This is a genomic window from Pseudocitrobacter vendiensis (genome assembly GCF_943590815.1).
Lineage (GTDB): Bacteria > Pseudomonadota > Gammaproteobacteria > Enterobacterales > Enterobacteriaceae > Pseudocitrobacter > Pseudocitrobacter vendiensis.
Genome location: NZ_CALSBS010000024.1, coordinates 1 through 54774, shown reverse-complemented (window position 1 = coordinate 54774; position 54774 = coordinate 1). Strand labels below are relative to the sequence as shown.

The window sequence follows — 54774 nt, the reverse complement described above, 5'->3', positions numbered from 1 at the left end:
TAGCCGGTATCTACCGGCGTTCCATTATGCTCGCCAGCGGGCGCTACGCGATGCTCGATGACGGCATGGGGTTCAGCCTTGTGCCGTGGCGGCCGGTAATTGAGCCGCGACTGGGACAACAGCTTGCCGCAAAGGTTATCGGCGGAAGTGCCTCTTGGGAACTTGGACGAAAGCCCAGTATCGGTATCAGTTAGATATCAAGGGAAGCTGAGTACCAGGCGCAGTCTGCTTGGCTGCTGTGATTCTTCTTAGAGATTCAATCAATGCCATAAACTCCTTGGATTGCCTCAGTGCTTCGCCTCCCGCAGTTTGCAGGTCCAAGACATCCGTAGCCTCGATCGTGAAGGCTGTGGGCACGCGCAGCAGCGAATGCCGGATCTTGTCGTCCGGCACGTCGTTCAGACTTACGCTTACTACGTAGATTTCTGCGTCGGCCGCAAAGGGGCTGTCCGCTTGGCCACGGGTGCGGACAATCTCGGAACGCCAGTGTTGCAGGTCGTCGTTAAGCATGGCCAGCGTCACCTGGGTCTCGCGAGCGCCGGCACCGAAGATCAGCGACTCAAGTACTTGCGTCGTGCTGGGAACTCGGTCGCTACTGTCCACTCTCTCGCTCAGTCCTCGTTCGGAGTTCACCGTCACCAACACGAGTCGGCGCAAGCTTCCGGGCTTGACCTCCGAGAAATTGGCGCTCATTGAGCCCGAAGCTACTAGCCGGTCTAGCATCAGACGTACGCCGAGGTTGTCGGAGACACCACCGTCCACGAGGTGGATATAGGGCCGATCGTGCGCATTGAGGTAGCTGTCTATGCCGCTTTGCAGGATGCGTGATCTGTAATTTTGCCCTCTGACAGGCAAAGATCGGAGAGGCGGCGGACAGGTATTGGCGTTGTTTCGCACCGTTACGGGCGACAGCACCAGCGGTACTGCCGACGAGGCCGCCACCGCGAAAGACAGCGGCGTTGCATCGAGGTCGGAACAGATTAGCCGGAATTGCTCGGTGGTGAAATCGAAAGGGGCACCGGTCGTGAGGTCGGTTGCCGTGATCATCAGTTCGGGCGCGCCCGGTCGTCGGCGCACGTCACCAAAGGTGCGGCCTTCAAAAAGTTCGTCCAAGCGTTGAGCCAGGATCTGGCTGCGCCCAAACCAAGGTGAAGTTAGTCTATAAAGACGCTCAGGCCACAGAGCTTCACGTATGAGTCGCCCCTCAAAAGGCACAAGCAGAAAATCCGGCTCGAAACGAGTCAGCGTGGCATCGCCGAAGGCCGCGAAGTGCGCGGCAAGGATGCTGCCCCCCGACACTCCGCTGACCAGGAACACCTGATCCAACAGAGTGGTCTCCTGGCCCTCTAGCGCGAAGCGTGTGGCCTTGAGTTCGCGCAGCACGCCCAGGCCGAAGGCCGCCGCCCGAGCGCCCCCGCCTGACAGTGTCACCGCTACAACCACCGGTTGGTTGACCTCCGACGGCCTGATGCGTTGGTCGTTCTCGGCGAGAGACATTAAGGCGGCGTCGGAAAGTGTCGGGTTGATCCAAGGACGGTAAGTGGAACACCCTGTCAGAACTACCGTTGCCAGCACACCGGCCAAACTCCATCGTGTGAATTTACACACCTCCAGGCGCTTTACCTCTGCAAGCAGCACCACGCAGCGTTTCGAATAGACAAGAACGAGAAACGCCGGCAATTTTGCGACGAAGCAGAGCCACTCCAGAATGCTGCAGACGTTACAAGAACGGCACCCTACGAATCCCCTTGATGAGGCTCCTCGCGATCCGCGCGAAGTTATGGAATAGCAGCTATTCACGAGCCAGCACTTCTCCAAGCGCTATTGATCCGTTCAAGGCAGGTGGTGATTGCAGACTTTGCATGCCCGAGCAGTGTGTAGGAGCCTTTGAAATCCGCGAGAGCGTTGCCGTGCTCGAAGCAGCTAGCAGCAGCCACCCGACGATCTGTTTGTTCATCTACTGCCTCAAACTCCAAACTAGCTCCCCCAGTTGTCACTGGTCCAACAAGCAACGTCGTTAGGGTGTTGACTGCTCTATTGGGCGTCTCAATGGTCGTAATTGCCACACGCACACGTATGCGGCCTGACGATGCGGGAGCTTCGGACTTAGTTTGGAGATGTCGCAGTTCACTGTTGACGTGATCGAGAAGCTCTCGCACTTGCTCAGCTTCAAGCCCACCTATGCGTCCAGTTGCCGTCACTACCTGAGCATCCTCGACTAATATTTCCCGGTAACGACTGGGTTCAAAGCCTGGCGCCTTGAAGAGCAGAACATTTTCGTACTTCGTTTTTCCCAATACATCGTAATCACCAAGAAACCCTGATCGAGTCATTCCGTTTGAAGCACAGCCAGATAAGGTTGCCGTGAGGCCTGCCAGCAGCACAAAATGGATTAATGAAATAGGGCGTTTCATATATATTTTCATTTATCCCATTTTCAGACAGACGATGCCAGCAACAACCAGCGCAATTCCAACCCAACGTATCAAGGAGGCGGTATCGCCGAACACATACACGCCCACGAAAAACGCGCCCAGCGAACCGATGCCGGTCCAGACCGCATAAGCTGTTCCTATGGGGATCTGTTTAAGAGATAACCATAGGAAAAAGCCGCTGGCTGCCATACAGGCAACTGCAATCGCCGGCCCCACGTAGCGCATCGCTGCATTGGCCGCACCCATCTTGAGGCCTAGTGGCCAACCGATTTCGAACAGGCCGGCAATCAGTAGAACCAACCATGGATTCCATGACAACGGGTTCATATATTTCTCCAAATCTATTCAGTGAAAATTGATTATCAAAGCATCAAAGCATCAAAGAATAGGCAGTAGGCGGTCAATTCGCTCTGCTTCTGATTTCTTCTTAAACTCTCTGATGGCGAGAATCTGTCTCCCCGATCTCTCCGGCCACGAGAGAGATCGGGGGAAGCGTGTGGACAGTTACGCTGAGGGATCAGACCGGTTGCACTGGTTGTTGTACCGCCTCGTGACTCCGTTTGCTGCCCGGCCACTTCATTCCGAACAGCACCTCGTAGAGCAACGGAATCAGGCCAAGCGTCACGAGCGTGCCAAGTGCGAGACCACCGATCATGCCGATGGCCATGCCCTTCCACAGCGGCCCCGCAAACAACATCAGGGGCACGAGACCCGCGATACAGGTCACCTTGGTCATCACGATTGGACGCAGCCGCTGCATCGCAGCTCCCACCAGGGCTTCATGTCGGGCGAGACCTTCCGAGAGGCCGTGTTCAATTTGTTCGAGCAGAAGAACGGCGTTGTTGACGATGATTCCGAACAGCGCAAGCACCCCGAATGTCGCCATGAAGCTGAAAGGAGTGCCTGTTGCCTTCAGTGCAATCACGACCCCAATCAACGTGAAGGGAATCGTTGCGAGAATCACGATCAGCTTGCGGAAGGAGTTGAACTGCCAGATGAATAGCAGCAACATCGCCAGAAGAGCGAACGGCATGTAGTGCGTGAGCGATGCATTCGATTCAGCCGATTCCTCAATTTCTCCACCAAGCTCTATGGCATAGCCTGCAGGTAGTTCAATTGCGGCGATCCGAGGTGCGAGGTGATCCACGATCTCTTGCGCGGTGTATGCGGTGTTCTGCCCCTGAACTGTGACTGTACGAATGAGATTGCGGCGCTGGATCACAGACGGCTCGCTAGCGAGCGTGACATCGGCCACTTGCGCCAGGGAAACCGGCTGGCCACCCGACGCTGGATAGATGGTCGTCGAACCAACGTCCGCAGTGCTGCGCCGATCATTGGACGTCCCGCGCATCACGATTGGCACGCTGGTATCGCCATCTCGGATCACAGAGATCGACTGGCCGATGTAGCGGGTGCCAAGCCAGGCAGCTATGTCGTCGGTGGTGACGCCAGCACGTCGCGCACGATCTTGATCGACCCGAACATCGAGACGGCCGACACGGGTATCCCAGTTGTTCTTGATGTTGGCCGTACCTGGCAGCTCCCGTAGCGCGGACTCAATTTTCGCCGCCGCATTCATCAGCACCTCATGATCCGGCCCACTGACCCGGTAGACGGCTGTGCCGGCTTCGGTAGTGCCTAGCGAGAACCGCTGAGGCTCTGCGCGTACATCTCCATGATGCTGCGCGAAGTAAGCCCGAGTTCGGGCAATCACGACGTCAATGTTGGTGCCTGCCTTGACCGTCACGACAAAGTACGCGATGTTCGATGCTGGCAATGGGGGATTGAGCCCAAGGATGAAGCGCGGCCCACCGTCAGCGACGTAGCCAATGTGATCCGTGATTTCGGGGTTGATTTCTTGATCACCGAGCCAGCCGCTCACTTCCTTCACTTTGGCAAGAGTGAGCCGTGAATCCGTTCCAGGGGCGAGCTGCACCGGTATTTGGAATTGAACTCGGTCGGACTTCGGCAAGAAGTCGTATGGCAGTGTCGTGAATCCGTACAGAGCTACGGCCAATGCACCCGTCATCACACCAACGTAGATCGCCTTGTGGTCAAGCACCCACTCAAGCAACTTGCGATAGCCGCGATAGAAGCGTGTGTTGTAGGTTTGCGCGTCATTCGCCGGTTGATGATGCACTTTGGTGAAGTGGTAGCACAGCAGTGGAGTGACGGTCAGACACAACAGCCAAGATCCGAGTAACGTGAGCGCGAGGACAATGACGAGAGAGCGCAGATACTCACTCGTCGCACTCTGGCCGAAGAAGAACGGGGAGAAGGCGATGACGATAACCAATGAGGACGTCAGCAGCGGCAGTGCGAGGGTACGACCCGCTTCGAGACAAGCCTGTTTGCGGTCTTCACCGGCTGCCAAGCGCCGTTCAATGTCTTCGGCAATCACGATGCCGTTGTCTACCAAGAGCCCCAAAGCGATGATGATGGCTGCCATCGAAACACTTTGCAGCTCGATGTTCAGCGCGCGCATCACGATCAGTGCCCCCAGAATGGTAAGCGGCACGATCATCCCGACGATGAATCCTGTGCGCCATCCCAGGAAAAGGACGACGACGCCGAGCACGATGACAATCGTTTCGATCATCACCTGGTTCATCTTGCCCATTTCACGTTTGACGACGTCTGCCTGGAATGTCACATAGGAGAGCTCGAAACCTGCGGGCAGAAGTTTCTCAAGCTCGGCCACACGGGATTTGAGGGCTACGCCGAATTGCTCCACGTTCTGGCCCGAGGTCATGGACACTGCCATCACTACGGCAGGCTGGCCCTTATAGACTGCAGCAGACTCGGGAGGATCTGCAGGTTGTACCTGCACGCGCGCAAGCTCTCCCAGTGAGATTGAAGGAGCAGGCGAAGCACCGCGCGCACCCTGAGCTTGCGCCATCATGATCGGCAACGCGCGCAGCGAAGCGGCGTCGCGAACCTCTCCACTAACAGCCAGCGAAGCGTTGATGCCACCGATGGCGATTTGCCCGCCTGAAAGCACGACGTTTTGTTTAACGAGTTGATCGATCACCCCTTGTGGGGTCAATCCAAGCTGGGCTAGTTTTGGTCGATCAAATTCGAGATAGACGCGCTCTTCCTGCAAGCCGTAGAAGCTGATGCGATCAACGCCGGGAAGCGCGTATAGGCGATCGCGCATCTCTTTCAACGACACACGCATTTCGCCCATGGAGTAGCCCGGCGCGGTCACCGCAATGGAGGCCACGGCAACACGGCCGAAGTCGTCGTTGACAAATGGCCCCAACGTACCCTGTGGAAGCAGAGGCTGAGCATCGGCAACCTTCGCGCGAACGCGCTGCCATATGGGGGCTAGGTCGGTGTACCGCTCCCAGATCGTGACCTGTATGACGGCCCCGCCCGCGCGAACGGTTGTGGTTACACGCTTGACCTCGGCCAGCTCCCGCAAACGCTCCTCGATCGGACGCGCGATCAACTGCTCAACACGTTCGGCTGGCATGCCAGGGTTCAGAACGGCAACAACCGCATCTCGAATCGTGACCGATGGCTCTTCCTGCGAAGGGAAATTGAGAAACGTGGCAATGCCGGCAACAAGAATGATGACCGCGGCAAGGTAGGTGAGTCTGCTGGCGCGCAGCGCCATTTCTGTGATCTTCATAGCGAAGTCTTCCTGTAGCGGGTCAGCGTCCGGCCAATTGGGTCGTGGCCTTGAGTGGGGTGACTTGTTGCTCGTTCGTCAGCCAACTCGCGCCAGCCGCGACTACCATCTCGCCGCGCTTCAGGCCGCCCACAACGCGAACGTTGTCGCCGCCTGGCTCGCTCTGGAATTGCACTTCCCGGCGGTGCACCTTCTTTCCGGTCACGTCATATACAAACACTGCGGCTTGTCCTGCTTTCTCACTGAGCACCAGTGCCGAATAGGGAAGCATCAGACGATCTGGTGAGGCATCCTTCGCTTCCGGTGCCTTCAGCAATACTTGAACGGCAGACCCGGGTCGAAGACTGCGCGCAAGAGTAGCATCTTGAGGAACGAGCACGACAGGTAAAAGTGAGCCATTTTCAGCACGCAAGCCGATGCGTTGTACCGAAGCACGAACGGGACTTGCTGACTCGCTCAGGCGCAGTTCGGCGACCTGCCCAATTTTGATATTTGCCGCCTGGGTCGTCGATGCAGTCGCAAGGACTTCTACGCCGCTGCGTAGTCCATCCACTTGAAGCACCGGCGCTCCGGCTGCAATATCTGTGAACGGCAGAGCGAGTTTCTCCGCGACGACGCCGTCGAATGGCGCATGAATGGCGGCCCCCCTTCGCGCACGCTCGGCAAGGCCGAATGCGGCCTTTGCATTGCGCACCTGGCCTTCAGCTGCAACCAACTGTGCTTTCACACTCTCGAATGCAGCCGGGGAGATTACGTTGCCCTCAAGCAGCCCCCTTTGCTGCGTTGTCTGCACGATTCTGTCTGCCAATGCGGCTTCCGCAGCAGCGAGTGTCGCCCGAGCCTGTTCTAGGCGGAGTTGCTCGGGCTGAACATCCAACTCAGCCAGAAGCTGTCCGCGAGAGAAGCGATCTCCCACGTCCACATGAAGCTTGCTGATACGCCCGCCAGTCTCGAACCCCAAGGTACTCCGCTCACTGGAGCGAGCTAGACCACTCAATTCAATGCGATTGGCCACAGAACCTACATCCCCCACCGTGAGCAGCTTGACCGCTCGCGGTGGATCGGAAGCAGGCTCCTTCTGACTATCACAGCCGGCAAGCGATGCGAGCAGAACAAACGCGAGGCCGACTTTCTGCATTTGCCAGGACTGGGATTTAAAGGGAGTGCAAGACACGGGAAGGCCTTTCATCAGCGTTTATCAATAGGGGTGAGTTCCAGTTCGCCGCGGGCGAGCGCCTGGAGGGTGTGCATGAGTCGAGAAAGGTCTTCGGCAGCAAACGTCGGAAAACCCATCATTTCGGCGAGGAAGACTCCGTCCAAGGCAAATAGAACGATTCCGGCGATATCGGTGCCGCGTGGAGATTTGCTCGCGTTCTCGTACTGCCTGCGGTACCAGCCGCGCACAGGCTCAAGCAGCGTGGGGTCTTCAGCCACGGCCGCCAGCAATGCAGCGCTCATCTTTTGCATCCCGCCGTCAGGCATAGCCGAGACCTGGCTGGATAGCCAAGGGTCTGGATCGCCGACGAATGGCAGCTCTCGCTCTTCCTGCCCGCCATCAAACGCCGAGACCTGGTCATCAATCATCGTGAGGAGCAGATCGCGCTTGGTCTTGAAGTGGTACAGGAACGCACCTTTGCTCATTCCTGCCCGTGCAACGACCGCGTCAAGCGTTAGGTGCCCGGCACCTCCCTCCATGACTACGTCACGCGCAGCTTGAAGGATGCGCTCCCGTGTTTGTTGCGCTTTCTTAGAGATGGAGGGGGCTTCAGCGCCGTTGTCCGCCGAATGCGACTCCTCTGGGCTTGATTTCATACGAGTTGCCATGGTGAAACTCCAAAGATGCTTGATTTTTGAATCGTCTGGACGGTATAGTACACGCCATGAACTATGCCCGTCAAGACGGCCTCCTCAATTCACAACCTAGTGGCTCAACATGTCCGATCCCTACGCCCGCCGCGGCCTTACTGCTGTTGCATTCCTATCGATCACGCTTCTCGCCGCGTGCAGCCACTCGCCTCACAGGGTGGAGACATCACGCGTTGAGGTTCCGGCCAAATTCATGAACGAAGCGGGTCTGGCTGTGCAGCAGGTGCCAGCACAAGCACTCCCGGCCGAGTGGTGGACGGCGTACGGTGATCCGCTGATTGACGCGCTGGTGCGCAACGCGCTGGAGCACAACACCGATCTCGCTATTGCAAGAGCGCGGATTGATGAAGCTGTGGCGATCACCCGACGTACACGCGCTTCAATGTTCCCTAGCTTGGCGCTCACGCCCCAAGCAACGCGCGCGCGACTTTTCTTTGGCACCGACCATCAGCAGCGATGCCAGGCTTCCGCTGTCGGCTTCATGGGAAGTTGATCTAGCGGGCCGCCTCTCGCATGCCGCTGATGGCGCACGGATGGACGCAGTTGCTGTCGAACAGAACTGGTTCGCGACACGTTGGCAGATCGCCTTTGAGACAGTGTCCGCTGCACTGCAGCAGCGGCAGGCGGCAGAGCTGGAAGATCTGGCAAAAGAGCGACTTCAAGTCGCCGAGCGCCTTGAGCGTCTGACAGAGCAGAAGTTCAAGGCAGGTCAAGCTACGGGCTTTGACATTGAACGCACGCGTTCCGAGGTCATCGCCCTCCGGGTGGAGCAAGAGCAGTTGCGACGCGTACGCGGCGAAGCAACGCATGCCTTGGATGTGCTCGTTGGCCGGATTCCGGGGGCGCTTGGCAGCGGTCCTGCGCTTGCCTCTCTCACCATGCCCGATTGGACTCCCAGAAGCGTGCCAGGCGAATTGCTGCAGCAGCGCCCCGACGTCAGAGCCGCGCAGGCGCGTCTTGCAGCGGCGACGGCGCGATGGAACGCAGCAGAAGGCGAGCGGCTCCCCAAACTTGTGCTCGATTTGAGTGGTGGGCGCCAACGCTTCGAGAACAACGGAACACGTGTGGCAGGGAACATTTTCTCTCTGGGCTTGGGTGTGACGCTTCCGATCTTTGACGGTGGAGCAATACAAGCGGGAATCGACGAGGGCTCAGCACGCAGTCGCGGCGCACAGGCTGACCTGGAACGCACGGTTTTGCTTGCGCTTCAGGATGTGGAGAACGCTTATCTGGGCTGGCAGACCCAGCGGACTTCTCTGCAGCATCAGGTCGATGGTCTTGTCGTCGCTGATCGACTCCTTGACCGCAGTCGACGCCTCTTTGAGGCGGGACAGGTGGATGCGACCGTTGTTGCAGAAGCGGAGCGTGGCACCTTGTCCCAGCGAGCGGCTCTGGTCCGTGCTCGCGCCGACGCAGCCGTGCAATGGGGTGTTCTCGCTAAAGCGCTTTCTGGTTCGCCAGAGCATGTGAATCTGCAATCTTCACCCTGAGTCCTTGAGTTGGAAGAACGCAGCATGGCAGCGAGTTTTAAATACTGAATAGATCGACGATTAGTAGGGGACGCATGGAAATTCGACATCTACGTTGTTTTATGGCGCTCGCCGAGGAACTTCACTTCGCTCGCGCCGCTGCGAAACTGCATATTGAGCAGTCCCCACTGTCTCGCACGATCAAAGAACTCGAAGAGGAGTTAGGAGCACAGCTCTTTATTCGGAACACGAGAAGCACGCGTTTGACACGAGCTGGGTTGATGCTCATGGAGCACGCACCTCGGGTGTTCGCATCCTTGCAACAGGCGCGGGACTGCGTGAAGGCAGCAAAAAATGGCTTTCATGGACAACTCCGCGTCGCCTTGTCAGACGGCGCAACACTACTGTGCTTACCAGCCCTATTGGCGTTGTGTCGCGAGGAGGAGCCCGAGGTTGAGATTCGCTTTTTTGAGGTGCCACTATCCCAACAAATCAAAGGATTGCACGACGACCTGTATGACGTCGGCTTTGCACAGTCCGACGACGTAGGTGATGGAATCGTCGCACTTCCCGCGTGGACTGACACGCTTATGGTGGCGCTGCCAGCTCGGCATCCGTTGCTGGCTCTTAAGCGAATTCCATTGGATGAACTGCTGCGCTACCCGCTAGTGCTATCTGATCCTCAAGTGTGCGAGGGCCACGCCAAGCACATTGAGCGAGTACTTAGCCGGGCTGAAATGCAGCCTCTAGTTGCCGAGCGGGTTACCACTTTCGACCTGATGATGGCGTTGGTATCTGCCGGTTTTGCACTCGGACTTACAGGGGCTGCACACATTGCAGCCTCCCGAGAGCCAGGAGTCGTGGCGAGGCCGCTTTCGACACGCGTACCACCTTTGACGACCTATCTACTCAGACTTGAAGGCGATCCGTTTGACGAGCTTGCGCGCTTCATTCAGCGAGTACAGGCCATCGAATTGCCAGAGTTTCTCAGGTCAACAAAAAGCCGAAATCCCGATCTTCCGGAGGAATTGATGCCATGAGACTCGCCATCACGCTCGTCGCTGCAATGCTAGTCGCATGCGGTCAATCTGATAAACCGCACAAAGCCACTAGTGCAGAAAAGAAAACCCCGACAGTAGAAGAGCTGGTGGCAGACCCGGAACAGCTCAAGAAGTTGCGCCAGCAATGCAAGACGGATCGGCCTACTTTGGGCGAACTGCTTTGCAACCGGGTAGCGGAGGCAACACGTAAGCGGTTCTACGGTGACGGAAAAACGCCATACACACCGCCCAAAGAATCCCCCAAATTCTGAAATTCAGCAATTCAGCAATTCAGCAATTCAGCAATTCAGCAATTCAGCAATTCAGCAATTCGCTAGTCTGCCTGAATCTTCTGTTCGGCACGCTGATATTCGCCGGCGCTTACGGAGTCACTCCCTGGCTAGACACAGCGCGAATTCATTCTTTCTTATCGACCTTTCTGCCCCAAACGGTCTTTGACCGGCACTAAGCCAGCACCGATCCTGACGCCTGCGGCACATTTCTAAGCCGCGTTTCCCAAGGGAATCAGCGTAGGAGAGATTGGAGGCGGGGCTATGCAAGGTACGAATGTGCTGTTCGGTCAGATAGCCGTGGTATTCGGCATCGTGATCGCGGGTGTGTGGGGCGCCACACAATGGACGGCAGCAGCCCTTGGCTATCAGGTACGCCTTGGCTCCCCCTGGTTTGATTTCCTCGGCACACCGATCTACCTCCCGTGGAAGCTGTTTGAGTGGTGGTTCTTCTTCGATGCCTACGCGCCACGCGTTTTCGACACGGGCGGTGCCATAGCGGGTGGCAGTGGCTTGCTGGCGGTGGTGGTCGCAGTCTGCATGTCGATCTGGCGCTCTCGTCAATCACGCCTAGTCACGACCTATGGCTCGGCACGCTGGGCAAGTACGGAGGACATTCGCAAAGCCGGCCTTACGCAGCCGATCGGCGTGTTCCTCGGTCAGCACGATGGCAAGTACCTTCGGCATGAAGGCCCGGAACACATCCTCACTTTCGCGCCCACGCGCTCAGGCAAAGGCGTCGGCCTTGTGGTGCCGACGCTGCTTTCTTGGCCTGCATCCGCCGTAGTCCACGACATCAAGGGCGAGAATTGGCAGATCACCGCAGGTTGGCGCTCACGCTACTCACACTGCCTGCTGTTCAATCCGACCGATGCGAAGTCGGCGGCCTACAACCCGCTGCTAGAAGTTCGGCGCGGCGCACATGAAGTGCGTGACGTACAGAACATAGCCGACATTCTGGTCGATCCAGAAGGCGCGCTTGAGAAGCGCAACCATTGGGAGAAGACTTCGCACGCGCTGCTGGTCGGGGCCATCCTGCATGTGCTCTACGCGGGCGAGGACAAGACGCTGCGCGGCGTCGCCAATTTCCTCTCCGATCCGGCCAGCCCCTTCGAGCTGACCTTGCACCGGATGATGACCACACAGCACCTCGTGAACGTGGAAGGTGGTGGCCCGCATCCAGTCGTCGCTTCGGCGGCGCGCGAAGTGCTCAACAAGTCGGACAACGAGCGTTCCGGCGTGTTGAGCACCGCCATGTCGTTCCTGGGCCTCTACCGCGACCCCACGGTGGCCGAAGTCACCTCGCGCTGCGACTGGCGTATCGCCGACCTGATCGCGTCCGAGCATCCGGTGTCGCTTTATCTGGTAGTGCCACCTTCGGATATTTCGCGGACGAAACCGCTCATTCGCCTGATCCTCAACCAGATCGGCCGACGGCTCACCGAATCGCTCGACGGCAGCGACGGCATCGAACGCCGCCACAAGCTGCTGCTGATGCTCGATGAGTTCCCGGCGCTGGGCCGCCTGGACTTCTTCGAGACGGCGCTTGCCTTCATGGCGGGCTACGGAATCCGCAGTTTTCTTATCGCCCAATCGCTCAACCAGATCGACAAAGCCTACGGCCAGAACCATTCGATTCTGGATAACTGCCATGTCCGCGTGACGTTCGCCACCAACGATGAACGCACTGCGAAACGGATCTCCGAAACGCTTGGCACCGCTACCGAACTGCGCGCGCAGCGCAACTATGCCGGGCACAGATTGGCACCGTGGCTGGGGCACCTCATGGTGTCGCGGCAGGAGACGGCCCGCCCGCTACTGACGCCCGGTGAAGTGATGCAGCTTCCGACTGAGGAAGCTGTGGTGATGGTGTCCAGCGTGGCACCGATCAAGGCCAAGAAGCTGCGCTACTACGCCGACGCGAATTTCAAGAACCGCGTTTTACCGCCGCCTGTGCTCGCGGCCGGGCAATACGCGGACGCGCCACCGGCCCGGCCCGACGACTGGAGCGGCCTATCGATCCCAGCCGTGTCAACGGTCCGGGCTGCGGGCCTGTCCGGCGATGGCACAGGCACCGCCGATGACGGCGGCCCACGCCGACAGCCGGAGCTATCCGAAGTCAGCGAATACAGCCCCGAACCGCTGCTCGCCGGCCATGACCTGACTCTGCTCGATGACGACGACGACCTGCCGCTGCCGCTTCCCGGCCAGCTCGACCCGGCCATGCAGCGCACGGCCCGGCTGGCTTCCCTCGACCCCAACGACGGAATCGACTTATGAGCCAATACCGCCTCAATCTGTTCATTCAGCCCGAGCACGCCAAGCGTCTCGAAGAACTGGCCGCCAAGAAAGGCGTGTCCAAGTCGTCCATTGTCGCGGCGGCGCTCGCGTCGTGGCTATCGCCCGATGCTGGCGACCAGCGCGAGGCGGCCATCGCCAAGCGGCTCGATCGCCTGTCGCGGCAGGCCGAGCGCATGGAGCGCGACCAGAACATCCAGATCGAAACACTGGCGCTGTTCATCCGCTACTTCCTGACCGTCAGCACCCCGATTCCCGAAGCCCATCAGGACGCAGCTCGCGCCCAAGGCAAAGCGCGTTTCGAGCAATTCGTGGAGCGGCTCGGCCGCCACCTGCTGCGTGGCCGCAGCCTGGTGCGCGACGTTGTGGAAGAACTGCACCCAGACCCGGCGCGAATGGATGACGCGGAGGCACTGGCTGAAGCGCAGGAGCGTGCCTCATGAGCGCCATTCCGCAAACCCCGCCCGAACTCTCATCCGCCGCAACCTCTCTGGATCGCCGTATCCAGATGCTGCGCACGGCAATGGGGCCAGTCATCGCCGCTGCGCTGGCCGACCCCGACGTGGTGGAAATCATGCTCAACCCCGACCGCACCCTATGGGTGGATCGGTTGTCATCGGGCCGCATGCCGCTGGGCGTGGAGCTGTCCCAAGACGATGGCGAACGCATCATCCGGCTGGTGGCTGCGCACGTCGGCGCAGAGGTGCATCGCGGGCGGCCGCTGCTGACCGCCGAGCTGCCCGAAACCGGCGAGCGGTTCGAGGGCATCTTGCCGCCCGCAGCGCCCGGCCCAGCCTTCGCGCTGCGCAAGCGCGCCGTGAGCATCATCGGGCTGGATCGCTATGTGGCCGACGGCATCTTGACCACAGGCCAGGCCGAGTTCCTGCGCCGCGCCGTGCGTGAGCGCCAGAACATCCTGATCGCCGGGGCGACGAGCAGCGGCAAAACCACACTCGCCAATGCCTTGCTTGCGGAGATCGCCGCCACGGGCGACCGCGTGCTTGTGCTCGAAGACACCATCGAGCTGCAATGCGCAGCCCGCGACCATGTGCCGCTGCGCACCCGCGCTGGCGTCGTGTCTATGACCGAGCTGGTGCGGGCCACGATGCGCCTGCGCCCCGACCGCGTGATCGTCGGCGAGGTACGCGGCGGCGAAGCCCTGGACTTGGTTAAGGTGTGGGGCACCGGCCACCCCGGCGGCATCGCCACCATCCACGCCGGTTCCGCGCTGGGCGCGCTGCTGCGCCTCGAACAGTTGATTCTTGAAGTGGCGGTGAACCCACCGCGTGCGCTGATCGCCGAGGCGGTCAACGTCGTGATCCACATCGCCGGGCGTGGCCGCAAGCGCCGCGTCGAAAGCATCGCCCGTGTCGTCGGTTTCGACGGCACCGGCTATCGCCTGGCGGACGCGCTGGAAACACCGTTTCCCGAGCTGATGCCGGTTCCTCTCGCAGCCGATGCCGCTGCGCCTTCCTCGTCCCTTGACCTACCTGGAGAACTGCCATGACGCAGATGCACGTTCACGCTTTCCGTAATTCCGTAAATCCGGTTTCAACCATCGCACGCCTGCGGCGGCTGGCCGGCCCCGCGCACCACGGCCTGCTGCTGGCCGCAGTCATGCTGATGACGGCGGGCACGGCGAAGGCATCCGGCTCCTCGATGCCGTGGGAAGGCCCGCTGCAATCCATTCTGGAGTCGATTCAGGGGCCGGTGGCACGCATCGTCGCGGTCATCATCATCATCGCCACGGGCCTCGCGCTCGCCTTCGGCGACACGTCGGGCGGCTTTCGCAAGCTGATCCAGATCGTGTTCGGTTTGAGCATCGCGTTCGCCGCGTCCTCGTTCTTCCTGTCGTTCTTCAGCTTCTCCGGCGGGGCTGTCGTATGAGTGGCCCGGATAGCTTCGCGGCCGGCTTCGAGGTGCCGCTACATCGCTCGCTGACCGAGCCGCTCTTGATGGGCGGCGCACCGCGCACGGTGGCGATTGCCAACGGCACGCTAGCCGCTGCCGTCGGGCTGGGCCTGCAACTCTGGATTCCTGGCGTAGTGCTCTGGATCGTCGGTCACTCGCTGGCCGTGTGGGGCGCGAGGGTCGATCCGCAGTTCATGCAGGTCTTCGCCCGGCACATCAAGCACAAGCCGCTGCTGGACGTGTAGGAGACGCCGCCATGCTTAACCTTGCCGAATACCGCCAGCGGCCCGCCTTGCTGGCCGACTGGCTTCCCTGGGCTGGGCTGATCGCGCCGGGCGTGGTGCTGAACAAGGATGGCTCGTTTCAGCGCACGGCGCGCTTTCGCGGGCCTGATCTGGACAGCGCCACGCAGGGCGAATTGATCGCCACGACGGCACGGCTAAACAACGCGTTGCGCCGGCTGGGTTCGGGCTGGGCGCTGTTCGTGGAAGCCGAGCGCCAGTCGGCCGCGGACTATCCGCATTCCGACTTTCCCGAACCGCTGTCCTGGCTGGTGGACGAAGAACGCCGCGCTGCCTTTGAGGAATCGGGGAACCACTACGAAAGCAGCTATCACCTGACGCTAGCCTATCTGCCGCCGGAGGAATCCCGCGCTCGTGCAGCCAAGCTGCTCTACGAGCACGCGCCGGGCGATGGTGTGGACTGGCGCGGTCGGCTTGACGCCTTCCTGGCAGAAACGGATCGGGTTTTCGACCTGCTCGATGGCGTGATGCCAGAAATCGTCTGGTTGGACGATGCCGCGACGCTGACTTATCTTCACGCCACGGTGTCCACGCGGCGCTACCGGCTGGCCGTGCCCGAGGTGCCTTTCCACCTCGACGCACTGCTGGCCGATTCCGCCCTAGTCGGCGGCCTTGCGCCCATGCTGGGTGACCAGCATCTGCGCGTGGTGTCGGTGCGGGGCTTTCCGACCTCGACCTGGCCGGGCCTGCTGGACGACCTCAATCGCCTGGGCTTTGCCTATCGCTGGAGTACCCGGTTTCTCTGCCTCGATAAAGCCGAGGCGGAAAAGGAGCTGGGCCGCCTGCGTCGCCAGTGGTTTGCGAAACGGAAGAATGTCATTGCGCTACTGCGCGAAACCATCTTCCAGCAGGAATCGCCGCTGGTGGACACGGATGCCAGCAACAAGGCGGCCGACGCGGATGCCGCCTTGCAAGAGCTTGGCAGCGATCAAGTCGCCTTCGGCTACCTCACCGCCACGGTGACGGTGTTCGATGACGACCCTGCCGTAGCCGACGAAAAGCTGCGCATGGTGGAACGTGTCATCCAAGGACGTGGCTTCGTCACCATCCCCGAAACCTTAAATGCAGTCGATGCGTGGCTGTCGTCCATACCAGGCAATGCCTATGCCAACGTGCGCCAGCCCATCGTCTCGACGCTGAATCTGGCGCACATGATGCCGGTGTCCGCCGTGTGGGCTGGGCCGGAGAAAAACGCCCATCTCGACGGCCCGCCGCTGATCGTCACGCGCACGGATGGCGCGACGCCGTTCCGGCTGGTGACGCACATCGGCGACGTGGGGCATACGCTGGTCGCGGGGCCGACGGGCATGGGAAAATCTGTCCTGCTGGCGATGCTCGCCTTGCAGTTCCGCCGCTATGGCGGCTCGCGCATCTTCGCCTTCGACATGGGGCGATCCATGCGGGCGACGGTGCTGGGCCTGGGCGGCGAACACTACGACCTCGGCGCGGACGGCGCCATTGCCTTTCAGCCCTTGGCCCGTATCGACAGCGAAGGCTATCGCACCTGGGCCGCCGAGTGGATCGAAGGCCGCCTGCTGCATGAAGGCGTGACCGTCGGCCCCGACGAGAAAGCCGCCATTTGGTCGGCGCTCGGCAGCCTCGCTGGTGCGCCGGTGGAGCAGCGCACGATGACCGGGCTTTCGGTGCTGCTGCAATCGAACGCGCTGCGGCAGGCATTGTCGCCGTATGTGCTGGGCGGCGCGCACGGCAAGCTACTGGATGCCGACCGCGACCGGCTCGGCAGCGGCGACGTGCAGGGCTTTGAGATGGAAGAGCTAATGCACAGCCCCGCCGCCGTGCAAGCGGTGTTGCGCTACTTGTTCGCCCGCTTCGATGCACGTTTCGACGGTGCTCCCACGCTGCTGATTCTCGATGAAGCCTGGCTATTCCTTGATGAACCGTCCTTCGCGGCACGCATCCGGCAATGGTTGAAAACTCTGCGCAAGAAAAACGTGTCGGTGATCTTCGCCACGCAGTCGCTTGCCGACATCAAGGATTCGACCATCGCGCCCGCGATCATCGAAAGCTGCGCGAGCCGGATTTTCTTGCCCAACCCGCAGGCGACCGAGCCGCAGATTCGCACGGTCTACGAGGGCTTTGGCCTCAACAGTCGGCAAATCGAAATCGTCGCCACCGCGCAGCCCAAGCGCGACTACTACTACCAATCGCGCCTGGGCAATCGTCTGTTCGACCTCGACCTGGGGCCAGCCGCGCTCGCCTTCTCGGGCGCATCCACACCGCAAGACCAACGCGACATTGACCGAGTGCTGACGCAGGCCGGCGCTCCCGGCTTCGCCGGTGCGTGGCTACGCCATCGCGGCCTCGATTGGGCCGCCGACCTGCTGCCGTCCTCGCCGTCGGCGGCTTCTTTCCTCGCTACTCAACCCCTGGAGATTTCGCCATGAAGACCCGTGTACTTTCCGTTTCGCTCGCCGCCGCGCTGGCCGGCTCGCTGATGCTCGCTCAGCCAGCGGCGGCGCTCACTTTCGTTGATCCCGTCAACTTGGTGCAGAACACGCTGACTGCCATCCGCACGCTGGAGCAGATCAACAACCAGATCAACCAGCTCCAGAACGAAGCGCAGATGTTGATGAACCAGGCGCGCAACCTGGCGAATCTCGACTTCAACATCGTCAACCGGCTGCGCTCGACGCTCGCCACGACTGAACGCCTGATTGCCGAGGCGCAAGGGCTGGCCTACGACGTGCAGAGCATGGATGCCACGTTCTCGCGCCTGTACCCGGAGCAGTACGCCGCCACCATCAGCGGCGACCGCATGGCACAGGACGCACGCGAACGCTGGAAGAACACGCTCGACGGCCTGCACACCGCGATGCGGATGCAGGCGCAGGTGTCGCAGAACCTGACGCAAGACGAAAGCGCGCTGGCCGACCTCGTGAGCCAAAGCCAATCGGCCACGGGTGCGCTGCAAGCGATGCAGGCAACGAACCAGCTTCTCGCCTTGCAGGCCAAGCAGTCCATCCAGGCCCAGCAGCTCCAGATCACACAAGACAGGGCGGCCTCGCTGGAGCTGGCGCGGCAGGCAGCGGCCACCGAGCGCGCCCGCGAAGTGCGGCGGCGCTTCCTGGGCACCGGCACGCCGTACACACCGCAGTCCGTCAACTTCTACAACAACTGACGGGAGGCGGCCATGCGATGCGTTCCTGTCCTGCTGGCCGTGCTGCTGACCGCATGCGGCCAGCAGCCGGCTGAAGACCTGACCGCCACCTTGGCCGCCGATCCCGTGCGGCTCAAGGCGCTGCGCGCCCAATGCGCAGCCGACCGGCAAACCGCAGGCGAAGACACCTGTCGCGCCGCTGCCGAAGCCTTCCGGCGGCGCTTCTTCACCGGCCAGACTGGGCCGGACGAATACCGGACGCTGGCAGAACTGCCGCCGATTCCGGCGAGTTTCGACACGCCAACCGACGACGCGCCGGAAGGTGATGCGTCGCTCGCCGCTGCGGAGGACACGCCATGAACGACGTAACGATCATCGACAGATTCCTCGATACCTTCTCGCGCTACATCGACTCCGGTTTCGGTCTGCTGCAAGGCGAAGTCGCGTTCCTGACGGCCACTCTCATTGTCATCGACATGACCATTGCCGGTCTGTATTGGGCCATGAGCCATGCGACCGGCCAGGGCGAGGACGTGATCGCCAAGCTGCTGCGCAAGGTGCTTTACGTCGGTGCCTTCGCCTACATCATCGGTAACTTCAATTGGCTGTCGAGCATCGTGTTCCGCTCGTTCGCCGGGCTAGGCATCACCGCCACTGGCTCGGCCATAACGATGGAGAACTTCTTGCAGCCGGGTCGGCTTGCCAAGACCGGCATCGACGCCGCTGCGCCGATCCTCGACCAGATCGGTGACATGGCCGGCTTCCCCGAAGTGTTCGTGAACCTCGACCCCATCGTGGTGCTGTTCATCGCTTGGCTGGTGGTGATCCTCTGTTTCTTCGTGCTCGCGGTTCAGCTTTTCATCACGTTGATCGAGTTCAAGCTGACCACGCTTGCCGGCTTCGTCTTGATCCCGTTTGCGCTCTGGAACAAAACCTCGTTCCTCGCGGAAAAGGTGCTCGGCAATGTGGTTTCGTCAGGCATCAAGGTCTTGGTGCTGGCGGTAATCGTCGGCATCGGCTCGGGCCTGTTCGCGGAGTTCCAGGTTCATCCCGACGAGCCTTCCATCGACCATGCGCTTGTCGTGATGCTGGCTTCGCTTGCCTTGCTGGCGCTGGGCATCTTCGGCCCCGGCATCGCCACGGGCCTTGTGTCCGGTGCGCCGCAGCTCGGCGCGGGTGCGATGGCGGGCGCTGCCGTCGGCGCGGTAGGCACGGGTGTTGCCATCGGTGCCGCCGCGACCGGCGTGGGCGGTGCCGTCATGGCGGGCGCACGCATGGCCCCGGCCGCCGCAAAGCTGGCCGGGAGCGGCGCACGCGCCGCCACGTCGGCGGCCAGCAGCGCCAAGTCCGCATTCCAGGCCGGTTCCGCCGCTGCGGGCGGCGGGGCTAAAGGCGCGGCTGCGGGCCTCGGCAATGTCGCCAAGACCGGCGCGCAAGCGGCAGGCCGCCGAGCTGCATCGGGCGCTTCCGCTGCCGGTCAGAAGGTGGCCGACTCCTTCCGGGCAGGATGGAACGGTGCGGATGTCGGCGCTGCCGGTTCCGGCCAGGCCGCCGCAGGCGAAGGCGCAGCCAGCGCGCCGAAGCAAGAGCAACCCGCCTGGGCAAAGCGGATGCACCGCCGCCAGCAGATCACCCATGCCGCAACCACCGCAGCCCACACGCTGCGCAGTGGCGACGGCGGCGGCTCAGGGCAAGGCCCAAGCCTGCGCCCCGATGCGTGACCCGATACCTGACCACCAAGGAGAACCCTATGCGATTCAAACGCCCGCAGGTGCGCTATGCCGACACGCCGCAGCCTGCCACCCCGTACCAATCCGCCGCGCAGGTGTGGGACGAGCGCATCGGCTCGGCCCGCGTCCAGGCCAAGAACTGGCGTTTTATGGCCTTCGGCTGCCTCACGCTTGCGCTGCTGATGGCCGGTGGCCTGGTGTGGCGCTCGGCGCAGTCCATCGTCACCCCTTACGTCATCGAGGTCGATCAGTCGGGGCAGGTGCGCGCCGTCGGCGAAGCCGCCACGCCGTACCGGCCCGCCGATGCGCAGATCGCGCACCACCTGGCGCGCTTCGTGACGCTGGTGCGCTCGCTGTCTATCGATCCCATCGTGGTGCGGCAAAACTGGCTGGACGCCTACGACTACACCACCGACAAAGGCGCGGCGGTGCTCAACGACTACGCCAGCAAGAACGATCCTTTCGCCCGTGTTGGCCGCGAGTCGGTGACGGTGCAGATCACCAGCGTGGTACGCGCCAGCGATGCCTCGTTCAACGTCCGTTGGACGGAGCAACGGTTCATCAACGGTGCCCCCGCCGGGACCGAGCGATGGAACGCGGTGCTTTCCACCGTCCTGCAAACCCCGCGCACCGAACAGCGCCTGCGCAAGAACCCGCTGGGTATCTACGTCAACGGCCTGTCGTGGAGCCGCGAACTGGATTCTTCTGAAGGAGCCAAGCCATGAACCTGTCTTTCCGCTTATACGCTTTCGCGCTGACCGTGGTGGCCCTGTCGGGCTGCGCTTCGCAGGGCAAGCCGCCTCCGTCCATTTCGCTCGATGAGCCGGTGCAGGCACAGCCGCTGCCGGAGCCGCCTGCTCCAGTGGAAGTCGTCGCCATGCCCGAGCCGCTGGCGCTGCCAGCGCAGTTGAAGCCGCTGCACGAGTTGGACGCGGCCCCGGCTAAGCCGGAGCCGGCCGATGAGAAGGTGCGCGTTTCCCGTGCCAATGCCGAGGCGCGCATCGCGCCCACGCGCGAGGGCTACGTCAATGCGATTCAGGTGTGGCCCTTCACCGATGGTGCGCTCTACCAAGTCTATGCCGCGCCGGGACGCGTGACCGTGGTTTCCTTGCAGCCGGGCGAGGAACTAGTGACGGTCGCAGCCGGCGATACCGTGCGCTGGATCGTCGGTGACACGTCCAGCGGCAGCGGCGACGCGATGCGCATCAATGTGCTGGTCAAGCCCATCCGCTCAGGCCTCAAGACGAATTTGGTCATCACCACCAGTCGCAGAACATACCTGCTGGAACTGACCTCGACGGAAAAGGCATGGATGGCGTCGGTGTCCTGGGACTACCCAAAAGACCGGATGTTGGCCTTGCAGCGCCAGTCGCAGGCGGCTAGCGCCGCCGCACCGGTCGATACCGGACTGTCGCTGGAGAAGATCCGCTTCCGATATTCCGTCTCAGGCAGCAATCCGCCGTGGAAGCCGCTGCGCGCCTTCGACGATGGCGAGAAGGTCTATATCCAGTTCCCGCCGGGAATCGCCCAAGGCGAGCTGCCACCGCTGTTCGTCATCGGCGCGCAGGGCGACGGACAACTGGTGAATTACCGTTTTCGCTCGCCTTACTACATCGTGGATCGGCTGTTCGGCGCGGCCGAACTGCGCCTGGGCGGCGACAAGGGTGACGTGGTGCGTATCGAACGCACGGATGGCTTGGCGCGGAGGAACTGACCATGAGCCAGGACGACACTCCCGACCTCGCCACGCCGCATGCGGGCAAGGTGGCACCCGAGGCAGTTGCGCTGCGCGCCCAACCGCGCCCGGTCACGCGCCTGAACCGGCGCACGCTGGCCATCCTCGTCGGCGGTCTCTCGGTCGCTGTGCTCGGCGCGCTGATGTGGTCGCTGCAACCGCAGCGGCGCGGTGCAGGCGAGCAGACCGAGCTTTACAACGTCGATCGCGTCTCGAAGTCCGAAGGGTTGGACGCGCTGCCGGCGGACTACTCGAAGCTGCCGCCCCCCTTGGCGGCATCCGTGCCGGAGTTGGGGCCGCCGCTGCCAGGCGATCTTGGCCCGGCCATTGTGAAGTCGCAGCAGCCGGTGACGGCCGCCTACGCGGCCCCCGGCAACGACCCCAACGACGCGTTGCGCAAGGAAGCCGAAGCAGCAGCGGCATCGGCGGTGTTCTTCCGCTCTGGTTCGCAGAAGGCCGCGCCGGTGGCGCAGACACAGGTAGCCGCTGCGCCGGGCTTCACCGCCAATGCGGCCTTCGACCCGCTGGCGGCCGGGCCTGCGTCGACGGCGGCCCAGCCCGCCGACCCGACCGCCGTGCAGAACCGGCAAGACCAGAAAGAGGCATTCCAGAAAGCCGGAACCACGGAAGCCCGTGATTCCGGCAACCTGACGCTGCCGGCGTCGCCGTATCAGGTCATGGCCGGAACGGTGGTCGCCGGGGCGCTGGTGACGGGCATCAAGTCGGACTTGCCGGGCGATGTGATCGCCACAGTGACGGAGCCGGTCTATGACACGGCTACCGGCAAGTTCCTGCTGATCCCGCAGGGGTCACGCATCCTGGGCAAATACAACAGCCAGGTCAGCTACGGGCAGAGCCGCGTGCAAGTGGTGTGGAACCGGATCATCCTGCCCGACACGTCTTCGCTCAAGCTCGACAACTTGGCCGGCACCGATCCGGCCGGCTACGCCGGCTTGGAAGATGATGTGGATTGGCATTGGGATCGCGTCTTTGCCGGTGCGGCACTGACGACGCTACTGGGCATCGGTGCCGAACTGGCTGCGCCGGAGAACCGGCAGGACGGTGATCGCGTCATCATCGCCGGCCGCGATAGCGCCCAGGACAGCATCAATCAGGTCGGTCAGGAGATGACCCGGCGCAACCTCAACATCCAGCCCACCTTGACGGAGCGCCCCGGCTTGCCGGTTCGCATCATCGTCAACCGCGATCTGGTGCTGCGGCCGTACCAGCCACTTTTCTTCAACAGGGGGACTTCGCGATGACGACGCGCAAGCTACGGCTCGGGCCGCTGCCGAAAACGGAATCCACGAAGCTGACTTTTGCTTGCCCGGCCAGCCTGAAAGCCGACCTCGACCGCTACGCTACGCTGCACGCGCAGACCTACGGCGAGGCGGTCGATGCCACGGTGCTAATTCCGCACATGCTAGAAGCCTTCATGGTCGGAGATCGGGGATTCAGGAAGGGAGGCGCGGGCAAGGCCGCGCCGCCGAAGCCAAGCTGATGATGCCGGTTTCCGCTGGCGGCCATCCCTCAAACGCGCAGCCCAAGGCTGCGCGTTCTTCATTCTGGAGGACGGCGACCGATTGGGCTATGAAGACCAAACGCGGCTACCGCCTGCAGGCAACCGCCCCCGATGCAGCACGCTCGGGCTTTCTACCGCGAAGCTCCTATGTGGCTCCCAGCCCACAACGCCACAGCCCCGCAAGGCGGCCCGAAGTAGAGCCAAACCCGCACCCCATATAGACTTCCGGCCATCAGGCTGATTTCAACAATCGCTTGACTGCGGACATTTTTTATTGCTGCGCTGCGCTCCAGGCGTCCAGTTCTTCCTTCGTTTCGAACGACACAACTACTACAGCATCATGATCAGGGCGTTGCGGCTGTCGCACCATCTGAAAAGGCGGCTCAAAGGTCATATAGTAAATAGGCTGTTCCCGGCGTGCCACCCACTCAGCTTGTTTCCGTTCTGCCAGTTCACAGGCCTCATCATACGTGTCAGCCTGAGCCAGCCATGTCGGCCTATCCCACGCCCCGCCGTTCAGACAGTACACGTGAAATTTCTCGTTATGGGTGACGCAGTAAGGATGATCCCACCAGGCATCGAGCTGGGCCTTGCTGCGCTTCTCGTTAGGCGTAATGTCGAAATTCTTCGGAAGTGTAGGGTTGTTCGGGATCTGGTTAGGCATCATGCGCCTCCTGTTCATACACGCCACGGGGAAGCGCCCGCATGTCATCAGTAATGACAAAAAGCGATTCTGAAATCGTGTTGCCTGTTGGGCGCCCGTCCCCGCAAATTACCACGGCATCATTGCCTGGGTAGCGAGCCGACTCAATGACGGCGAATTCTATGCCATCTGCACGGCGAAACCAGTACAGGCTTTCACCTTCCGGTGATGTTTCAATAGTCTTGCGGAAAAACGTTCCTTCCAGTGTTTCGGGGATGTAAGGCATAAACACTCCTTGTGTACGAAAAAGACCACAAGTTGTTACCCCTGCGGCCTGATCGGGCGAATGCTGCCATTAAGACGGTTAATCGCCCTTGTAAGGTGAGGCAACAAAATGGATTCTAACGCTGTAGCTAACATTCCAGTAGGAATAATTATCCCCGCGAACGCGGATCTAAAACTGATCATCTTTGACTTTCCCAGCATCCGTCCGCTGGGCCAGCAGCAGCAAACACGGGTTCAGCAAGGCGATACACTGTACCGGGTACTGTAAACCCCTGTCCTGCCTATGTCGGTCAGCAGGACTGGAGGCGTGAAGTTCACGTGCTGTGGCCATATACAGACTGGTCTTCCCATGACTCACTGTCATGTTCAAGGGGGCCGGTGATCCATTGTGCGGTGCGTGAAGCTCGGGAGCGAAAAGCCCATGTTTCGTCAGGGCCGATAGTGACGTTTTCCTCCGTCAATGAGGCGTTTTCTGGCATTACAGGTAACTTGCGGGTATCACGATCACCGCTTCCCAGCCAGTGTTCTACTTGCGCCTGGGTCTGAAACAAAAAAGCATGCATATGGCAGGCTGTACCGTCATTGATACCGTACATCCGAAGTCCATCATCAAACTCAGCTATAAAAATATTGTGTGACATACATTAACCTCATGGAATTCGCTTTTTCAGGGGCGAATCCTGGTGCCTTAATTAAAGGGTAAAAAGGTAAACGCTCACCAATGGTACAATATAAAAAACCAATAACGTCATCCACGAACCTTTTTTGAGGCCGTAGATGATTTTAAACGTAGTATCTCTAAACTCGTACAAAATGGAGCATCAAAATAATGAAAATAAACATGGGTAGTCTGAAAAGCGCTGCACCGCTCTTTGTTCTTATTGGCTTGATGATCGCGTTTTCGGCCTATGTGAAATCATGGGCATTGTTATACACGTTGCTGGCGTCATCAGTCATGCTCACAGTCATGATATCGTTGCCATTTCTTGTCTCGCCTTTACAGCATTCAAAATTCATAGTCCTGCGAATTTTACGTTTACTGGTTATTACGCTCTGGGCGGTTGGCCTTGTCGGCGTACTCTTTTCAGTTGTGGAACGCCTTGTATGGGTTAATGCTGACAGCTATCCGTCATGGCTGGCGAAGGAACTGGATTCCCCGACCATCACGGATGGTGAAACTTTTATTAAAGCTACAGAGTCTTTTGAGAAGACCTGCGGTAAAAATAAAGGTTCTCTCAGCGTTGTCGCAAGGCATAACGGCATGTTTATGCGCTGCGATGATAGCGTCTCTTTCGACACCTGGTGGAAGGGGGTTTACCAACTTAAAACACCTGAGACTCGATGATGCATTTCTTTAGTGCAGCAACAGAATGGCCGTATTGTGGTTAAGACATTTTCGACGATATCAGCTACTCCACTGTGGCGGGAAAAGATTCCCCTCTCAGCCACCGGGTACGCAATCTTAGTGGCTCCACTATACCGGGTACAGTTTCCACTTCAGCCTCATCGTGCTATCAGGGCCGTTCACCCTTCACGAACCACTTTATCGGGTATATCTTCCTTCCCGTGACATCACGCCATCCGGGGCGGAGGCAGTAACGGGCTCCACTATACCGGGTAAAACTTGCCAACCAGTGCCGCCACATTTCCGGTGCCTGGTTCGCAAGGGGCCTTATCCACTATACCGGGTATGGATCACATTTTCGTGGCTCCACTGTACCGGGTATAGTTCACATTTTGGTTGAAAAACACACAGAATCGTCAGGGTAAGGCTGAAGAGAAAGGGCTGCATCGGAGTTTTAGGGCTGACATTACCCGGTGTAGTGGAGATCCACTGTACCGGGTAAAAACAGAGCGGAAAGGAGAAGAATATCCACTATTCCGGGTAATGCAGCCACCCACGCGGCAGGCAGCTGCATTATCCGGCATCTATCATGGCTTCATGTTTCTTTTCAGAATATTCAGTACATAATCGCCGTTTTCTTTGTCTATGGAGTATTCCAGAAAACCGATCTCTTTAAGCTGGCCCAGCGCCTTTTTAACTGTGGCATTCTGGTTGCCAAGATGTGAGGACAGTTGCAGGCGTTCACGCAGCCGGTCAAATCCGATACGGTAAAAGGTGCTCGGTAACTCAGCCAGATACAGATACAGGGCCTGTGCGGACTCCTTACGGGCCAGTTTCTGCAACGTCTTCAGGTAGAGTCGGGTTTTACCGTCGACGCGATACAGCGTATTGAGCTTCGAATTTGGCTTGATGACGATTTTCCCGGTGGAACTGTCGTAGTACGTGGATTCCACGAGGTGCATGTTTATCGTTATCTGATCGTCTGTACCGGGTATTTTCTTAATGAACGAGATACTGGTTCGGGCAATACGCGTCAATGAAGCATCAAAACGCTCTTTCAATTGCCTATCAATGCGCTTAGTGTCAAAACCGCAGAACTTAGCAAACTCCGGGAAATTCAGCTCCAGCTGACCTTCCGAGTCGAGCGGACGGTTAGACAATGCATAAACGATCCCACACCATGATTTGAAGTCAGAGTCCATGTCGAGGCGCGGGCCATAAATTTGGATCTGGCTGTAGCCTTCACCCTCGACAATGGATAGTCTCGAAAGGGGTTCGGTGGCATCGATGCGGTGACTCTTCCGGCCACCCTTATCCGTGGATTTCAGTGTTGGCACAAACACACCCAGACGGAGTAAAACTTTCGGCTGAATGGTCTGTCTTAGCGTGGGAAGCAGTTGGATAACTTCCCCGGAATCTTTTAGGGACTCTTCAATGACAAGAGATAACTTGTTGTTATTACTAGACATATAGAAAGATCCGTTTTGTGCATAAGATCTACATCCTACCCGGTATAGTGTATCGAATCCACCCGGTATAGTGGATTATGCACCCTGTATAGTGGATGGATTACCCGACATAGTGTATTTCGCCCCCTGTACAGTGGATGGCGATCCGCTGAGAGCCCCGATATTACTGGCCTGCGAGGATCGTTATTCCTTTTTGATCTGCTATTGATCCTATATTGATCTTTATTATTATTCTATCCTGTTGATAACTATGCACAGAGACGTCATGAAGCATTACGATCGAAATGTGAGTAAATTCCGATCCGTTCTAAGAACCGCACTAGCACACTTCTTCCCTTGTAGAAAAAGTTACTTTTTTGACGCAAGCGGCTACAGAGTTATGAGGAGAGAGAGCGGAGAAAATGCAGGAAATGGCGTCACGAAAAAAAGCCGCCAGAGTGACTGACGGCTTTTTATGGTTACTTCAGCTCATCAATTTGGATCATAAACTCAGCGGCTCCGGTCTTGCCGTTCTCTGATGGATAAACCGGCATGAGAAGATTATCACCCATACCCATGTCGATATTAACATTTACAGACTCCCCAGGAGCTGCCTCCGCTCCATTAAACACTATCCCGAAGTTGGCATCCTTACGTACTGAGAGGGTCGCGTTCTGTAAGCCTTTGGCTATTTCACCGTTAGTCTTGCGGAGCATGTTTGTAGACAGATAGGCAAGTGGCACGTTATCAGAGGTTTTGAGCGCCGACTTTACTGCAAGGGTTCGAAGGTTATGCAGCTGTACCAAGTTATTCGGGAGATAACTGAACTTCTGTGTGTAAGTTTTTGTGTTGGACTGGCTGTCCGACACTGTCACACTGAGAGCATAGTTTTCAGAGGGCTCGAAATTCGGGAATATGCGCGGATATTCCGGCGAGTATATGTCTTTACCAGCAGGTGACCAACTGAGTTCAACATTGTCTGATGTCGGTCCGCCAGTTAGCTGGAGACGAGTAATGCGAGGTGTGGTCAGGTTATCGCTCAGTGCAATGCGCAGATTTTCCAGACCATAGACGACGGTGTCATCCTTTACCGGCTTCCCTTCGAAGGTAATAGCAACCGTTGGGGGTGTGGCATCGAGAGCTATCACGCCATAGGTTTTGTTTGTCTGGTTACCGAAACGATCCTGAATATTCACTTCAACGTTGTATTGCCCTTCAGACTGCCGGGAAAGGTCATACTCAATCGTGTAGTTACCCGCGTTTCTGGACTTTTCGACTCCCACAGGCGTCATGCGCTGTTTGGAGTTCTTATCGGTAAGATAGAATCCGAGGAGTCTGAATCCGTCGAACCAATCATTATCTCTGTTGAGATGAGCTTCAACAGTCAGTATCTTAGATGTCGGGCTGTAGGTGATCTCACCAATTTCTGGGACGATTTGATTGTTCCAGCGTGTCATAACCCACTGCTCGGAACGAAGAATAGGGTTCGCGACACTGCGTACATAATAAAGTGTACGGTTATAACCCTGAGTCCCTACCGCCATATCAAAATTCTCAGGAGCTTCGCAACTTGTCTGGCCAACCGGAATGCGGCAGGTTAGGCGTCCCCCAACTTCCTGCTCAAACGGTCTGGCTTCTACATTAAATCTTGCCCGGACGATTTTAATCGGCAATCTGGAAGACAGAACTGTCTCGAAGTCCTTCGACTTATACCAGGTGCCATTGCTATCCTGAAAATCCTCCCAGGTGCCAGTAAAAGCAGGCGTCTTGTTTGCGTTCGGGTTGAGCGTCATCGTGTAGGTCGGGAAGTATCCTGCCCACTGTCCAAAGTTGGCCATACGAGCCATATCCCCATTGAAGGCACCAAATGGCAGCGTCATTTCGACATAGCTGTAGGTGGCATCAGAAGCGATTTCTTTTGCAGCCGAATAAAGGTTAATAAATTCCAGTCCACCCTCTGCATATGCCCGGTAGTTAGATCTCGGGATTTTATACACCAGCCTGATAGGGTTTTCGTTAACCACCATACCGGCTTTATAGGCCGGGTAGTTTTTCACGCCGGGAACGACGCTGGTTGCATCATTTGGATCATGAACAGCGAAAAGGGATATCTCACCAATTGTATTATCAAACCGAAATTTTTGGGTCGGTAACGTGCGGATATTCCCGGCGGTGTCGTAAATTTTGGCTTTTGCCTGAAATTCTTCGTCAAGGTTGCTATCAGGGATGCCCGGTTGCTTCACACTTGCGAAGGTGTAGGGCAGGTACATCGTCTTGTCACCGACGTTGTATTTCATTGGCGTTGAGCTGAAAAGGGTTCCATTAGCGCGATAGATTTCAAATATGCCTTTATCTATTCCAACCGCATCAGCGATGCCCGTTGATAAAAAGCTGTATTGCGCCACAGCTTCAAGACCTAATTTAAATACCGCTCCAGTTCCAGTGCCCAGTGATGTGGTTGCTGTAAGGGCATTTGCAGCCGGAGGTGTGGTGTCTATTGTCCAGTTGTAGTTATACGTAGCTACCACTGACTGATTCAGATCCAAAATGTTGACCTGGACGATCAGTTTTCCTTCCCCGAGAGCGGGTAAAGTTACTTTCTTCCCGTAAAATTCACTGCCGTCGGCTGCTTTTAGCCGATCAGCCACACCGGTACGGGTAGTGGTGGTATTGTACAACTGCGCCCCGGTTTCCCGGGTCACTTTAACGTTTACAAAGCGATCCAATCCAGAAATAAGCGTCAGCGTTACGGTAGAAGCCGGATTGAGTAGCATCCGGGTTGAAGGCGCGTGTACTTCAATGCCATTGGTATCTGTAAAGCTGGATTCATAAATCTGAGCTGTTACCGGAACTGAGACGCCGAGCAAAACCATAGCCAAAGTTATAGTCTGATATTTCATTCAGTATTCCCCTATTGTTTTGTCGTTATTTTAAACGATTCACCTCCGGCACTTTTTCGTTAAGCAGAGTATTTCTGGGCCGTTAATCAGCGGATATTGTCACTTTCGCTGGCCTGGCAAAAGGCGCACAAACGGGCGTTGTTTTACTGAATAATTACACCTCTTATCACCCGGGTGATGAAAACGTTTCGGGTAAAATTTCCTGGCCAACCAGGAGAACATAAATGAAATTTTACAGAGGTCCGTTGATCGCCGCCGTCTATGCGGCACTGCTGTTCCCACTTTGCGGCCAGGCTCAGCTGTACAACTATTCGTACACCGACACACGTGGTACGAAAGTGAATGCTGAACCCTCCAGAGCGTATCTCAACCCAGGTAGCGCAATTACGCTGAACTTGATATCTGGTCTCGACCGCTACGAGCGCGTTACCGTGACACGATCATCAGATAATGTGCAGATGTTCCAGAGTGTCACCGGCCTGGTGACAGTGGCCGACAGGATCACTGCCGCTGATGGTAGTGAGTACTACGGCAAATCCATGGCACTGCCGGTACTGGGCGAGGGGACTTTTGCCCTTAAATCCGAAACCCTCGACAATAAGTCGAATGTCGTGGCCACAACCAGCTACTCCTTCAGCATTGATACCCGCGTATCTTCCCCGCAACAGATGATGCAGATTCCTACGTGCTGACTGCCATAGCAATGGATGAAGCCGGAAACAGCACCACAAAGAGCAGCCGGTTCCGCTACGTACCGAACAACCTGATTGAATTTAATACCATCAAGACGCTGGCTGTGGGCATGGGGCTGAAGACATCAGATAACCAGCCACTGGCGTATCTGCGGACCAACAGCATCCGGAAGAAAGATGGTTCGCTGATCACAGGAGTGCAGACCGGCACGCTGACGGTCCGTAAAGATGCGGCCTTTGCGGTCAGTATGAATGGGGCGACTGTCATTCCCGGAGATTCGAAAGACATCACAATAGACTTCGGTCAAGGGGATGGCATCCTGATCCCGATCTTCCCGGCCACCAGCGGCAAAGTTGGCGAATCCCGCTTCATGATCGAGCTGCCGCAAATCCAATAAACACCACAGAACCGGCCCCGTCATACGGGGCCTTTTCATGGTGTCTTAACGTAGCCAGAAAGAAACGGAACAGGCTGATTTAGTCGAATGTCAGAGATTGCTGAGAAAACGTTTATCACGCATTTCGCTCCACTGGAGAGAATTTGCTATCGCGCTCCCCGGGTGCAGGGTCTCACGCCCGATCGCCATCAAATTCAAATGCAGCTCCAATTTTTGCGTCTTGGCGTCACCTGGTTACCACCCGCACTCGCCATGGCAGAACTGGAACACCTTCTTAAGGGGTATGACGCCGACCACTGTCGGCTACTGGAAAACGTCCTGGATACAGCCCACCGGCATTACCTGGAGTCCTGTGGACCGCTAAAGAGAGAAGGGGGCCGCGTCGGGAACCGCATATCAGGCACCCGCCACGACGAAGCACATTTGTGTGTACGGTTTATGTCAACACGCTATGAATTGGCCACTGAGCTTTGTGCCGCTTATGTGTGCAGCAGGTATGCTTATGGGTGATCGTACCGGTTACTTCTTGTCTTCCAACGAGGCCAAGCGGCTAATTTCTTTCATACCGAGACGAGCGGCCACGCCCATGGCGGAGGCTTCGAGTTCGGCCTTGCCGTGTGAGACGATTTTGTCCATGGATTCCTGCATCAACTGGGTGCTGAAGGCCAGATTAACCGGCAGGTTGGCGATTGCGCCGGACAGAGACTGATATACTTCTTCAAGCTCGCGCTTTCCTGCCTTGCCTTTTGCCACCAGCAAAGCCAGTGCTTTCAGCTTTTCATTCACTTTCGCCATCTCGCGCTCAGAGGCTTCCCGGATCTGACGCTCATAACGTTCGCGTGTCGACTCAATATAGCCAATCTCCGGCTGGCGCTCATAGTCGCCGCGAATCAAACTGTTAATGGTACACGGCACGCCGTCACTCATTCCGAACGATGTGATCATTGAGGCCCACTGAGCCGGAGACAGACTGACTTTCAGAAGTGGGGAACGGCGTCTGCCTTCCGCCAGCCGATGACGGATCACTCCATCGCGCTCAACCTGCTCTGATTCACTGAAGGTCAGCGTAATCACCTCTTTATGAATGAGGTCGGAGGCATACAAGCGCTGCCCCGTCGTTGTCGTGCGGCTTACCGATACCTGCCCGTATGCCGTGTGACGGGTGATCACCTCTTCCATCTCGTTTTCTGTTACCGTCGGTATTACTGTGTTTTCCATTGTCATGCCCTGAATCGAATTAATGTTGACAGCGTCTGGCGTAATACCGATGTGAGACCGGACTGCCTGGGAACTTTACCCGTATCACTCGCTAAATTGGACGCCCGCTGACCGGAGTAACTCTCTGACATCGTCTGCCAGGAAATACGTTTCTGTTGTGTTGCCCGGGCCATCAAAGAAACAGGTCTCGGGCAACTGAATTGCCTGCGACTGCTGCTGTATCTGTTCCCGGGACTCGTTACTTTCGACGATAGCATCGGCAATGACTTCTGTTGCCCAATCGCGATCAAAGCCAGGCATCGTATGGAGTGATGCCACCATGTCGCTGGGTAAGGCATCGATATAGTCCAGAGCCGCCTGAGCTACCGAAATCAGTTCTTTCATGGTTGTCACCTTACTGTTGTGCTCATTCACCGCGCTTAACTCGCGTGAGCCGATTCTTTACGTTTATTGATAAGAAACTCTTCACCGCACGTTCCGCATTTCAAAATGTATTCTGCGTGCCTGAGTTGCTTTAAGGACATTGCTTTGCAAACGGGGCAGGCAAGGTGTTCTGAAAGCCGACGCATCAGTTGATTAATTTCAGAGCATTGTTCTGGCGTTAACTTGTGGCGGGTTTCCCACTTATAGGTCGCTTCCCGCACGACACGAGCCACGATATTTTTACCCTTCATCACTCTTGTCCTCCGGTGCAGCCAGCCATCTTACTCACTTCCGTGCGCATGTCAGCGAATAATGACCAGGTCAGGACCAAAACTGAATCCATCGCCCATCCGGTCGGAATGCTTCGATACATACGATTTCCCGTACTTCTCCAGGTCTTGCAGGCTTGATTTTGCCAGATTCCATGAATACTCATGCCCCCAGATTTCCCCATCCCGATCAGCAAATCTTGCGGGTTTATAGTTGTCCTTGAGCAGAGCATAGACACGTTCGAGAGTTGGTAATTCTGGACTGGTCTTAACGTTAGATGCGTCAGCGTTCGTCATTATTATGTACTCATTCGAGTTGATGGATAGGGAAGGTTGCACGCGAACTGTGGCGCTCCCCGTTTTACTGATAACCTGTCGGTGCTCATGCACTACGAAATTAGAATGATTGAAGGCACGTCACGCTTCCCGAAAACCTTTTCCCGTTCCGGCGTTTAGGAAGCGAGTATTCGCCGTCAAACCGGTAGATGCCGACCTTAGAGCAGGGTCCTCCGTCTTTAACCAATTCCCAGATGAAATCGGCACGGTCACTGAAATAGCCAGGACCTTCGTCAAAGGATGAAAATTCACTATGCACAACACACAGATCGCCGTGCTGACCGTTGATAAAAACGAAGTGACCTTTATGCTTTTCGCCTGGCTTCGCATCGAGGTGTCCAAACGTTTGATACATTACGGAGGCTTGATGTTCTGCCCCTGTCTTTCCAAGTAATTCACGCATCTCACTCCCCCTTTGCAGTTGCGACCATTGCACGGTAAACATCTGCAAGACGCTGGCTCATTAATCGAGACATTTTTCCAGTGGCCGAAGTTATCTGCTTCCGGCCTGCAATTAGCTGTTCCATCGTGGGAACTACCGGGACGCGGGTCATACCTTCCACTTCTCCTGCGCCAGTAGTGGTAACTTGATCAACATACTGCTCAACCTGATGCTGCTCTTCGTCGGTCCTCCATTATGATTTCTTCAATCAGACGTCTTACAACCCAGTTACTTAGGTTGCTTTGTGACGGAAGGCGCTTATACCTTCCGCCTCGGCCATTTCGTTGCCCGCGCTGAGCATTCCAGCGTCGAAGTACGCCATCGTTAATTTTCGGTGGTAGTGTGGCAACATCGCCCATCTGCCTGACTCCTGTCCTGAATTATTTCACTCGGGGCCAAAATACCGCTGTGTTGTTTGCCAGGTTACACCCCTGGCACCAACAGGGACGGGCTGTTATAAGAAAAGCGGTCTACTGGAGCATCTTCAAATCCGTGGTTCGGCGCATCTGGTGTCAGAACAAGGCCGTCATGTGCCGCGTGAATATGCAGCAGTGAATCACTGCCCGTGTCGATGTGCAGCGTCGGTACACCCCGATCGATCTCAAAAATGAGGCCGAAACAAGTCGTGCCGGATTCATTCACCACTTCACACTGAATGTTTTTCTCTTCTAACAACACCTTCACCTGATAGGACTGACAGTCTTCTTCTGGCAGCTGGGTTTCACCCAGTTGCCAGTCCTGTAACGTCCGGATAATCTCTGAAGGCGTTGCCTGCGATTCCGGCGTCAGAAGCGCATACACCTGCTGGCGGAACTGCTGGCTCAACTCCTCCATCAGGGGATTGTCCTCGCCATCGAAATGTTCTTCCCAGCCATCAGGATCAGCGTGCATCCAAACGTTATGCGTCAGAGACGGTAGTGAGTCGTCAGGGTGTACGATGAGATATGGGGAGCTTTCTTTTGTTTCCAGATAGCGGACAGGCTGGCCATCCAGCAAAGCTTCATCAACTGCCGTACCATCGGTTTCCGGCAATGCGATTTCCGTGACATTGCCGCCGCAATGCTCTGCCACAACACGCCCCAGATCCTCCATCAGTGCGCGATGTTTTTCTGGAGAATCCAGCTCGCCCAATAATTCCGGTTTTACCAGTAATGCAGTAATAATTGTTGCCAGTTCACGAGTTGAAATTAATTTAGCCATGATAGTCATCCTTTCATCTGATGTGTTAATTCTAACAGTTTCGGTTTGCTGGCTAATAACCCGGCGTGAAGTTTTTTAAAAATATATTCGCCCTTTAAACAAAGAGCGAACAATGGAATTAAAAAAGGACAAATTTGTAATTAATGAATCAGGAGGCTGCTTTAACTAATAAGCCAGGGCGACCGTTGGTATACCTGTCAGGCGGCGAAATACCGAATTCATGATTCAGGGAGTCAGTTGAAAGGACCATGCCGCCGTGAGCAGCCTGGACGTGCAGAACTGAAGGATCAGTGTCACCCGCGTTTACATGGACCGAGGGAACACCATTTTCAATTAACAACGTCAGGGCCATTACCAGGCGTGATTCCACATCCTGTACTGCCAGCTGGGCATGACCGCCGAGCGCCATAGTAACGATAAACTCTGCTGAAGACCCGGGCTGTTCGTCGTCGAGGTTGCAGTAATCACGCATTCGTACCACCTGCGAGGGAAGATTAGCATGGTTGGTTTGTGTCTGAAGGAGCATCCGCTGGAGGGCGTAGCGGCGAACTGAGCACTCTTTATGCGTCGGCAATTCATCAGGGCTTTCTTCGTCGCTGCCTTTGATATGGTCAAGCCAGCCATCTCGGGCATGGTGACGCCAGACATTATCGGTGAGGGAGTGCATGTCCGCGCCGGGAGATACGACGAGATAAGGGGTTACATCCGGAGAGGTCAGATAATCGGCCTGGCTTGATTCATCGCGATCCACCGGCATGATCACACCGTCAATCTCTCCTCCGCAATGTTTCGCCACCAGCTCAGCGATATCCTGCATAAATGCTTTATGCGACTCCGGTGTTTTTAATTCATTCATTAATGTGGGTTGCACCAGTAATCCACAGACAATTTCCGCAAGCTCGGCAGGTAATAGACATTTTGGCATGGTTGGTTCTCCTCTTTTTTGAATGAGAACACTCTAACATTCCGGCTTATTTTCCAAATAAGTTGAAGGCATTTATTTTTTTAAAAATTCATATCCAAACTATAATTAAAATAGTCCATTTTAATCTCAGAAAAGTAACTTTTCTAAAGGCTTACCGGGAGGGCATTAACGAGTGTTTCGTAATCACATTTGTGCCAGTTGAAAGCCGGTGTGCATGACCATTGTTTCGTGACCTTAAACCCAGGAATCGTCGAGCGTCTGGGAGAAAGGCTGCGACACCTTCGGTTAAGATGGGTCTTGTGAGTGGGGAAGGGACGCTACAGCCGGAAGACAAACTGAATCTGCCATTTCAGCCCGCGAGTATCCCGACCCTGTGCCACCGTTTTATAGCTAACATTTCTCCTTTACTGTAGCATTCTGCCGTTTCGCCATCCTCTCGGAACTTCGGTATACCGCGAGCGGAATATTTGCCAGTCATATGGCCCTTACTGGTAACCGGAAAAAAGCTTCATGAAGGCGGATAGGAAGTTCCTTAGACGCATATGGTGTTTTTAAATTAACACATAAGCATTGCTACTCATAAGGATGTAAAATAACCATGCCCATTAAGGATGTAATTAAGACCTCATTGGTTTTTTTTTGGTATTTGTAAACAGACAATTCCGAAAATATTTCTCAGTAAAATTGAATCCTGCATATATAAACTGCCTTTAGCAGTGCTGCAAAATTATTTTTAAAAATCTTTCATTCAGGTTATTAGCCAGCGAGACCAATCTGTCATGATTACTTCAGACCAAACCTGAGGAATCAAAAATGGATAAATACTTTGACCAGAGCGGAATTGAAATCGACAACGCTAAGATTCAGTGTATTGATTCAGTAAAAGGCACCGGGGAATATATTTATCGGGTCACTTGCAATAAATGCAAAGGCCGTGGTGAGCGTAAACACTTTTATAGGAGCCGCTGCATGGCATGTAATGGTACGGGCTATAGCCTGGTCACAACCCGTACATGTTACACCCTTTCCGCGTTATATCGCACATACCCGGAAGCGGCACGCAAGATTTCAGCAGCTCAGGCAGTAGTGCGTCAGCGTGCTGTACAATCAAAGACTTCCGCGTTCAATCTGTGGTGTAAGAGCAATCAGGAACTGGTTGACGCCATCACACAGCAAGACGGGGAGAACAGCTTTCTGAACAGTCTGAAATCGACGTTATCACGGAAATATCCATTAAGTGATAAACAACTAACGGTCGCAGCCAGAATTCTCGGGATTTAATAAATCAGCTTCAGGCTTTTATAATTCTTATTTAATTTTACTCATTCCATTACGGAGGAAGATATGATCCATTCATTTAAAGACAGACGGCTGGAAAGCTTTTTCCGTAATGGAAAGTCCACAGCAGGTATTCCTGCTGATCTGTTAAATGCGATTTCATGCAGACTGAAAACGTTAAATAATGTAAAAAACGAACGCGAATTGTTATCAAGTAGTTTGCGTTACGAACGCTTAAGGATGACCGCAAACCGGTACTCTTCCATTCGAGTTAATTCAAAATATCGGTTATTCTTTGTGTGGAATGATGGCGTACATAACGTTCACCTGTCGGCGCATGATTATAAATCGCTAATCCATTAAGGTAAAAAATGAAACTTTTCGGTATTTTATCCAGGGATGCAGGCACGGATGCGATGTTTTATATTCAGACCAGCACTAAACAACAGGCAAGCTTCATATTTGATGCCCTTGTCCCCCGGCTGAATGCGCATTGCCAACTGATCGACCCACTGAATGAAACAATTATACCTTCACTAAGCCGGACGACACTTTCTTTACAGCCCTGGTCCCAGAATACCCAGACACGGACGAGTGAGCTGAAGATGACGACGCACGGTCTGACTCTCTCCGGGGCAGTGATGGTGGAACACTCCCGGCAGATCGTCGACTTCTGCGATAACCTGGGCCTGCGCCTCGATGCACCCACCGGGAAACCCAGCTGGACAGAACTGATCAATGCTGACCTTGAGCAGCTTAATTCCCCGCGTTTGTTCCCCGTCCTTACCCAATCTGGCACGGAAGGACAGTTTCAGATCTATGTCCCGGCACCGGCTGTCATTGACGCCGACGTAGTCATTGCAAGCGTGATCGGCGAGTGTTTTAGCGGCGTTACCCCGTACTGCGTGAACGGCACTCCATATCCGCTGACTGAAAAGCCGCTGATCCGGATGGAGGCACACGTTAGTGACATGCATACACGGGTTTTTGAGCTGACATTCGTCAGTTATAACCTGGCCCTTACTGCGACGGTATATGACAACAATCTGCGCCAGGTTCTGATGCTGTGTGAAGATTTTGGTGTCACCCTTCAGGGGCGAGCGGGTGCATCCTGTCATGCCTACATGCGTAACGAATACCGGCGGCTTGCACATGTAGGTGTTTGCTCACGCTCCGGGGCTGAAGACGATGTCCGCGCTTACAGCTCATATAAAGAGGAAACCCTGATCCGGCAGCTGCTGAATCAGGCGACGGCGGACAGCACATTGATCCCGGCGCGACACGGCCAGCAATTTAACGGTGTGCTGATGAATGCCACCCCGTCATCAGCAACCACCGGATTTATCTACCTGTCACAGGAATTCCCGCAAGGCCAGTTTATGATGACGGCGGAAGTGGTGAATGCCAGCAGCACGCCACGGGGGATCAGTTACATCGAAACGGTGGACGGTTACCGTTTTATTGTGACTGCATACGACACGAGAGCGATGAATTCCCTGACCGAATTTCTTGAAGTTAACGAGACCTATTTTACCCCATACCGCTGGGCGTAGCGCCAGCGCACCGGACAGCCAGGGAGGGCATCCGGAAAAGGTGATTTCACGCCATCAACAGAGCGCGAAACTCGCAGAAAAACAGACTGGCCCTATTTTAATACCCGATCACCGAAGCCAATTGCCTTCCGGGCAGAATGCCTGAGTATACCGGGTCTTAGCGACGTGGGATCAGGGCAGCCGGGAAAAGTAACTTTTGAAAAATTAGACGTGGTCAGTCGGCATGGTGTATTAAATTTCAAATCCTCTGGTTATATTCCTTCTTATAAACAATCCTCCTAATTTTTAAAGCTATCAATCACATCATCAACTATTCGGAAAAATTTTGCCGCAGGTTATTAGCCGTCGAGCGCGTCCTGGTATAATTGCCACATACCAACAGGAGACATCATGAATAAATTAGATATCATTTCCAGTCAGCTTAATTTCATTTCCCTTCTTAATGCTGTCGGTTATTCCGTATCTGATGTTGTATTTAAACGTCACGGTGCATCAACCGACTTTAATGCAGGTTTCTGGACGTTTGTCGCGGAGCAGAAAGATCGCTATATCGAAGTGTCGTGCAGCCTGTCACATCCTACCGCAGAAGGCACGCAGCATATCGATGTGCGCATTGATATGTTTGAAGACCCGATTGATGATGAGATCTCCCGGACTTTAGACACCAACACCTATGCCACGAATTATAAATATATTGAGCGAGTGCCGTTTACTGAATCCGTCAAAAGAGAATTTACCACCAGCCTTGGTGATATTATTTCAGAATAGTGCCAGCTTAATTCACGGCATGGATGCCTGAGATTTTCTTCAAAATATTCTCTTCCGGGTTATTAGGTTTTGAACCCAACCTGGTATTATATATCTACAGGCAATGCCAACAAATAATGAAGCGTCGGAGGCGATATGAGCATTCAGGAATTTGATTTTACCACCTGTGATTTATTTTCCATTCTGGACTCTCTGAATTATTCCCGCGAGGATATTAATGGTCTTACTCCGGCTATTTTCCGGGACGGCGAATTATCGAGAGTCTCTCTCTCTGTCGTCCAGTCTACCCGCTCGGCGGAAATCACGATCAGCCAGCGCGTGAGCACCGCCACAGGTCTCCGCTGCTATGTGCTGTTGATTGCGCAGCATGAAGACCGCATCCACAGTGAAGCCCTCAGCCAAGATGCTGAGGCGCAGTATCAGGTGAATCGCTTTATCCGCAAGATGGCTGAAGTCACGGATGCCAGCACCAAATCGATCAAGAAATGCTCTCAGATGATGAAAAAAATCATAAAGGAGCACCAGTTTAAAGCCAATCCTTCTTTCGGCCAGAGTTTCATCAAGGGTTGATTGAGTCTTGCCCCGGACGCCGGGGCAACGCTGAATAAACCCCTAACCAGCCGGGAGGCGCAGATGCCTGAAAAAAACTTCATTGTCAAAATTGTATGCCGGAATGGCGAGTATGAGCATTCCAGCGTGAAGCTTGTCGCCAGCGATACTGAGGCAAACGCCAGCCAGACGGCATTACTGAATGAGTGTCGCGACGAGGTCGAAGCACTGAGTTTTGAAGACGGCGGAGTGTATGATCTTGGCGGGGAATTCTTCTATCAAGTGAAGAGCTGCCAACAGCTGCCACCGGAGGATGCGGAGATCCTACTTCGTTACCTGTGAACCCGTGGACGGTTGCGTCAGCCGCCGTCCGTTGTAACGCGATCTTGCCTGCCCAGCCCGAGGGTTATGTGGTAATTTCCCGGCAACAGAATGATTCGAAATTAAGGTTATCAGTATGAAAAGTAAATTTGCTGAGCTGCCGGTGAAAAACGGGAAATCCGGTAACTGGACGCTGGACTCCTTTGTGATTACGCCAGAAAAAGCGCAGACCCTGAAGCTTCGCGCCGAATATACAAAGGATCAGGATGAATATATCCCGGCAGGCGTCTACCGGCGTTTGTCCTGTGATAACGAAGTGGTGATGTCCAATACGCCGATGGAGATCCGTACCTGTGAAGCTTTCATTGAGCGAGCAACTGGACGCATCCTGATTAACGGACTGGGGCTGGGAATGGTGCTGCACGCCATTCTTCAGAAGCCTGACGTGACCCACGTGACCGTCATTGAGAAGTCTCAGGATGTGATGAACCTGGTTTCCAAAGCATTTGCTCACGATCCCCGCGTTGAAATTATCCTTGCGGATGCTCTGAAATACTGCCCACCGGCAGGCGTTACCTTCAATGTGTGCTGGCATGATATCTGGCCAGATTTTTCGAGATCAAATCTTGATGAAATGGAAGCGCTCGAACGCAAATATCTCCACCTGTGCGACTGGCAGGACTCGTGGGGTAAAGAGCAGTGTGAAGCTGCCCTGATTCGTTTCGCGGCGCTGGAATCGTCACTGGAGTCCCTGATGCAGAAAGGGAAGTGACCTGCTTCACCGTCTTCCTGCGCCCACTTACGTTGAACTGAATCCATTTTAAGGATGACTGATGAAGAGTTGCTTTTCTAATTTACCTGTTAAAGATGGAACATCCGGTGCCTGGACACTGGACAGCTTCGAAATCTCCAAAGATAAGGCGGTTAGCCTTTTCCTCCGTGCCGCTACGGAGGATATCGACGCGGTTTTACAGCCCGGTAACTATCGCCGCCTTTCAAATGGCAGAAATGTGGTGATGACCAATTTGCCATACGAAATCCAACTCTGTCAGGAGTTCATAAAGCGAGCGACAGGGCACGTCCTGATCAACGGACTGGGGCTGGGGATGGTGCTGCACGCCATTCTTCAGAAGCCGGAAGTTAACAACGTGACTGTCATTGAGAAGTCGCAGGATGTGATTAACCTAGTTGCCGAGGCCTTTGCCCACGATCCCCGTGTTGAAATCATCCATGCGGATGCTCTGGAATACTGCCCACCGGCAGGCGTTACTTACGATGTGTGCTGGCACGACGTCTGGGCGGGATTATCGAGTTCAAATCTCGATGAAATGGAAGCACTCGAACGCAAATATCTCCACCTGTGCGACTGGCAGGACTCGTGGGGTAAAGAGCAGTGTGAAGCCGCCCTGGTCCGTTTTTCAAGGATGGCTGATGAGCAACCTTAACAGCGATTTGATTGCGCGGATCTATGCCGCGTCAGACACCCCGTTAACGAACGAAGAGCTGTATCGCGAGGTACAACGCGAAACGGGGATGTCGGATGCAGAACTACAGAAAATGAAGGCGTTCGGCTCGGACAAAATGCGAACCAGCGGCGTCAAGCATCAGGTTCGCTGGTATCAGCAGACGCTGCGGCAGGCCGGGGTGATCGAGCGTGTCCCGGAAAAGCGGGGCGTCTGGCGCTATGCCTTCAAAAATGACAAGAAGCTGCATGAGTCCTGGGACAAACTGTGCGTCGTTGGCTTCTCAACTTCGCTCGGGGCATCGGTCTTCGGGAATGCGTACGCGTTCTTCAGCAACATCAATGAGCAAATCCATCTCTGCCTTACGTCGCCCCCGTTCCTGCTGCGTAATGCCCGAAATTACGGGCACGGCGGCGGACGCGGTGAGCAGGCGTATATTGACTGGCTGCTGCGGATTCTTGAGCCTATCGTGAAGCAGCTCGTGCCGGGGGGCAGCGTGGCGCTCAATGTGACGCAGGACAGCTTTAATCCAGGCAGGCCATCGCGCTCTCTGTATCTGGAAAGACTGACACTGGCGCTGTGCGATAAGCTGGGTCTTGAGCTGATGGACAGACTGAACTGGGTGAACCGAGCGAAACCCCCGTCGCCGACTCACTGGGCGTGTAAACAGCGTGTTCAGCTCTGTTCGTCTTACGAGCCGGTGCTGTGGTTTACTAATGACGCGCAAAAGGTTCGTTCGAACAACATGCGCGTTCTCCAGCCTCATTCAGAGCAGCATCAGAAATTGCAGGCGTCCGGCGGCGAAAACCGCACTACATTTTACGGGGATGGCGCTTACCAGCTTAAAAATGGCGCCTTCGGCAATAAGACAGAAGGGACTATCTCCAAAAATACGCTTATGTTTGGCAATGCCTGCCCGGATACGCGGCTCTGCCATCGCATCGCCCGCGAACTGGGGTTTCCGCTGCACGGTGCAACGTCACCCACTCGACTCGCCGCATTCCTGATCGAGTTCCTCACCAGGCCTGGTGATCTGGTAGTTGAGCCATTTGCCGGTCTGCACAAAGTACCGGTTGCCGCTGAGCGGCTCGGCAGACGTTGGTATGCAACGGACAAAATAATGGAATGGCTCGGGATCTCGCGCAGCCTGTTTACAGAAATGCCGGGATACCAGAGCAGCCCGATACTCGATGACCTGGTTGCCCTTTACCGTGATGAACTGCGGGAAGGGGGATGAGCTGGGCGGTTTAGCCTGGCCAGCAGCCGGAAGTGACGCCAGCGGGGATGTCCTGCGGCGACGGCGCTGACAGAAAATGATTCAGCAACATACCGGCGTAATGGCCACCAGGATTCTTCTCCCGGATGCCTTAAAAACGACGGCGACAATTTTAATCACTGAAGGGAGTGTGAGCATGAAGAATTTGACTGAACAGGTTTCCCCCATTGAACTGCAAAAGGGCGACCGTGTTGAAGCGTACGGCGCATTAATGGAAGTGATGCACATCGTTGAATCCGGCTGTGATGTCCCCGGCGGCGTCCGCGTTGCCGCCTGCGTCTCGCGGGTTATCGGTGACACCACCGGTACTATTCCGCGTGGATGGCTGGAAACGCCCGAACAAATGTCGGAACGGGGGGCAACCTGGGCCGCAGAGCTTCCGGCTGGGCTGTACTGGAACATTCAGGGCAATGCCCATGCCAGAGTCAGCCGGGTGACGAACTGACGTTATGAGAAAGGTGAAAATATTGCCAGTAGTCACCCATATGGTATAATTGACATACCAAATGGGAGGGTCGGTTATGACTATGAAAGTTTTTTCTCCAGATTTATCCAAAATGAACCCGCACGGCTTATGGCAGGTGGTGGGTCTGGATAATGACGGCATTGCGCTGATGGACAAAATTAGCCACGGACTGGAAGGTAAAGTCGCTCATTCCATTTCTGAATGGGCGAACATCACGCCGTCGGAACTGCGCAAAATGTCCGGCATTCCGAACACCACCTTCAATCGCAGCGTAAAAGCCCGTTTCACTGCGGATCAGAGCGAACGTCTGGTGCGTATTATTCGCGTCATTGAACGGGCTGTAGAGCTGTTCGAAGGCGACAAAGAGGCAGCACAGAAATGGATGAACGAGCCAAACCGTGGCTTGAGCTGGAAGACTCCGGCAGATGTTGTCTCTTCGGAAACCGGCGCACTCGAAGTGATGCGCCTGATCACCCGTATTGAACACGGAGTCTATTCGTGATCCTGTATCGGATGACCAAGACCCGCTATATTACGACTGCATGGTCGGGATTAGGTGCGAAAGAAGCGGGAGGCCGCTGGAACAGTGTCGGCACAGCACTTGTCTATCTGTCCGAGACGGCCTCTCTGACCATGCTGGAGACGCTGGTGCATATCAATGCCCCGCAGCTTCTGGACGCTTACACGCTGCTGAGCATTGATGTCCCGGATGACCAGATCCAGGCCTTTGACTTGAACCTGCTGCCGCCGGGCTGGGCAAGTGAAGATGCGCCCGCAGAACTTGCCCTGTATGGCGATAACTGGGCTGAAAGTGGCTCTTCTGTTGCCCTGCGTATTCCCAGTGCATTATCTCCGGTGGAGTTTAACTACCTTTTAAATCCGGCTCATCCGGCGATTTTTGATCTGATGAAAACCGTCCAGAAAATTCCTTACCAGTACGACACACGGCTGAAATAGTTTCAGGTTTATATAACCTCCTGGATTGAGATGATAAATGATGACAAGCGAAAAAATCTTTAAAATCAGTGTATCGCTCGTTGTGTTATTTTCTTTCGTTTACTGGGGGCTTGATCCCGAATTTATCTGTAAATTTGCCAGTGACCCATCCAGTACCTGTGATTATTCTGAGCGTATTCCATTGCTTAACTTTATTTCTTCAGTATGGGCATTGATGCTGACTGTGACTCTGGCTGGCATTCTCGTTAAGTGGGTCAGAAAAAATTAGCCGCAGCTTTTGAACCGGGACAGGCTCTTCATAACGTCTTGTGTTCCGTCTGGTATTGCAACCGGGGCAGAGAGTATTTTACTTCAGATAATAACCTGAATATTTGAAATATACTTTTATACCAGACGATGCAGGTTCGTTGCGTACTTAATTCCGAATATGTCAAATGTGAAATGAATTGCAATCGGATAATGTGATTTTGCTGTTTCCAGATTTGTTCTCTTCCTGTTTTATTCCTCTATTTTTAAAAATTTCGCTTTGTACTTATTAGCCAGTGAACCGACTTTGCTAAAATATCCCTACAGCAACCCAACTGACGGTCGAGGTTAATAGTATGGAATCCGAACAGCTCATCACTAAAATTACTCAGACACTGAAACGCCCCGACGGCTCTGAAGTGCGTATTGTGGTGCAGCAGTCATTTGGCTTAGGCCTCACGCCTTCGCTGGGTGTGTATGTCCTGCGTCGCCCGACCACTGTCGACAACTGGCAGTTGTGCAAAAACACACCGCACAAGGACTGGCGCACCATGTCGGTGGATGAATACCAGAAACACGGGCGTTCTGAAATGCTGCGGTACGTCTCCATCGGCGAAATCCTTCGCCTAAGCGCCGCGATTGGCAAACCGATGAGCTACGTTGATACCTGTCCGGGTTTACAGGGCTGATGGTGTATTTTACCCGTAGCAGAACTGACAAATTTAAAAATTGCAGACGGAGAAAAATGATGATTAACAAACAGGGCAACGCTGTAAATCTCCCGGACTTAAGCCGACTGTATATTATCTCAGGCCGCATGATGTTTGATGATGAGGAAGAAGTGATGCTGGTTGAAGCCGACTCCTCCGGTGAAGCAGAAGCGGCATTCCGGCGACATATCGCCGACAGAGAGGCACACATTGAAAAGGCACTTGTCATTTCGTCGGCGTCCCTTCAATCACTGTTACCAGACCGGATCATTGTTTCCGCCCTGACACATACCTTATAACTGAATCTTTCCCATTTAATAAATGCCGCCCTTGTGGCGGTTTTTTATTTTTTCCGCATAATTACTTAATGCCGCCCTCTAAATAATGGCTGGATTAATAAATATGGCGCCTGTCTTCTCTATAAAAACTTCGAAAATATTTCATTTCGGGTTATTAGGTGCGGGTATCTGTTTTGATATTATCTATTCACAGACAGCAATCACACTTAATTAAATAAGGAGTTATGCAATGGCAAATAATTACACTCAGGCATCCTTCACAATTCTCTGTTCACAGGAACAGGCTCAGATGGCTCTGGACGCGATTGCGTATGTTACGGACACGGATGTGTCGGAAGGTGATCACCTGCTGTCTAAACCTGCTTCAGAGTGTTCCCTCACTGAACTGCTGGTCCTGGGTATTATTCAGAACCACCCGGAGTGCGATCCGTTTGAGCCGACTTTTGGTCAGCCGGAGTCACCAGAAGACAATTACGAGCTGGAACTCAAAGCGGAAATCACCGGTAGCGGTCTGGCAATCAGCCATGATGAAAGCATTAACCTCGACCACGCAATCGCGGTAACAACTGCCGTGTTGTCGGTGTTTAACCTGCCTGAAATGGTCACAATCAATGCCGCTTTCGTCTGCGACCGACCACGCGAAAACGAGTTCGGCGGTGCGACAATCGTGGTGACTAAAGATACACACCACTATGAGGAAGGCTTTAATTTTTCCCGCCTGATGAACGAAGCCCATGATGCCGGTGTTCAGTATGCGTTGGTGAAAGTGAACCAGTATAACCACGAAAACACATACACAGAATGCTATCTGATGAGCTGCAAAGCGTCTGAATCGCCTTATGACGTTGCACGCCACCGCCTGGCCTCGGACGAGAGTACTTCTGACGATCCTGATGAGGATGGAGTCATCATTCTCAGCGAAGAAGACAACACCAGCATGGCGCTTCACAGCGTCACCGAACTGACGCCCGTCGTGTACGACAGCCTGAGCAAATTGCTGCCTTCGCTGGACGTATTGTGCCCCGTGACTGCCTGATAACCCTAGATTGCCACCGGGACAGCCGGTGGCATGGAGAGCTGAAATGTTCAATAAACTTTTGATTGCGTCCGCTAGCTGCATCAATGAATTTGCGAGTGAAGTCCCGCAAAGCGTCTTCTTTTCCATTGATACATCGCTGGCTCAGCGTATCCGTGAACTGGCGGCATACGTGAAAGAGAATGATTTGTACGTTGCAGAGTTTTTCTTCTATGACTGCCTCTGGTCCGAAACATCGGAAGAGGACATTGAGGAACTCATGGCGAAGGCTGCATTTATTGAAAGTGACAGTAACGGGCAGGAAACCATGCTCCGGGACGTCATGCCGTCCTCTCGCACGGAAACAACTTCCATCCGGGTCATGAAAGAATCATTTCAACTGACGGCTGTACCCCGCCATTGCGGTGATGACATGATGCTCAATACCCCCAGAATTCCGTTGGCAGAGCTGGAATCAAATACGACGGTTTTAATTACCCAGCAGTATTCGTGAGAGCGTGGTAAAGATAATATATTTATTGCCGCGTAATTCTATTTATTCAGTGCTATTTAGTTAAATTGGCATAATTCCAATTTAACTAAATTTATCTTCACATATTGCACTGAAGATATTAGATGGGTTTAATAAATAACGCGATAATGCAGCGAAAGCCAAAATTCAGGAAATAATATGTATATCGAAATAAAAGAAACATTCCTTGAATTACCCTCAGAAATTCAATTTTCTGAGGCGGCTAACGCTGCCATTCTGACGCAGGATAAATGGGGCGATGTCTGGCAAACACTGAAGACCGATGCGGATCTGAATTATACCGATGCCGGTGAGCCGGTCAGTCTCGCATCGCGCGTGACGACGGCAACCAGTGCCATTTATCATGCGATTACCGAAGGCTGGACCATGTGCGTCGGCTACAGCGGCGGGAAAGACTCCCACTCGCTACTGCACCTGTTCCTCATGGCCCTGATCCGTGCCGTACGGAACGGGTCGAACGTCAGCCAGCACCACTTCATTCAGATCTCCAACACCCTGATTGAAAACCCTGAGATGCATCATCAGTCCACGCAGGTTCTCAGCCAGCTCCGAGCCTTTATTGCCGAACAGCAACTGCCCGTGACCGTCCTGGTGGCCCACCCGTCCATGACCCAGAGCTGGGTCGGACGCATTCTGACCGGGCGCGGACTTCCGACCTGGACAAATTCCAATACGCGTCAATGCTCTACAGATCTCAAACGCTCTCCACTGCGCCAGGCCAAAGCCCGTTATTTAAAAAATGCACCAGCTTCCGTCCGCAACAAAGTGTGCCTGATGCTGGGTTCCCGCGATGATGAGAGCGCCCGTCGGGCAGGCAACATCCTCAGAATGGGCGGGCAGTCGGACAGCGTCTCGCTCACGGAGCTCGGCGGCGAACTGTACCCGGTGAAAGAGTGGCGGACACAGGATATCTGGTCATTTCTGATGGCCTGTGGTTCGCTGGCGCGATTTCCGCTGCCAAGCTTTTTGCCGGACAACTTCAGCCTCGCCACGCTTTACAAAGACGCGACCGGGGAATGTATCTGGACGCCGGAGAAATACACGGCCCGGTCTTCTGCCTGCGGCGCTCGCTATGGATGCTCGCTATGCTGCGCCGTCGGCATTGACCACTCGATGGAAACCTTACTCCGCACTGATCCTGAGAAGTACGGCTACCAGGCTGGTCTAAACCGCCTTCAGCGTTTCCTGACCAAAATCCAGTACGACTGGAGCCTTCGGGATTATATCGGCCGCAAAGTGTTTGAGGGCGGGTATGTGCGTCTTCAGCCCAATGTTTTCTCGTCGTCCCTGACCGAACGACTGTTCCATATCTGTTGCAGCCTCGATTACGTGGAGGCCCAGCGGGCCGCAGCGGTGCGGGAAAAGTTACTTTCTGGCGAGGTCGAAGATACGGCGCATAACCGCCGCATGGCGGAGCCGCAGTTTCGACTGGTGCAGGAAGCCAACGTGCTGCATATCGACTTTCTCTGGTCACTGCATTGCTTTAACCCGCGACCATTTCGCGCCATCGAACTTTACCGCCAGGTGTGGGAAGGGGGGGCACTGGATCTGCTCGACGATGAGCCAGCTATGCAACCCGTACCCCGCACGCCGATGCCAGCACCACGCTGGATGAAGTTGCCGGAAGGCCGTATCGGGACGTCATTTGACGGGCTGTCTGATCCGTCTGCCGAAATGGCCTATTTTGACGGTCGGGAGGATGACCGTGCTTCCCGCAGCCTGCTGAGCAGCGGGGAAAGCCTGAACATCGTTGCATTCGAAGAAGAGGATGAGCTGACGGTCGATGAAGACACTGCGTCCTGGATTATCTGGCATGAATATGACGGATTACGCCAGCGTGTGTCTGACGGTGAGTTTACCCCCGTGGCGGCGGCACAGTACCTGCTTAGATACGGCGCCGTCCGAATTTCCCGGGGGAAAGGTGCGGTGTACCACCGCCTCGCTCAACGCGGGCAGGCCTTTTCACGTCTTGGCATTAACGACCAGACGCCGCTGCCGTCCCTGCTCGTCAGCCACCGTTTCAAGATCCTGACCGACTGCGATTACCGCCTGCTCGTTGCCCGTAAACTGCGGGGGCAGCGGCAGAAACTGCGCTTCTGGTGCTGTGTTGCGGCCTGTGTGGCGCTGCACACCCACAACCGAACGCCTCTTGGGGCATGGATCACGACGCAACTGGAGAACGAACGCCAGCAACATCTGGCCCGGACGGGTGACGAACTGAAAGCCGGTCTGCTCGACGCTGTACTGACTCTCTGTAACCTGCGGATTAAGCCTCAATCAATGCAACCGGAGGAACGGTTGTATTACCGGGCTGTCAGAAAACGCTTTCTGACGACGTTAGCCAGGTGTATTTCCCAGGAGTACGACGAAACCTTACGGGAGGTTATTTGGGCGCTGAGGATGCTGTCCGGTCCCCAGTCTTCGAAAAAGACGGGATTCCGGCATGTGGATGATTGCCGGGAGAGTACTGCGGCACTGTTAAGGCCTCTGCTGAATCGTCTGGTCCGCCTGCTGGCGTGAGGCAATTAGCACAATCAGACAGACCTAAAAAAGCGTGAAAATAGCCCCGTTAACGGAAAAATAGATGAAATGTGTGTGGTGTAATGCTCGCAGGGGTGAAGTCCGTTACGGTGCGGGTTTGAAAAGTAACTTTTTTCATCAGACTAACAACATCCATTTTAAAACTATTAGGGACTGATATATGACCGATAAAGAGGATAAAAAAAGGAACTTAAGGAAGATAAGGGGCATTTCAATCAACTGGGAATTTAATAAGCCCACTGGTAAGGAACACCTGCTATTAATTATTGCCATAGTGGCATGTATTTTCCCTAGTCAGATTTTTTTCAATTCCTCTCTATGGAGCGGCTTCCTGTATTTAATTTGTGTTGCGGGTAGTTATGCATACCTGGCTATACCTCATTTTAAACATCGTAAGGAAATCTGGAAGGGATGGCTTGACCAGTCGCTGAAAGAGTACCAGCCGCTTGATCTGCAAGCTTGGGAGGTTTTTAAGGCCCGCGTTAGTGAGGAAGGCATGACTTATGTTGCTTTTGAATCATGGATGAATACTGAGGCTAGTGCTTTATATAAAGAACCCAAACAAGAATGGTCATTTGTCGACAAAACACCGGTCGGAGAAAATGATCAGTCAGAACCTGTTCAACAGATTTCAGTAAGTAATAAAAAAGAATAGATAATTTTAATCGAAAACCGTCCTGAAAACAGGGCTAATTATCCAGAGGATTGCACTATGACTATTCAAGAAAAAAATACCGTTTTCATTTTTAATGCCTGCCACGCTGACAAGGCCACTGCCTCCAGCGCCAATGCACTTTACAGCCTGGAAGTTGAATATCCGATGACCCTGAATGATTTGTCATTGCTGTGTGAGTCTGTCGCGAAAGCGTTGGATGCACCTGGTTGCGTGAAATATGAAATTACGACCGAGCCGGTAGTGGAAGCGGATGAAGATTAATTCGGGGTGTGTACACCACGTTTTCAGGAAGGGATGTAGAGTCCCGCGACCGTGTAACGACTGTCGTTTCCAGGGATGGGCGAATAAAGATGGATAGGCTTCTCAATGTGTGAACCATGTGTGAAAGGAGAAACCACAGTGAAGACACGTGGAATGCTTTTTAAAGATGAAATGGTCAGGGCAATTCTGGCAAACCAGAAAACACAGACGCGGCGGATTATAGAGCCTCAGTACAGTTCACCTGAATGGTCGGTAAGGCCTGCGCAAACACCGCGACATCGTGGGCATACGCATGACTGGTGGCTTCCAACAGGAACTCAGCCAAATTCGGCGCTTCGCGCCTGTCCGTACGGTGTAGTTGGCGACCGTATTACTGTACGTGAAGCGTTTTCCTTGCTCGGGAATGAAGATGCGTGCGCGGTGGACTGGAATGACAACATTGTGATGGACAGATCTGAAGCAGCCCGCATTTACCGTGCGAGCTGTGAACAGCGTTCGGGGGATTATGGGCTGTGGTCGATCCCTGATGAGGCCGACTGGAAGCCCCGTACAGAAAATATGAAGTTCGAAGGTGCGTGGACACCTTCTATCCATATGCCTCGCTGGGCCAGCCGTATAGTACTGGAAATCACCGATTTGCGAGTAGAGCGGTTAAACAGCATCAGCGAAGAGGATGCGAAAGCTGAAGGAGCCCCAACCGAATGTTGTGTTATTGGCGATAAGCATTTTCTTGGCTTCCGCAGCCTTTGGAAAGACACCTATGGAGAAGACAGTTGGCAGGCCAACCCGTGGGTGTGGGTAATCAATTTTGAGCGCATTGCTGGGGAAGTCGCATGAATAATGAGGTGAGTTCGCTGGGTACGGAAAAACCCGAAGGTCCTTTTGTTCTTCTGACGTTAGTCGGTGATGGTTTTATCTTCGATGAGCGGCACGAGATTATCAGGATAAATGGAAGACCAAAGCAGGTCGGAGTAAAGCGAAATTATTTTGAATCTGATCTGGGGGAAGGGAAGGCGAAATACTGGACAGTGGATATTAATGAGGCCCATGTATTCCCCACTCTGGATGCCGCGACCGAACAGCTATGTAAATTAAGCCGACCACACCTGATTAAAATCCGAAAACTAATTCAGGAAATTTAATAAAAAACCGTCTTAATATGGTTGGGAGGTCCGGTGAAAGTTCTAAATAACAAAGGCTCAGTAATCGAATTACCCAATTTTTCAGAACTCCTCCCGAAGGTTAAATCTGATGATGGGCGATTTTCAAAGCCCAAAAATAAAATATCCAAAGAGCAACGAGCCGAACTGCGTTTGAAATTTGGTGGTCGGTGTGCCTATTGCGGCTGTACTCTGCCGGAAAAAGGCTGGCATGCCGATCATGTTGAACCGGTGAGGCGGGATTTTGAAATGGTCAGAGCCCCCGCTGGAAGTCGAGTGACACACCAGGCTCGAAGTACCGGTAAGGTCATGCATCCTGAACTGCATGCAATCGAAAATCTTTTTCCGGCTTGCGCCCCCTGCAATCTCTTTAAAGGTGCATTGAGTGTTGAAGGAATGCGGAAAGAAATAAGCCGCCAGGTAGAACGCGCCAGGGCATACAGCGTCAACTTCAGGACCGCAGAGCGATTTGGATTAATTGAAGTCACGGAGAAGCCGATTGTCTTCTGGTTCGAAATGTATCAAGCGACACCGAAATAATTGAAACCATAATAAACGAGGATAATGACGATGTTTTTACACCTGGTACCTAAAATCCTGCATCCGATGGGAAATCTCTGCACGCTGGATTCCGTGAGCGTCACGGAACTGTCGCTTCACCTGACAGGAAATGACCTGGTTGCGATGCGCCCTTATCCGAACAAGCAATACCTGGTGGGTATGCTGAAGGGTCGCAAGGCATTGAATGGATTTCTGGTCAAAATTCCCCGAGCGTTAGAAGAGTTTACGATGGTCTCCGTCTGGAATATTGAAGGATACGGCAAAATAACGCACACCCTGAAGACCTTTGTCGAAGATACGGAATATGACCTGGTTTCCCATGACGTGCTGCTGGCGCAAGGGAGCTACCGGGCACAGGCGTCTGAAGAGTATCGTGTTCACCCTGTCTATAAAAACATTGCGCCGGTACACATCGAACCGAAGATGGAGTCCCTGCTGTCGACCGAACCCAATTTAGAGAACGATGTCTGTGAAACCTATTCGTGGGGGATGCTGGTGCGTACGCGGGAAGAGGGGTTTAAGGCAATGACGATGCCATCAGCCCGTCTCAGGGAGTCTGAGGCACTGCGGGGGGATCGCCAGCCACAACCGGAGCAGGCCATTGTTATTAGCGGGTGAGTGGCGATCAGCCTGATGTCGTTGCACAGGCTGACAGACTCTCAATGGATATACCGGGGAAGTTGATTTTCCAACCTGTAGGTTATTCGGTTCGTACCCCGATTCGGTATAATTAGTTAAATCATAGTTAGTTTATTATGTGTAAGGACATAAACATGGATGAATATCTGGCGCTGGACAAGGCACTCATCGAAGTTCTAACCCCGGTTCCTAAGCCGTTCGCGACATTATTTGCCGGAGAAATCAAAGCAGAGTGTCACAGGATTGCCGCTAGGGAAAGCAATCCGCAACCATTGCGGATTCTTGACCGCCGTTTGCAATCGCTAATTAAGGACGGTCGCATTTCTTATACAACCGGAAAAGGTTGGCTTAAATGTGGTGGCACCGTATAACGGTATTTTCAATACAAAAAATTGGAAAGAATCATGACCAGCAATCGCTCCCGTGAAATAAAAACACCGCCTGTGCATATTATTGCGGATTACGTTCTTCGCTTCATGAAGAACAATAAAGAAGCAAAATTGTACGAAGCAATGAGCCGTCTTGAAAGTAAAATCAAACTCTTTGTTGCTGACGGCCATGATGAGCAGCATATCCGGACACAGTTAAATCAGGCCACACAATGTCATACCAAAGAAACACTGAAACGGGCCTGTGAACGGATTTGTATTTAACCTCATGTTATACATTCTGCGAGTGGTAGGCTGGCCTTTGACATCGTAGCCAGATTCTACCACTGAAAGAGGGACGCAATTTTAATGAAATTTATCCTGTTGTTTTTCATTTTAGTCATTCTGATCTGGGGGTTTACAGGTCTGGCTTTTAAAGAAGCCATTATATTTACGTCCGTCGGACTGAGCATTTCGGTTGTGGCTTTGTCTGCTCTCCTTGTGGTAGTTCTGACATTTGTAATGGCTGCAATGTATGCAACTCAGGAACTGGGTGCGCTGGGAAAAATGATTATCGCTCAGGTTGTACTGACCGGATTATGGAACCTGGCTTTTTCTATTATCCCGGACGGAAAGTTACTTTCTTTTTTCGGCGTAAATATCTGGCAATCCGGCTCATACCTGGTTTACTTCATGGCAGTGTTGATAGCTGTTTTCGCGACGTTCGTCGCGTTCCAGAAGCAGCAGTATTTTTTACCTGATGCACCATAAGCCTTCCGATATGGAAGGTTTTTTCCTTCAGTGCTGAGTTTATTTATAGCGGGTCTGTCTTTACACCTTTTTAAACTAAATTCTGTCCTATCTAATTTATCTATTTTTTTTTTGCTCTTTGGGTTATTAGCCGGGAGAGTCGGTTTGTTATATTGGGTTTACACCAACCGAGGGCAAAAAAATGCAGATTAATAAAGTCATGTCTTTTCTTGATATTCTTTCTAGCTGGCTTGAAGACAATATTAATATGGAGTCTGAGCTGGTCTTCGATAATGATGTAGACAATACCACCTCAGAAGCCCTGTATCCCGCAGTGGAAAAAGCTAACGCGGTATTGAGCAAACTTGCATCTCTGTCGTCTGATACGATTCAGGCGACGCGTCAGCGTTTACAGGACGCTGTCGAAGGCAATGGGGAGGTTTCTCCTGCTGACGTCAAAGAGCTGCTCTTGGCAACCAAGCATTTGATG

67 protein-coding genes (1 of these 67 only partly in view) are annotated in these 54774 nt (G+C 54.8%); 49 read left to right on the top strand and 18 right to left on the bottom strand.

Going from position 1 to position 54774, the window contains the following annotated elements; genetic code table 11:
• On the top strand, positions 1-194 hold the final stretch of the coding sequence (locus NMC31_RS20245) for a relaxase/mobilization nuclease domain-containing protein (RefSeq protein ID WP_004883068.1). Its footprint begins 1789 nt before the window's first position; the window shows 194 of its 1983 coding nt (coding positions 1790-1983); the start codon falls outside the window, past its left edge; its stop codon occupies positions 192-194.
• Here NMC31_RS20245 and NMC31_RS20240 read toward each other — a convergent pair.
• From NMC31_RS20240 to NMC31_RS20215, 6 genes are all read right to left on the bottom strand, one after another.
• Positions 187-1575 carry a patatin-like phospholipase family protein gene (locus NMC31_RS20240; RefSeq protein ID WP_004883070.1) on the bottom strand — a complete coding sequence of 463 codons (1389 nt, stop codon included), beginning with the start codon at positions 1573-1575 and terminating at the stop codon, positions 187-189. The genes NMC31_RS20245 and NMC31_RS20240 overlap by 8 nt on opposite strands.
• A gap of 221 nt (positions 1576-1796) precedes the next feature.
• Positions 1797-2414, bottom strand: a complete 618-nt coding sequence (locus NMC31_RS20235) for a DUF3313 family protein (RefSeq protein ID WP_004883071.1) — start codon at positions 2412-2414, stop codon at positions 1797-1799.
• Positions 2415-2426: 12 nt separating this feature from the next.
• Positions 2427-2762, bottom strand: coding sequence for a DMT family transporter (locus tag NMC31_RS20230; protein ID WP_004883073.1), 336 nt, complete (start codon positions 2760-2762; stop codon positions 2427-2429).
• Between the two features lie 190 nt (positions 2763-2952).
• Positions 2953-6069 carry an efflux RND transporter permease subunit gene (locus NMC31_RS20225; RefSeq protein WP_004883075.1) on the bottom strand — a complete coding sequence of 1039 codons (3117 nt, stop codon included), beginning with the start codon at positions 6067-6069 and terminating at the stop codon, positions 2953-2955.
• Between the two features lie 22 nt (positions 6070-6091).
• Complete coding sequence (locus NMC31_RS20220) at positions 6092-7207, bottom strand: efflux RND transporter periplasmic adaptor subunit (protein ID WP_044256783.1); 1116 nt, start codon at positions 7205-7207, stop codon at positions 6092-6094.
• Between the two features lie 50 nt (positions 7208-7257).
• Positions 7258-7893, bottom strand: coding sequence for a TetR/AcrR family transcriptional regulator (locus NMC31_RS20215; protein WP_022652140.1), 636 nt, complete (start codon positions 7891-7893; stop codon positions 7258-7260).
• A 109-nt stretch (positions 7894-8002) separates the two neighbouring features.
• On the opposite strand from NMC31_RS20215, the gene NMC31_RS20210 reads away from it, so the two are divergent.
• The 17 genes from NMC31_RS20210 (at position 8003) to NMC31_RS20130 (ending at position 23329) form a co-directional block, all read left to right on the top strand.
• Positions 8003-8428: an outer membrane factor lipoprotein domain-containing protein gene (locus NMC31_RS20210; protein WP_213191790.1), complete on the top strand. Its 426-nt coding sequence runs from the start codon at positions 8003-8005 to the stop codon at positions 8426-8428.
• The gene (locus tag NMC31_RS20205) at positions 8370-9425 is read left to right on the top strand and encodes a TolC family protein (protein ID WP_223852552.1); all 1056 of its coding nucleotides are present in this window, start codon (positions 8370-8372) and stop codon (positions 9423-9425) included. The genes NMC31_RS20210 and NMC31_RS20205 overlap by 59 nt, the downstream gene beginning before the upstream one ends.
• Positions 9426-9499: 74 nt before the next feature.
• On the top strand, positions 9500-10444 hold the full coding sequence (locus NMC31_RS20200) for a LysR family transcriptional regulator (protein WP_004883081.1): 945 nt from the start codon (positions 9500-9502) through the stop codon (positions 10442-10444).
• Positions 10441-10716 carry an EexN family lipoprotein gene (locus tag NMC31_RS20195; RefSeq protein WP_004883082.1) on the top strand — a complete coding sequence of 92 codons (276 nt, stop codon included), beginning with the start codon at positions 10441-10443 and terminating at the stop codon, positions 10714-10716. The genes NMC31_RS20200 and NMC31_RS20195 overlap by 4 nt, the downstream gene beginning before the upstream one ends.
• A 282-nt stretch (positions 10717-10998) precedes the next feature.
• Entirely contained in the window at positions 10999-13014 is a 2016-nt protein-coding gene (locus NMC31_RS20190; RefSeq protein ID WP_004883083.1) for a conjugal transfer protein TraG, read from the top strand.
• Complete coding sequence (locus tag NMC31_RS20185; protein ID WP_004883086.1) at positions 13011-13475, top strand: ribbon-helix-helix protein, CopG family; 465 nt, start codon at positions 13011-13013, stop codon at positions 13473-13475. The genes NMC31_RS20190 and NMC31_RS20185 overlap by 4 nt, the downstream gene beginning before the upstream one ends.
• Positions 13472-14539, top strand: a complete 1068-nt coding sequence (trbB, locus tag NMC31_RS20180; protein ID WP_004883088.1) for a P-type conjugative transfer ATPase TrbB — start codon at positions 13472-13474, stop codon at positions 14537-14539. The genes NMC31_RS20185 and trbB overlap by 4 nt, the downstream gene beginning before the upstream one ends.
• Positions 14540-14544: 5 nt before the next feature.
• Entirely contained in the window at positions 14545-14919 is a 375-nt protein-coding gene (locus NMC31_RS20175) for a TrbC/VirB2 family type IV secretion system protein (protein ID WP_425267603.1), read from the top strand.
• Positions 14916-15188: a VirB3 family type IV secretion system protein gene (locus NMC31_RS20170; protein ID WP_004883097.1), complete on the top strand. Its 273-nt coding sequence runs from the start codon at positions 14916-14918 to the stop codon at positions 15186-15188. Before NMC31_RS20175 ends, NMC31_RS20170 begins: the two co-directional genes overlap by 4 nt.
• Positions 15189-15199: 11 nt before the next feature.
• The gene (trbE, locus tag NMC31_RS20165; RefSeq protein ID WP_004883099.1) at positions 15200-17650 is read left to right on the top strand and encodes a conjugal transfer protein TrbE; all 2451 of its coding nucleotides are present in this window, start codon (positions 15200-15202) and stop codon (positions 17648-17650) included.
• Positions 17647-18384, top strand: coding sequence for a P-type conjugative transfer protein TrbJ (gene trbJ / locus NMC31_RS20160; RefSeq protein ID WP_004883101.1), 738 nt, complete (start codon positions 17647-17649; stop codon positions 18382-18384). The genes trbE and trbJ overlap by 4 nt, the downstream gene beginning before the upstream one ends.
• A 12-nt stretch (positions 18385-18396) precedes the next feature.
• Positions 18397-18723 (top strand): hypothetical protein, encoded by a 327-nt coding sequence (locus NMC31_RS20155; protein ID WP_004883103.1) that lies wholly within the window; start codon positions 18397-18399, stop codon positions 18721-18723.
• Entirely contained in the window at positions 18720-20084 is a 1365-nt protein-coding gene (trbL, locus tag NMC31_RS20150; protein ID WP_004883106.1) for a P-type conjugative transfer protein TrbL, read from the top strand. The genes NMC31_RS20155 and trbL overlap by 4 nt, the downstream gene beginning before the upstream one ends.
• Before the next feature lie 29 nt (positions 20085-20113).
• Positions 20114-20818 carry a conjugal transfer protein TrbF gene (gene trbF, locus NMC31_RS20145; RefSeq protein ID WP_004883108.1) on the top strand — a complete coding sequence of 235 codons (705 nt, stop codon included), beginning with the start codon at positions 20114-20116 and terminating at the stop codon, positions 20816-20818.
• Positions 20815-21807 carry a P-type conjugative transfer protein TrbG gene (gene trbG, locus NMC31_RS20140; protein ID WP_004883112.1) on the top strand — a complete coding sequence of 331 codons (993 nt, stop codon included), beginning with the start codon at positions 20815-20817 and terminating at the stop codon, positions 21805-21807. Before trbF ends, trbG begins: the two co-directional genes overlap by 4 nt.
• Before the next feature lie 2 nt (positions 21808-21809).
• Entirely contained in the window at positions 21810-23090 is a 1281-nt protein-coding gene (locus NMC31_RS20135) for a TraB/TrbI/VirB10 family type IV secretion system protein (RefSeq protein ID WP_004883119.1), read from the top strand.
• Positions 23087-23329: a DUF2274 domain-containing protein gene (locus NMC31_RS20130; RefSeq protein WP_004883121.1), complete on the top strand. Its 243-nt coding sequence runs from the start codon at positions 23087-23089 to the stop codon at positions 23327-23329. Before NMC31_RS20135 ends, NMC31_RS20130 begins: the two co-directional genes overlap by 4 nt.
• A gap of 292 nt (positions 23330-23621) precedes the next feature.
• Here NMC31_RS20130 and NMC31_RS20125 read toward each other — a convergent pair whose 3' ends face one another.
• The 3 genes from NMC31_RS20125 to NMC31_RS20115 all read right to left on the bottom strand — a co-directional run bounded on the left by NMC31_RS20125 (position 23622) and on the right by NMC31_RS20115 (position 24919).
• On the bottom strand, positions 23622-24017 hold the full coding sequence (locus tag NMC31_RS20125; RefSeq protein ID WP_223203170.1) for a DNA-binding protein: 396 nt from the start codon (positions 24015-24017) through the stop codon (positions 23622-23624).
• Positions 24007-24279: a hypothetical protein gene (locus NMC31_RS20120; RefSeq protein WP_022652138.1), complete on the bottom strand. Its 273-nt coding sequence runs from the start codon at positions 24277-24279 to the stop codon at positions 24007-24009. The genes NMC31_RS20125 and NMC31_RS20120 overlap by 11 nt, the downstream gene beginning before the upstream one ends.
• A 313-nt stretch (positions 24280-24592) precedes the next feature.
• Positions 24593-24919 carry a hypothetical protein gene (locus NMC31_RS20115; protein WP_015063087.1) on the bottom strand — a complete coding sequence of 109 codons (327 nt, stop codon included), beginning with the start codon at positions 24917-24919 and terminating at the stop codon, positions 24593-24595.
• Positions 24920-25107: 188 nt separating this feature from the next.
• Here NMC31_RS20115 and NMC31_RS20110 point away from each other — a divergent pair, with 188 nt between their 5' ends.
• On the top strand, positions 25108-25623 hold the full coding sequence (locus tag NMC31_RS20110; RefSeq protein WP_015063086.1) for a hypothetical protein: 516 nt from the start codon (positions 25108-25110) through the stop codon (positions 25621-25623).
• A gap of 587 nt (positions 25624-26210) precedes the next feature.
• Here NMC31_RS20110 and NMC31_RS20105 read toward each other — a convergent pair.
• Positions 26211-27092 carry a RepB family plasmid replication initiator protein gene (locus tag NMC31_RS20105; RefSeq protein WP_015063085.1) on the bottom strand — a complete coding sequence of 294 codons (882 nt, stop codon included), beginning with the start codon at positions 27090-27092 and terminating at the stop codon, positions 26211-26213.
• A gap of 458 nt (positions 27093-27550) precedes the next feature.
• Positions 27551-29971 (bottom strand): Ig-like domain-containing protein, encoded by a 2421-nt coding sequence (locus tag NMC31_RS20100; RefSeq protein WP_015063084.1) that lies wholly within the window; start codon positions 29969-29971, stop codon positions 27551-27553.
• Between the two features lie 224 nt (positions 29972-30195).
• On the opposite strand from NMC31_RS20100, the gene NMC31_RS20095 reads away from it, so the two are divergent.
• Positions 30196-30663, top strand: coding sequence for a DUF4165 domain-containing protein (locus NMC31_RS20095; RefSeq protein WP_015063083.1), 468 nt, complete (start codon positions 30196-30198; stop codon positions 30661-30663).
• Positions 30657-31061: an Ig-like domain-containing protein gene (locus NMC31_RS20090; protein WP_071787996.1), complete on the top strand. Its 405-nt coding sequence runs from the start codon at positions 30657-30659 to the stop codon at positions 31059-31061. The genes NMC31_RS20095 and NMC31_RS20090 overlap by 7 nt, the downstream gene beginning before the upstream one ends.
• A gap of 519 nt (positions 31062-31580) precedes the next feature.
• Here NMC31_RS20090 and NMC31_RS20085 read toward each other — a convergent pair.
• The 7 genes from NMC31_RS20085 to NMC31_RS20055 form a co-directional block, all read right to left on the bottom strand.
• A complete protein-coding gene (locus tag NMC31_RS20085; RefSeq protein ID WP_022652135.1) occupies positions 31581-32279 on the bottom strand; it encodes a hypothetical protein in 699 nt (232 codons plus the stop codon).
• 84 nt (positions 32280-32363) lie between these two features.
• Positions 32364-32663, bottom strand: a complete 300-nt coding sequence (locus NMC31_RS20080; RefSeq protein ID WP_032610385.1) for a hypothetical protein — start codon at positions 32661-32663, stop codon at positions 32364-32366.
• A gap of 35 nt (positions 32664-32698) precedes the next feature.
• A complete protein-coding gene (locus NMC31_RS20075) occupies positions 32699-32953 on the bottom strand; it encodes a hypothetical protein (RefSeq protein ID WP_022652133.1) in 255 nt (84 codons plus the stop codon).
• 51 nt (positions 32954-33004) lie between these two features.
• Positions 33005-33268, bottom strand: coding sequence for a hypothetical protein (locus NMC31_RS20070; protein ID WP_022652132.1), 264 nt, complete (start codon positions 33266-33268; stop codon positions 33005-33007).
• 100 nt (positions 33269-33368) lie between these two features.
• Positions 33369-33710: a hypothetical protein gene (locus NMC31_RS20065; RefSeq protein WP_032610383.1), complete on the bottom strand. Its 342-nt coding sequence runs from the start codon at positions 33708-33710 to the stop codon at positions 33369-33371.
• A 462-nt stretch (positions 33711-34172) separates the two neighbouring features.
• Positions 34173-34949 (bottom strand): hypothetical protein, encoded by a 777-nt coding sequence (locus tag NMC31_RS20060; protein ID WP_022652130.1) that lies wholly within the window; start codon positions 34947-34949, stop codon positions 34173-34175.
• A gap of 148 nt (positions 34950-35097) precedes the next feature.
• Positions 35098-35874, bottom strand: coding sequence for a hypothetical protein (locus NMC31_RS20055; RefSeq protein ID WP_022652129.1), 777 nt, complete (start codon positions 35872-35874; stop codon positions 35098-35100).
• Between the two features lie 813 nt (positions 35875-36687).
• Here NMC31_RS20055 and NMC31_RS20050 point away from each other — a divergent pair.
• The 28 genes from NMC31_RS20050 to NMC31_RS19915 all read left to right on the top strand — a co-directional run.
• On the top strand, positions 36688-37155 hold the full coding sequence (locus NMC31_RS20050) for a DnaJ-like cysteine-rich domain-containing protein (RefSeq protein ID WP_022652128.1): 468 nt from the start codon (positions 36688-36690) through the stop codon (positions 37153-37155).
• 63 nt (positions 37156-37218) lie between these two features.
• A complete protein-coding gene (locus NMC31_RS20045; RefSeq protein ID WP_015063076.1) occupies positions 37219-37515 on the top strand; it encodes a type II toxin-antitoxin system RelE/ParE family toxin in 297 nt (98 codons plus the stop codon).
• Positions 37516-37523: 8 nt separating this feature from the next.
• Positions 37524-38705: a hypothetical protein gene (locus NMC31_RS20040; RefSeq protein ID WP_022652127.1), complete on the top strand. Its 1182-nt coding sequence runs from the start codon at positions 37524-37526 to the stop codon at positions 38703-38705.
• Positions 38706-39095: 390 nt separating this feature from the next.
• Positions 39096-39473 carry a hypothetical protein gene (locus NMC31_RS20035; protein ID WP_015063074.1) on the top strand — a complete coding sequence of 126 codons (378 nt, stop codon included), beginning with the start codon at positions 39096-39098 and terminating at the stop codon, positions 39471-39473.
• 135 nt (positions 39474-39608) lie between these two features.
• Positions 39609-40043 carry a hypothetical protein gene (locus NMC31_RS20030; protein WP_015063073.1) on the top strand — a complete coding sequence of 145 codons (435 nt, stop codon included), beginning with the start codon at positions 39609-39611 and terminating at the stop codon, positions 40041-40043.
• A gap of 63 nt (positions 40044-40106) precedes the next feature.
• On the top strand, positions 40107-40364 hold the full coding sequence (locus tag NMC31_RS20025) for a hypothetical protein (protein ID WP_022652126.1): 258 nt from the start codon (positions 40107-40109) through the stop codon (positions 40362-40364).
• Between the two features lie 115 nt (positions 40365-40479).
• Entirely contained in the window at positions 40480-41115 is a 636-nt protein-coding gene (locus tag NMC31_RS20020; RefSeq protein WP_022652125.1) for a polyamine aminopropyltransferase, read from the top strand.
• Between the two features lie 61 nt (positions 41116-41176).
• A complete protein-coding gene (locus NMC31_RS20015) occupies positions 41177-41788 on the top strand; it encodes a polyamine aminopropyltransferase (protein ID WP_022652124.1) in 612 nt (203 codons plus the stop codon).
• Complete coding sequence (locus NMC31_RS20010; protein WP_022652123.1) at positions 41775-43043, top strand: DNA methyltransferase; 1269 nt, start codon at positions 41775-41777, stop codon at positions 43041-43043. The genes NMC31_RS20015 and NMC31_RS20010 overlap by 14 nt, the downstream gene beginning before the upstream one ends.
• A 175-nt stretch (positions 43044-43218) precedes the next feature.
• Positions 43219-43527: a hypothetical protein gene (locus NMC31_RS20005; protein WP_022652122.1), complete on the top strand. Its 309-nt coding sequence runs from the start codon at positions 43219-43221 to the stop codon at positions 43525-43527.
• A gap of 82 nt (positions 43528-43609) precedes the next feature.
• Positions 43610-44050, top strand: coding sequence for an Xre family toxin-antitoxin system antitoxin (locus NMC31_RS20000; protein ID WP_032610495.1), 441 nt, complete (start codon positions 43610-43612; stop codon positions 44048-44050).
• Complete coding sequence (locus tag NMC31_RS19995; RefSeq protein ID WP_022652120.1) at positions 44047-44505, top strand: RES family NAD+ phosphorylase; 459 nt, start codon at positions 44047-44049, stop codon at positions 44503-44505. The genes NMC31_RS20000 and NMC31_RS19995 overlap by 4 nt, the downstream gene beginning before the upstream one ends.
• Positions 44506-44542: 37 nt before the next feature.
• Positions 44543-44773, top strand: coding sequence for a hypothetical protein (locus tag NMC31_RS19990; protein WP_022652119.1), 231 nt, complete (start codon positions 44543-44545; stop codon positions 44771-44773).
• 334 nt (positions 44774-45107) lie between these two features.
• Entirely contained in the window at positions 45108-45440 is a 333-nt protein-coding gene (locus tag NMC31_RS19985; RefSeq protein WP_022652118.1) for a hypothetical protein, read from the top strand.
• Between the two features lie 56 nt (positions 45441-45496).
• Entirely contained in the window at positions 45497-45760 is a 264-nt protein-coding gene (locus NMC31_RS19980; RefSeq protein WP_032610382.1) for a hypothetical protein, read from the top strand.
• A gap of 229 nt (positions 45761-45989) precedes the next feature.
• Positions 45990-46796 carry a hypothetical protein gene (locus tag NMC31_RS19975; RefSeq protein ID WP_015063028.1) on the top strand — a complete coding sequence of 269 codons (807 nt, stop codon included), beginning with the start codon at positions 45990-45992 and terminating at the stop codon, positions 46794-46796.
• A gap of 46 nt (positions 46797-46842) precedes the next feature.
• Positions 46843-47289, top strand: a complete 447-nt coding sequence (locus tag NMC31_RS19970) for a hypothetical protein (RefSeq protein ID WP_015063027.1) — start codon at positions 46843-46845, stop codon at positions 47287-47289.
• A gap of 177 nt (positions 47290-47466) precedes the next feature.
• Positions 47467-49848 carry a phosphoadenosine phosphosulfate reductase domain-containing protein gene (locus NMC31_RS19965; RefSeq protein WP_044713534.1) on the top strand — a complete coding sequence of 794 codons (2382 nt, stop codon included), beginning with the start codon at positions 47467-47469 and terminating at the stop codon, positions 49846-49848.
• Positions 49849-50029: 181 nt separating this feature from the next.
• Complete coding sequence (locus NMC31_RS19960; RefSeq protein ID WP_015063025.1) at positions 50030-50524, top strand: hypothetical protein; 495 nt, start codon at positions 50030-50032, stop codon at positions 50522-50524.
• 57 nt (positions 50525-50581) lie between these two features.
• Positions 50582-50806: a hypothetical protein gene (locus tag NMC31_RS19955; protein WP_022652360.1), complete on the top strand. Its 225-nt coding sequence runs from the start codon at positions 50582-50584 to the stop codon at positions 50804-50806.
• 138 nt (positions 50807-50944) lie between these two features.
• On the top strand, positions 50945-51643 hold the full coding sequence (locus NMC31_RS19950) for an ASCH domain-containing protein (RefSeq protein ID WP_022652359.1): 699 nt from the start codon (positions 50945-50947) through the stop codon (positions 51641-51643).
• A complete protein-coding gene (locus NMC31_RS19945; protein WP_022652358.1) occupies positions 51640-51948 on the top strand; it encodes a hypothetical protein in 309 nt (102 codons plus the stop codon). The genes NMC31_RS19950 and NMC31_RS19945 overlap by 4 nt, the downstream gene beginning before the upstream one ends.
• A gap of 33 nt (positions 51949-51981) precedes the next feature.
• Positions 51982-52506, top strand: coding sequence for an HNH endonuclease (locus NMC31_RS19940; protein WP_022652357.1), 525 nt, complete (start codon positions 51982-51984; stop codon positions 52504-52506).
• 30 nt (positions 52507-52536) lie between these two features.
• Positions 52537-53145 (top strand): DUF6012 family protein, encoded by a 609-nt coding sequence (locus tag NMC31_RS19935; protein WP_022652356.1) that lies wholly within the window; start codon positions 52537-52539, stop codon positions 53143-53145.
• A 155-nt stretch (positions 53146-53300) separates the two neighbouring features.
• Positions 53301-53537, top strand: a complete 237-nt coding sequence (locus NMC31_RS19930) for a hypothetical protein (protein WP_022652355.1) — start codon at positions 53301-53303, stop codon at positions 53535-53537.
• Positions 53538-53570: 33 nt separating this feature from the next.
• Positions 53571-53819, top strand: a complete 249-nt coding sequence (locus NMC31_RS19925) for a hypothetical protein (protein ID WP_022652354.1) — start codon at positions 53571-53573, stop codon at positions 53817-53819.
• Positions 53820-53903: 84 nt separating this feature from the next.
• Positions 53904-54305, top strand: a complete 402-nt coding sequence (locus tag NMC31_RS19920) for a hypothetical protein (RefSeq protein WP_022652353.1) — start codon at positions 53904-53906, stop codon at positions 54303-54305.
• A 181-nt stretch (positions 54306-54486) separates the two neighbouring features.
• Positions 54487-54774: hypothetical protein (locus tag NMC31_RS19915; protein WP_253898955.1), on the top strand; the 288-nt coding region annotated here is incomplete at its 3' end.

What these genes read in the sequence shown, in the direction of transcription:
- NMC31_RS20235 (WP_004883071.1), bottom strand. Translation starts at nt 2,414, where the DNA reads ATGAAACGCCCTATTTCATTAATCCATTTTGTGCTGCTGGCAGGCCTC.
- NMC31_RS20230 (WP_004883073.1), bottom strand. Translation starts at nt 2,762, where the DNA reads ATGAACCCGTTGTCATGGAATCCATGGTTGGTTCTACTGATTGCCGGC.
- NMC31_RS20225 (WP_004883075.1), bottom strand. Translation starts at nt 6,069, where the DNA reads ATGAAGATCACAGAAATGGCGCTGCGCGCCAGCAGACTCACCTACCTT.
- NMC31_RS20220 (WP_044256783.1), bottom strand. Translation starts at nt 7,207, where the DNA reads ATGCAGAAAGTCGGCCTCGCGTTTGTTCTGCTCGCATCGCTTGCCGGC.
- NMC31_RS20215 (WP_022652140.1), bottom strand. Translation starts at nt 7,893, where the DNA reads ATGGCAACTCGTATGAAATCAAGCCCAGAGGAGTCGCATTCGGCGGAC.
- NMC31_RS20210 (WP_213191790.1), top strand. Translation starts at nt 8,003, where the DNA reads ATGTCCGATCCCTACGCCCGCCGCGGCCTTACTGCTGTTGCATTCCTA.
- NMC31_RS20200 (WP_004883081.1), top strand. Translation starts at nt 9,500, where the DNA reads ATGGAAATTCGACATCTACGTTGTTTTATGGCGCTCGCCGAGGAACTT.
- NMC31_RS20195 (WP_004883082.1), top strand. Translation starts at nt 10,441, where the DNA reads ATGAGACTCGCCATCACGCTCGTCGCTGCAATGCTAGTCGCATGCGGT.
- NMC31_RS20190 (WP_004883083.1), top strand. Translation starts at nt 10,999, where the DNA reads ATGCAAGGTACGAATGTGCTGTTCGGTCAGATAGCCGTGGTATTCGGC.
- NMC31_RS20185 (WP_004883086.1), top strand. Translation starts at nt 13,011, where the DNA reads ATGAGCCAATACCGCCTCAATCTGTTCATTCAGCCCGAGCACGCCAAG.
- trbB (WP_004883088.1), top strand. Translation starts at nt 13,472, where the DNA reads ATGAGCGCCATTCCGCAAACCCCGCCCGAACTCTCATCCGCCGCAACC.
- NMC31_RS20175 (WP_425267603.1), top strand. Translation starts at nt 14,545, where the DNA reads ATGCACGTTCACGCTTTCCGTAATTCCGTAAATCCGGTTTCAACCATC.
- NMC31_RS20170 (WP_004883097.1), top strand. Translation starts at nt 14,916, where the DNA reads ATGAGTGGCCCGGATAGCTTCGCGGCCGGCTTCGAGGTGCCGCTACAT.
- trbE (WP_004883099.1), top strand. Translation starts at nt 15,200, where the DNA reads ATGCTTAACCTTGCCGAATACCGCCAGCGGCCCGCCTTGCTGGCCGAC.
- trbJ (WP_004883101.1), top strand. Translation starts at nt 17,647, where the DNA reads ATGAAGACCCGTGTACTTTCCGTTTCGCTCGCCGCCGCGCTGGCCGGC.
- NMC31_RS20155 (WP_004883103.1), top strand. Translation starts at nt 18,397, where the DNA reads ATGCGATGCGTTCCTGTCCTGCTGGCCGTGCTGCTGACCGCATGCGGC.
- trbL (WP_004883106.1), top strand. Translation starts at nt 18,720, where the DNA reads ATGAACGACGTAACGATCATCGACAGATTCCTCGATACCTTCTCGCGC.
- trbF (WP_004883108.1), top strand. Translation starts at nt 20,114, where the DNA reads ATGCGATTCAAACGCCCGCAGGTGCGCTATGCCGACACGCCGCAGCCT.
- trbG (WP_004883112.1), top strand. Translation starts at nt 20,815, where the DNA reads ATGAACCTGTCTTTCCGCTTATACGCTTTCGCGCTGACCGTGGTGGCC.
- NMC31_RS20135 (WP_004883119.1), top strand. Translation starts at nt 21,810, where the DNA reads ATGAGCCAGGACGACACTCCCGACCTCGCCACGCCGCATGCGGGCAAG.
- NMC31_RS20130 (WP_004883121.1), top strand. Translation starts at nt 23,087, where the DNA reads ATGACGACGCGCAAGCTACGGCTCGGGCCGCTGCCGAAAACGGAATCC.
- NMC31_RS20125 (WP_223203170.1), bottom strand. Translation starts at nt 24,017, where the DNA reads ATGATGCCTAACCAGATCCCGAACAACCCTACACTTCCGAAGAATTTC.
- NMC31_RS20120 (WP_022652138.1), bottom strand. Translation starts at nt 24,279, where the DNA reads ATGCCTTACATCCCCGAAACACTGGAAGGAACGTTTTTCCGCAAGACT.
- NMC31_RS20115 (WP_015063087.1), bottom strand. Translation starts at nt 24,919, where the DNA reads ATGTCACACAATATTTTTATAGCTGAGTTTGATGATGGACTTCGGATG.
- NMC31_RS20110 (WP_015063086.1), top strand. Translation starts at nt 25,108, where the DNA reads ATGAAAATAAACATGGGTAGTCTGAAAAGCGCTGCACCGCTCTTTGTT.
- NMC31_RS20105 (WP_015063085.1), bottom strand. Translation starts at nt 27,092, where the DNA reads ATGTCTAGTAATAACAACAAGTTATCTCTTGTCATTGAAGAGTCCCTA.
- NMC31_RS20100 (WP_015063084.1), bottom strand. Translation starts at nt 29,971, where the DNA reads ATGAAATATCAGACTATAACTTTGGCTATGGTTTTGCTCGGCGTCTCA.
- NMC31_RS20095 (WP_015063083.1), top strand. Translation starts at nt 30,196, where the DNA reads ATGAAATTTTACAGAGGTCCGTTGATCGCCGCCGTCTATGCGGCACTG.
- NMC31_RS20085 (WP_022652135.1), bottom strand. Translation starts at nt 32,279, where the DNA reads ATGGAAAACACAGTAATACCGACGGTAACAGAAAACGAGATGGAAGAG.
- NMC31_RS20080 (WP_032610385.1), bottom strand. Translation starts at nt 32,663, where the DNA reads ATGAAAGAACTGATTTCGGTAGCTCAGGCGGCTCTGGACTATATCGAT.
- NMC31_RS20075 (WP_022652133.1), bottom strand. Translation starts at nt 32,953, where the DNA reads ATGAAGGGTAAAAATATCGTGGCTCGTGTCGTGCGGGAAGCGACCTAT.
- NMC31_RS20070 (WP_022652132.1), bottom strand. Translation starts at nt 33,268, where the DNA reads ATGACGAACGCTGACGCATCTAACGTTAAGACCAGTCCAGAATTACCA.
- NMC31_RS20065 (WP_032610383.1), bottom strand. Translation starts at nt 33,710, where the DNA reads ATGCGTGAATTACTTGGAAAGACAGGGGCAGAACATCAAGCCTCCGTA.
- NMC31_RS20060 (WP_022652130.1), bottom strand. Translation starts at nt 34,949, where the DNA reads ATGGCTAAATTAATTTCAACTCGTGAACTGGCAACAATTATTACTGCA.
- NMC31_RS20055 (WP_022652129.1), bottom strand. Translation starts at nt 35,874, where the DNA reads ATGCCAAAATGTCTATTACCTGCCGAGCTTGCGGAAATTGTCTGTGGA.
- NMC31_RS20050 (WP_022652128.1), top strand. Translation starts at nt 36,688, where the DNA reads ATGGATAAATACTTTGACCAGAGCGGAATTGAAATCGACAACGCTAAG.
- NMC31_RS20045 (WP_015063076.1), top strand. Translation starts at nt 37,219, where the DNA reads ATGATCCATTCATTTAAAGACAGACGGCTGGAAAGCTTTTTCCGTAAT.
- NMC31_RS20040 (WP_022652127.1), top strand. Translation starts at nt 37,524, where the DNA reads ATGAAACTTTTCGGTATTTTATCCAGGGATGCAGGCACGGATGCGATG.
- NMC31_RS20035 (WP_015063074.1), top strand. Translation starts at nt 39,096, where the DNA reads ATGAATAAATTAGATATCATTTCCAGTCAGCTTAATTTCATTTCCCTT.
- NMC31_RS20030 (WP_015063073.1), top strand. Translation starts at nt 39,609, where the DNA reads ATGAGCATTCAGGAATTTGATTTTACCACCTGTGATTTATTTTCCATT.
- NMC31_RS20025 (WP_022652126.1), top strand. Translation starts at nt 40,107, where the DNA reads ATGCCTGAAAAAAACTTCATTGTCAAAATTGTATGCCGGAATGGCGAG.
- NMC31_RS20020 (WP_022652125.1), top strand. Translation starts at nt 40,480, where the DNA reads ATGAAAAGTAAATTTGCTGAGCTGCCGGTGAAAAACGGGAAATCCGGT.
- NMC31_RS20015 (WP_022652124.1), top strand. Translation starts at nt 41,177, where the DNA reads ATGAAGAGTTGCTTTTCTAATTTACCTGTTAAAGATGGAACATCCGGT.
- NMC31_RS20010 (WP_022652123.1), top strand. Translation starts at nt 41,775, where the DNA reads ATGAGCAACCTTAACAGCGATTTGATTGCGCGGATCTATGCCGCGTCA.
- NMC31_RS20005 (WP_022652122.1), top strand. Translation starts at nt 43,219, where the DNA reads ATGAAGAATTTGACTGAACAGGTTTCCCCCATTGAACTGCAAAAGGGC.
- NMC31_RS20000 (WP_032610495.1), top strand. Translation starts at nt 43,610, where the DNA reads ATGAAAGTTTTTTCTCCAGATTTATCCAAAATGAACCCGCACGGCTTA.
- NMC31_RS19990 (WP_022652119.1), top strand. Translation starts at nt 44,543, where the DNA reads ATGATGACAAGCGAAAAAATCTTTAAAATCAGTGTATCGCTCGTTGTG.
- NMC31_RS19985 (WP_022652118.1), top strand. Translation starts at nt 45,108, where the DNA reads ATGGAATCCGAACAGCTCATCACTAAAATTACTCAGACACTGAAACGC.
- NMC31_RS19980 (WP_032610382.1), top strand. Translation starts at nt 45,497, where the DNA reads ATGATGATTAACAAACAGGGCAACGCTGTAAATCTCCCGGACTTAAGC.
- NMC31_RS19975 (WP_015063028.1), top strand. Translation starts at nt 45,990, where the DNA reads ATGGCAAATAATTACACTCAGGCATCCTTCACAATTCTCTGTTCACAG.
- NMC31_RS19970 (WP_015063027.1), top strand. Translation starts at nt 46,843, where the DNA reads ATGTTCAATAAACTTTTGATTGCGTCCGCTAGCTGCATCAATGAATTT.
- NMC31_RS19965 (WP_044713534.1), top strand. Translation starts at nt 47,467, where the DNA reads ATGTATATCGAAATAAAAGAAACATTCCTTGAATTACCCTCAGAAATT.
- NMC31_RS19960 (WP_015063025.1), top strand. Translation starts at nt 50,030, where the DNA reads ATGACCGATAAAGAGGATAAAAAAAGGAACTTAAGGAAGATAAGGGGC.
- NMC31_RS19955 (WP_022652360.1), top strand. Translation starts at nt 50,582, where the DNA reads ATGACTATTCAAGAAAAAAATACCGTTTTCATTTTTAATGCCTGCCAC.
- NMC31_RS19945 (WP_022652358.1), top strand. Translation starts at nt 51,640, where the DNA reads ATGAATAATGAGGTGAGTTCGCTGGGTACGGAAAAACCCGAAGGTCCT.
- NMC31_RS19935 (WP_022652356.1), top strand. Translation starts at nt 52,537, where the DNA reads ATGTTTTTACACCTGGTACCTAAAATCCTGCATCCGATGGGAAATCTC.
- NMC31_RS19930 (WP_022652355.1), top strand. Translation starts at nt 53,301, where the DNA reads ATGGATGAATATCTGGCGCTGGACAAGGCACTCATCGAAGTTCTAACC.
- NMC31_RS19925 (WP_022652354.1), top strand. Translation starts at nt 53,571, where the DNA reads ATGACCAGCAATCGCTCCCGTGAAATAAAAACACCGCCTGTGCATATT.
- NMC31_RS19920 (WP_022652353.1), top strand. Translation starts at nt 53,904, where the DNA reads ATGAAATTTATCCTGTTGTTTTTCATTTTAGTCATTCTGATCTGGGGG.